The 56,690-nt window shown below is 64.0% G+C and carries 50 protein-coding genes, 1 tRNA gene and 3 pseudogenes (2 of these 54 cut by a window edge); 28 read left to right on the top strand and 26 right to left on the bottom strand.

The annotated features are described in order from the left end of the window. Window positions 1-75: the final stretch of a hypothetical protein gene (locus J5474_RS17115; protein ID WP_209362320.1), read on the top strand. 996 nt of this gene lie to the left of the window's left edge; only the last 75 of its 1,071 coding nucleotides appear in the window; its start codon lies off the left edge, out of view; its stop codon occupies window positions 73-75. 61 nt (window positions 76-136) lie between these two features. On the opposite strand, the gene J5474_RS17110 is transcribed toward J5474_RS17115, so the two are convergent. From J5474_RS17110 to J5474_RS17090, 5 genes are all read right to left on the bottom strand, one after another. Next, the gene (locus J5474_RS17110; protein WP_209362319.1) at window positions 137-1,009 is read right to left on the bottom strand and encodes a hypothetical protein; all 873 of its coding nucleotides are present in this window, start codon (window positions 1,007-1,009) and stop codon (window positions 137-139) included. Between the two features lie 118 nt (window positions 1,010-1,127). Beyond that, entirely contained in the window at window positions 1,128-2,717 is a 1,590-nt protein-coding gene (locus tag J5474_RS17105) for an ATP-dependent DNA ligase (protein WP_209362317.1), read from the bottom strand. After that, complete coding sequence (locus J5474_RS17100) at window positions 2,714-3,733, bottom strand: ligase-associated DNA damage response exonuclease (protein WP_209362315.1); 1,020 nt, start codon at window positions 3,731-3,733, stop codon at window positions 2,714-2,716. The genes J5474_RS17105 and J5474_RS17100 overlap by 4 nt, the downstream gene beginning before the upstream one ends. 170 nt (window positions 3,734-3,903) lie before the next feature. Continuing rightward, window positions 3,904-4,866, bottom strand: coding sequence for an alpha/beta fold hydrolase (locus tag J5474_RS17095; RefSeq protein ID WP_209362312.1), 963 nt, complete (start codon window positions 4,864-4,866; stop codon window positions 3,904-3,906). Further along, entirely contained in the window at window positions 4,866-5,156 is a 291-nt protein-coding gene (locus J5474_RS17090) for an SCP2 sterol-binding domain-containing protein (protein ID WP_209362310.1), read from the bottom strand. The genes J5474_RS17095 and J5474_RS17090 overlap by 1 nt, the downstream gene beginning before the upstream one ends. An 89-nt stretch (window positions 5,157-5,245) precedes the next feature. Here J5474_RS17090 and J5474_RS17085 point away from each other — a divergent pair, with 89 nt between their 5' ends. The 5 genes from J5474_RS17085 to J5474_RS17065 all read left to right on the top strand — a co-directional run bounded on the left by J5474_RS17085 (window position 5,246) and on the right by J5474_RS17065 (window position 10,448). Continuing rightward, window positions 5,246-5,797: a tetratricopeptide repeat protein gene (locus J5474_RS17085; RefSeq protein ID WP_245216534.1), complete on the top strand. Its 552-nt coding sequence runs from the start codon at window positions 5,246-5,248 to the stop codon at window positions 5,795-5,797. A 17-nt stretch (window positions 5,798-5,814) separates the two neighbouring features. Continuing rightward, window positions 5,815-8,820 (top strand): helicase-related protein, encoded by a 3,006-nt coding sequence (locus tag J5474_RS17080; protein ID WP_209362308.1) that lies wholly within the window; start codon window positions 5,815-5,817, stop codon window positions 8,818-8,820. 1 nt (window position 8,821) lies between these two features. Continuing rightward, the gene (locus J5474_RS17075) at window positions 8,822-9,214 is read left to right on the top strand and encodes an RNA-binding S4 domain-containing protein (RefSeq protein ID WP_209362306.1); all 393 of its coding nucleotides are present in this window, start codon (window positions 8,822-8,824) and stop codon (window positions 9,212-9,214) included. Window positions 9,215-9,262: 48 nt separating this feature from the next. Then, complete coding sequence (gene fdxA, locus J5474_RS17070) at window positions 9,263-9,601, top strand: ferredoxin FdxA (RefSeq protein ID WP_209362304.1); 339 nt, start codon at window positions 9,263-9,265, stop codon at window positions 9,599-9,601. Window positions 9,602-9,941: 340 nt separating this feature from the next. Further along, window positions 9,942-10,448 carry a CarD family transcriptional regulator gene (locus J5474_RS17065; RefSeq protein ID WP_209362302.1) on the top strand — a complete coding sequence of 169 codons (507 nt, stop codon included), beginning with the start codon at window positions 9,942-9,944 and terminating at the stop codon, window positions 10,446-10,448. Window positions 10,449-10,607: 159 nt separating this feature from the next. Here J5474_RS17065 and J5474_RS17060 read toward each other — a convergent pair whose 3' ends face one another. Beyond that, window positions 10,608-12,497, bottom strand: coding sequence for a monovalent cation:proton antiporter-2 (CPA2) family protein (locus tag J5474_RS17060; protein WP_209362300.1), 1,890 nt, complete (start codon window positions 12,495-12,497; stop codon window positions 10,608-10,610). Between the two features lie 110 nt (window positions 12,498-12,607). Beyond that, on the bottom strand, window positions 12,608-13,564 hold the full coding sequence (locus J5474_RS17055; protein ID WP_209362299.1) for an alpha/beta hydrolase: 957 nt from the start codon (window positions 13,562-13,564) through the stop codon (window positions 12,608-12,610). 244 nt (window positions 13,565-13,808) lie between these two features. Between J5474_RS17055 and J5474_RS17050 the strand changes: the two genes are divergently transcribed. The 4 genes from J5474_RS17050 (at window position 13,809) to J5474_RS17035 (ending at window position 18,103) form a co-directional block, all read left to right on the top strand. Then, window positions 13,809-14,993 carry an aminotransferase class V-fold PLP-dependent enzyme gene (locus tag J5474_RS17050; RefSeq protein ID WP_209362298.1) on the top strand — a complete coding sequence of 395 codons (1,185 nt, stop codon included), beginning with the start codon at window positions 13,809-13,811 and terminating at the stop codon, window positions 14,991-14,993. Window positions 14,994-15,109: 116 nt separating this feature from the next. Beyond that, window positions 15,110-16,210, top strand: a complete 1,101-nt coding sequence (gene folE2, locus J5474_RS17045) for a GTP cyclohydrolase FolE2 (RefSeq protein ID WP_209362297.1) — start codon at window positions 15,110-15,112, stop codon at window positions 16,208-16,210. 146 nt (window positions 16,211-16,356) lie between these two features. Beyond that, window positions 16,357-16,584 (top strand): hypothetical protein, encoded by a 228-nt coding sequence (locus tag J5474_RS17040; protein ID WP_209362296.1) that lies wholly within the window; start codon window positions 16,357-16,359, stop codon window positions 16,582-16,584. A gap of 70 nt (window positions 16,585-16,654) precedes the next feature. Then, window positions 16,655-18,103 carry a TrkH family potassium uptake protein gene (locus J5474_RS17035; protein WP_209362432.1) on the top strand — a complete coding sequence of 483 codons (1,449 nt, stop codon included), beginning with the start codon at window positions 16,655-16,657 and terminating at the stop codon, window positions 18,101-18,103. Between the two features lie 1,337 nt (window positions 18,104-19,440). Here the strand turns inward: J5474_RS17035 and J5474_RS17030 are convergent. Together J5474_RS17030 and J5474_RS17025 are read right to left on the bottom strand one after the other, a co-directional pair. After that, window positions 19,441-22,530: a valine--tRNA ligase gene (locus J5474_RS17030; RefSeq protein WP_209362295.1), complete on the bottom strand. Its 3,090-nt coding sequence runs from the start codon at window positions 22,528-22,530 to the stop codon at window positions 19,441-19,443. Window positions 22,531-23,424: 894 nt separating this feature from the next. Continuing rightward, window positions 23,425-23,643: a DUF1127 domain-containing protein gene (locus J5474_RS17025; protein ID WP_209362294.1), complete on the bottom strand. Its 219-nt coding sequence runs from the start codon at window positions 23,641-23,643 to the stop codon at window positions 23,425-23,427. 239 nt (window positions 23,644-23,882) lie between these two features. Here J5474_RS17025 and J5474_RS17020 point away from each other — a divergent pair, with 239 nt between their 5' ends. Next, window positions 23,883-24,944 (top strand): Mrp/NBP35 family ATP-binding protein, encoded by a 1,062-nt coding sequence (locus J5474_RS17020; RefSeq protein WP_209362292.1) that lies wholly within the window; start codon window positions 23,883-23,885, stop codon window positions 24,942-24,944. A gap of 354 nt (window positions 24,945-25,298) precedes the next feature. Here J5474_RS17020 and J5474_RS17015 read toward each other — a convergent pair whose 3' ends face one another. The 4 genes from J5474_RS17015 to J5474_RS17000 form a co-directional block, all read right to left on the bottom strand. After that, window positions 25,299-26,441 carry a DNA polymerase III subunit delta' gene (locus J5474_RS17015; RefSeq protein WP_209362290.1) on the bottom strand — a complete coding sequence of 381 codons (1,143 nt, stop codon included), beginning with the start codon at window positions 26,439-26,441 and terminating at the stop codon, window positions 25,299-25,301. Further along, window positions 26,434-27,096, bottom strand: coding sequence for a dTMP kinase (gene tmk, locus J5474_RS17010; protein ID WP_342454058.1), 663 nt, complete (start codon window positions 27,094-27,096; stop codon window positions 26,434-26,436). The genes J5474_RS17015 and tmk overlap by 8 nt, the downstream gene beginning before the upstream one ends. Continuing rightward, window positions 27,093-28,319, bottom strand: a complete 1,227-nt coding sequence (locus tag J5474_RS17005; protein ID WP_245216533.1) for a D-alanyl-D-alanine carboxypeptidase family protein — start codon at window positions 28,317-28,319, stop codon at window positions 27,093-27,095. The genes tmk and J5474_RS17005 overlap by 4 nt, the downstream gene beginning before the upstream one ends. Before the next feature lie 206 nt (window positions 28,320-28,525). Further along, window positions 28,526-29,461: an SPOR domain-containing protein gene (locus J5474_RS17000; RefSeq protein WP_209362288.1), complete on the bottom strand. Its 936-nt coding sequence runs from the start codon at window positions 29,459-29,461 to the stop codon at window positions 28,526-28,528. Between the two features lie 220 nt (window positions 29,462-29,681). Between J5474_RS17000 and J5474_RS16995 the strand changes: the two genes are divergently transcribed. Beyond that, window positions 29,682-29,771, top strand: a tRNA-Ser gene (locus tag J5474_RS16995). Between the two features lie 359 nt (window positions 29,772-30,130). On the opposite strand, the gene J5474_RS16990 is transcribed toward J5474_RS16995, so the two are convergent. The 6 genes from J5474_RS16990 to J5474_RS16965 form a co-directional block, all read right to left on the bottom strand. Continuing rightward, window positions 30,131-30,832 carry a B3/B4 domain-containing protein gene (locus J5474_RS16990; RefSeq protein WP_209362286.1) on the bottom strand — a complete coding sequence of 234 codons (702 nt, stop codon included), beginning with the start codon at window positions 30,830-30,832 and terminating at the stop codon, window positions 30,131-30,133. After that, window positions 30,825-31,370, bottom strand: coding sequence for a hypothetical protein (locus J5474_RS16985; RefSeq protein WP_209362283.1), 546 nt, complete (start codon window positions 31,368-31,370; stop codon window positions 30,825-30,827). Before J5474_RS16985 ends, J5474_RS16990 begins: the two co-directional genes overlap by 8 nt. After that, the gene (locus J5474_RS16980) at window positions 31,363-31,773 is read right to left on the bottom strand and encodes a hypothetical protein (protein WP_209362282.1); all 411 of its coding nucleotides are present in this window, start codon (window positions 31,771-31,773) and stop codon (window positions 31,363-31,365) included. The genes J5474_RS16985 and J5474_RS16980 overlap by 8 nt, the downstream gene beginning before the upstream one ends. 203 nt (window positions 31,774-31,976) lie before the next feature. Further along, entirely contained in the window at window positions 31,977-32,543 is a 567-nt protein-coding gene (locus tag J5474_RS16975; RefSeq protein ID WP_209362280.1) for a hypothetical protein, read from the bottom strand. A gap of 178 nt (window positions 32,544-32,721) precedes the next feature. After that, window positions 32,722-33,105 carry a hypothetical protein gene (locus tag J5474_RS16970; protein WP_209362278.1) on the bottom strand — a complete coding sequence of 128 codons (384 nt, stop codon included), beginning with the start codon at window positions 33,103-33,105 and terminating at the stop codon, window positions 32,722-32,724. Then, window positions 33,105-34,331: a recombinase family protein gene (locus J5474_RS16965; RefSeq protein ID WP_245216532.1), complete on the bottom strand. Its 1,227-nt coding sequence runs from the start codon at window positions 34,329-34,331 to the stop codon at window positions 33,105-33,107. The genes J5474_RS16970 and J5474_RS16965 overlap by 1 nt, the downstream gene beginning before the upstream one ends. A 62-nt stretch (window positions 34,332-34,393) precedes the next feature. On the opposite strand from J5474_RS16965, the gene J5474_RS16960 reads away from it, so the two are divergent. The 10 genes and pseudogenes from J5474_RS16960 to J5474_RS16915 form a co-directional block, all read left to right on the top strand. Beyond that, window positions 34,394-35,572 (top strand): hypothetical protein, encoded by a 1,179-nt coding sequence (locus J5474_RS16960; RefSeq protein ID WP_209362271.1) that lies wholly within the window; start codon window positions 34,394-34,396, stop codon window positions 35,570-35,572. Next, window positions 35,553-36,719, top strand: coding sequence for a DEAD/DEAH box helicase (locus J5474_RS16955; protein WP_209362266.1), 1,167 nt, complete (start codon window positions 35,553-35,555; stop codon window positions 36,717-36,719). The genes J5474_RS16960 and J5474_RS16955 overlap by 20 nt, the downstream gene beginning before the upstream one ends. A 224-nt stretch (window positions 36,720-36,943) precedes the next feature. Then, window positions 36,944-37,144: a DUF6511 domain-containing protein gene (locus tag J5474_RS16950; protein WP_209362264.1), complete on the top strand. Its 201-nt coding sequence runs from the start codon at window positions 36,944-36,946 to the stop codon at window positions 37,142-37,144. Then, on the top strand, window positions 37,144-37,902 hold the full coding sequence (locus J5474_RS16945) for a hypothetical protein (RefSeq protein ID WP_209362262.1): 759 nt from the start codon (window positions 37,144-37,146) through the stop codon (window positions 37,900-37,902). Before J5474_RS16950 ends, J5474_RS16945 begins: the two co-directional genes overlap by 1 nt. Continuing rightward, window positions 37,899-40,265 carry an AAA family ATPase gene (locus J5474_RS16940; protein ID WP_209362260.1) on the top strand — a complete coding sequence of 789 codons (2,367 nt, stop codon included), beginning with the start codon at window positions 37,899-37,901 and terminating at the stop codon, window positions 40,263-40,265. Before J5474_RS16945 ends, J5474_RS16940 begins: the two co-directional genes overlap by 4 nt. Window positions 40,266-40,650: 385 nt before the next feature. Beyond that, on the top strand, window positions 40,651-41,187 hold the full coding sequence (locus tag J5474_RS16935) for a crossover junction endodeoxyribonuclease RuvC (RefSeq protein ID WP_425342897.1): 537 nt from the start codon (window positions 40,651-40,653) through the stop codon (window positions 41,185-41,187). Continuing rightward, on the top strand, window positions 41,184-41,390 hold the full coding sequence (locus J5474_RS16930; RefSeq protein ID WP_425342896.1) for a hypothetical protein: 207 nt from the start codon (window positions 41,184-41,186) through the stop codon (window positions 41,388-41,390). The genes J5474_RS16935 and J5474_RS16930 overlap by 4 nt, the downstream gene beginning before the upstream one ends. Then, window positions 41,387-41,815 carry a DUF6362 family protein gene (locus J5474_RS16925; protein WP_209362258.1) on the top strand — a complete coding sequence of 143 codons (429 nt, stop codon included), beginning with the start codon at window positions 41,387-41,389 and terminating at the stop codon, window positions 41,813-41,815. The genes J5474_RS16930 and J5474_RS16925 overlap by 4 nt, the downstream gene beginning before the upstream one ends. Before the next feature lie 420 nt (window positions 41,816-42,235). Continuing rightward, complete coding sequence (locus J5474_RS16920; RefSeq protein ID WP_209362255.1) at window positions 42,236-43,489, top strand: site-specific DNA-methyltransferase; 1,254 nt, start codon at window positions 42,236-42,238, stop codon at window positions 43,487-43,489. Beyond that, window positions 43,392-43,745 (top strand): annotated as a pseudogene (locus tag J5474_RS16915) (hypothetical protein); the annotation flags it as partial. The gene J5474_RS16920 and the pseudogene J5474_RS16915, both read left to right, overlap by 98 nt. Before the next feature lie 298 nt (window positions 43,746-44,043). Here the strand turns inward: J5474_RS16915 and J5474_RS23305 are convergent. After that, window positions 44,044-44,451 (bottom strand): annotated as a pseudogene (locus J5474_RS23305) (integrase arm-type DNA-binding domain-containing protein); the annotation flags it as partial. A gap of 245 nt (window positions 44,452-44,696) precedes the next feature. Then, window positions 44,697-45,029, bottom strand: a pseudogene (locus J5474_RS16900) (transposase); the annotation flags it as partial. A gap of 315 nt (window positions 45,030-45,344) precedes the next feature. Between J5474_RS16900 and J5474_RS16895 the strand changes: the two are divergent. The 3 genes from J5474_RS16895 to J5474_RS16885 are packed head-to-tail and all read left to right on the top strand — an operon-like array spanning window position 45,345 to window position 47,575. Continuing rightward, window positions 45,345-46,271, top strand: a complete 927-nt coding sequence (locus tag J5474_RS16895) for a sulfurtransferase (RefSeq protein WP_209362253.1) — start codon at window positions 45,345-45,347, stop codon at window positions 46,269-46,271. A gap of 3 nt (window positions 46,272-46,274) precedes the next feature. Next, a complete protein-coding gene (locus tag J5474_RS16890; RefSeq protein ID WP_209362251.1) occupies window positions 46,275-47,405 on the top strand; it encodes a YeeE/YedE family protein in 1,131 nt (376 codons plus the stop codon). Further along, window positions 47,402-47,575 carry a hypothetical protein gene (locus J5474_RS16885; protein ID WP_209362248.1) on the top strand — a complete coding sequence of 58 codons (174 nt, stop codon included), beginning with the start codon at window positions 47,402-47,404 and terminating at the stop codon, window positions 47,573-47,575. Before J5474_RS16890 ends, J5474_RS16885 begins: the two co-directional genes overlap by 4 nt. A gap of 152 nt (window positions 47,576-47,727) precedes the next feature. On the opposite strand, the gene J5474_RS16880 is transcribed toward J5474_RS16885, so the two are convergent. Beyond that, entirely contained in the window at window positions 47,728-47,940 is a 213-nt protein-coding gene (locus J5474_RS16880) for a hypothetical protein (RefSeq protein WP_209362246.1), read from the bottom strand. 298 nt (window positions 47,941-48,238) lie between these two features. On the opposite strand from J5474_RS16880, the gene dctP reads away from it, so the two are divergent. The 3 genes from dctP (at window position 48,239) to J5474_RS16865 (ending at window position 52,094) form a co-directional block, all read left to right on the top strand. Continuing rightward, complete coding sequence (gene dctP, locus J5474_RS16875; protein ID WP_209362244.1) at window positions 48,239-49,336, top strand: TRAP transporter substrate-binding protein DctP; 1,098 nt, start codon at window positions 48,239-48,241, stop codon at window positions 49,334-49,336. 83 nt (window positions 49,337-49,419) lie between these two features. Next, entirely contained in the window at window positions 49,420-50,733 is a 1,314-nt protein-coding gene (locus tag J5474_RS16870) for a TRAP transporter small permease subunit (protein ID WP_209362241.1), read from the top strand. A 5-nt stretch (window positions 50,734-50,738) separates the two neighbouring features. Beyond that, window positions 50,739-52,094, top strand: coding sequence for a TRAP transporter large permease (locus J5474_RS16865; protein ID WP_209362239.1), 1,356 nt, complete (start codon window positions 50,739-50,741; stop codon window positions 52,092-52,094). Window positions 52,095-52,176: 82 nt separating this feature from the next. On the opposite strand, the gene J5474_RS16860 is transcribed toward J5474_RS16865, so the two are convergent. From J5474_RS16860 to J5474_RS16845, 4 genes are all read right to left on the bottom strand, one after another. Continuing rightward, window positions 52,177-54,354, bottom strand: coding sequence for a xanthine dehydrogenase family protein molybdopterin-binding subunit (locus tag J5474_RS16860; RefSeq protein ID WP_209362237.1), 2,178 nt, complete (start codon window positions 54,352-54,354; stop codon window positions 52,177-52,179). Next, the gene (locus tag J5474_RS16855) at window positions 54,351-55,355 is read right to left on the bottom strand and encodes an FAD binding domain-containing protein (RefSeq protein WP_209362235.1); all 1,005 of its coding nucleotides are present in this window, start codon (window positions 55,353-55,355) and stop codon (window positions 54,351-54,353) included. The genes J5474_RS16860 and J5474_RS16855 overlap by 4 nt, the downstream gene beginning before the upstream one ends. Next, the gene (locus J5474_RS16850) at window positions 55,352-55,855 is read right to left on the bottom strand and encodes a (2Fe-2S)-binding protein (RefSeq protein ID WP_209362233.1); all 504 of its coding nucleotides are present in this window, start codon (window positions 55,853-55,855) and stop codon (window positions 55,352-55,354) included. Before J5474_RS16850 ends, J5474_RS16855 begins: the two co-directional genes overlap by 4 nt. A 179-nt stretch (window positions 55,856-56,034) precedes the next feature. Next, window positions 56,035-56,690, bottom strand: the 3' end of a protein-coding gene (locus J5474_RS16845) for an ATP-binding protein (protein WP_209362231.1). It continues 1,414 nt past the right edge of the window; only the last 656 of its 2,070 coding nucleotides appear in the window; its start codon lies off the right edge, out of view — the gene reads right to left on this strand; its stop codon occupies window positions 56,035-56,037.

Raw genomic sequence — 56,690 nt, 5'->3', positions numbered from 1 at the left:
GATGAAGCCACCTGCAGCGTGACCCTGACCGGGGTGCAGGGGCGCGCGGCGTCTTTGGACGGTAGTTGCGAGTAGCGGCGACAGGCCCCGGCCGCGTTGCGCGGTGGGGGACTTTGCTGCAATGGGGCTTTTGCGTCTAAAACAGGTAGGTGTAGGTCAGATGGGCTCCGGAACCCGCTGCACCGTCAGTCCCGGCCAGCGTGATCGTACCGTGTGTGCGCAGGTCGTAGCCCATCGCCATGCCATAGGCATCATCGCGGGCATCCTGGGTGAATTCACCCATCAGCGACAGTCCCAGCCGGTCGCCCAGGGGGACGCTCAGGTCCAGGGACACGGCTTTTGGGCGGGCATTGGCCTCCGGGTCGAGCCAGGCGAGGCCCAGTTCCGCGCGACCAAGGTCGAAACGCGCGCCGATCTTGGCGTTGGTGCCGTCCTTCATGCCATCGTCGTCGCGCAGCGCTTCGAACGCGGCCATCAGGCTGTAGCCCGTGCCGTGCCATGTCAGCGCGAAAGACGCCGAGCGAAACGCGCCTTTGGTGGCATCGTGCAGCGAAACGATCCAGTCCAGTTGCCCCGTGCGGCCCCCGGCCGAAACGCCCCAGGGCACGGCGGTGCGGCGCATGGCCTCGACCGTGTTGTAGGACCGGCCGTATTCGGCGCGGGAATAGGCGAGGTAGGGCGCGACGTGGGTAAAGACGGAGGGAAGCACCGCGTCATAGGCGGGCCGCAGCGCGCCGATCCTGAAGCTGTCGCCCAAGGTCAGCGCGGCGTAGGTTTCATGCGGGTTCTTGCCGTCGAGGGCAAAGAGATAGGTACCGAATTCGAACGTCAGCGGTGCCGCCTTCGAAATGGGCAGGGCAAAGGTGGCGTCGATGGCCCCGAATAGGTTGCCACGCGCCATGCCCGTCAGTCCGATGTCGATGCTCCCCGAATGGTTGAAGGATTGCGCCCGAGCGCCGCTGGTCTGGGCGGCGAGGAGGGCGAGGGCGAGAACAGACAGGCGCGGCATGTAGGGCTCCGAACGGGGGCAGGTGTCTTCGTTAGTCTGCGGCCGGGAGCGGGGCAAGGAAAAGCGCGGATAGCGGGGATGCGTGGTCCGGGTGCCCCGGTGATGAGATTCTGCCCTTTTAGCCAAAGGTTTCCAGCATGGCCCTGAGGTCCCCCAGCGTGTTGGCCTCCTGCACCGGCTTGTCGCGGCGCCAGCGCACCATGCGCGGGAAACGCAGCGCTATGCCGGATTTGTGGCGCGGGCTTTCCTGAATGCCTTCGAAGGCGATTTCGAAGACATGCTCGGGCTTTACCTGCCGCACCGGGCCAAAGCGCTGCTGCGTGTTGCGGCGCACCCAGGCGGTGATCTCGTCGAACTCCTTGTCGGTCAGCCCGGAGTAGGCCTTGGTAAACGGGGTGAGTTCGTTGCCGTTCCAGACGGCAAAGGTGAAGTCGGTAAACAGGTTGGCGCGGCGCCCGTGGCCCTGCTGGGCGTAGATCATGACGGCATCGACGGTCAGCGGATCGAGCTTCCATTTCCACCAGTCGCCCTTTTTCCGGCCAGCGAGGTAGGGCGCATCGAGCCGCTTCAGCATGAGTCCCTCGGCACGGGCCTCGCGGGCGGCAAGGCGGGTAGCCGCCAGCGACTGCCACGCATCGAAAGGGAGCGCCGGCGAGAGCCGTACATTGGTGTACGCGGGTGCATTTTCCAGAAGGGATTCAAGCCGTTCCCTCCGGTCCTTCAGGGGCAGGTGCCGGATATCCTCGCCACCGTGTTCCAGGAGGTCATAGGCGAGCATGGCGACGGGGGCGTCCTTCAGCAGCTTCCTGGTGACGGATTTTCGGGTGATGCGTGGTTGCAGGGTGGCAAAGCGCAGCGGGCCGTCGTCCCAAGCCAGCAGTTCGCCGTCGAACACGGTGCCGGGGGGCAGGAAATCGGCGGCGGCGGCGAATTCCGGAAAGCGGTCGGTGAGCAGTTCCTCGCCGCGCGACCAGAGATGGTGCTGCCCGTCGCGAAGGATCAGCTGGCCGCGGATGCCATCCCATTTCCACTCCGCCTGCCACTCGTCGGGGGTTCCGAGCGCTTCGGGCGCATCCTCCAGCTGGTAGGCGAGGTAGAAGGGATAGGGGCGGCTCAGGTCGGCCTGGGGATCGTCGGCCTCGATCAGGGCGTGAAAACTTGTGGTTTCGGGCGTCCACTTTCCCATGAGCTTGAGCGCCAGCGTGGCCTCATCCTGCCCGGTAGCCTGTGCCAGCGCACGGGTCATCAGCTTGCGCGAGACGCCGATGCGAAAGCCGCCGGTGACCAGCTTCGTGAACAGGAACCGTTGCGGCGTATCCAACTGTTCCCAGGCGTCGAGGATCACGGGTTTGCGCTGTTCGAGGGGGAGTTGCGCGATGCTCTTGAGCGTCCGGATCCAGTGCGTCAGGGGCAGGTCGCTGGCACGCACGGGCGGCGGCAGCACCAGCGCGATGGTTTCGGCCAGATCGCCGACGATGGGATAGCTTTCCTCGAAAAGCCACAGCGGGATGCCTGCGCACTCCGCCGCCAGTGCGCGCAACTCGGTGGCATTGATGGCGCGCTTCGGGCGTCGGCCCGAGAACAGCGCGATGCACCACAGCTTGTCCTCGTCGGGTGCCTCGCGGAAATAGGCGGCCAGCGCGTCGGTCTTGACCTTGGTCTTTGTCGTCTGGTCGAGCGCTGTGAACAGCCGGGTGAAGCGTTTCATGCGGCTTCCCCCCCGGTTGTCTCCGTGCCGTCTTCCTCCTCGCCGAACTCGGTCTTCAGGACGTGGGCATCGTAGCCTTCCGCTTTCAGCCAGCGGGCAAAGATCTCCGTGTAACCATGTGTGGCATAGACGGTTTCCGCCCCGGTCGCGCGGATCGCCTCCTGCAGACCGGGCCAGTCGGCGTGATCTGACAGGACAAAGCCACGGTCCATCCCCCGCCGCCGCCGGATGCCGCGCAGCGCCATCCAGCCAGAGGCAAAGCCCGCCGAAGGGTTGCGAAAGCGCCGTGCCCATGCGCTGCCAAGCGCCGCGGACGGCGCCAATACCAGCGCGCCCGCGTGGTCCTTTACCGCCGTATCCGGCGTTACGCGGATCGTGTCGGGCAGCGCGTAGCCCTGTGCGCGGAGGATCCCGTTCGTGGCCTCGACCGCGCCATGGGTCAGGATCGGCCCGACGGGGTCGAGCAGCGACAGCAACCGCTGCGCCTTGCCCAGCGAATAGGCGCCCAGCAGCGCGGTCTTGCCCTCGGCACGGCATTGCCGCCACCAGGCGTTGATTTCCTCCGCGACCCGCGCCTGCGGCGGCCATTTGAACACCGGCAAACCGAATGTGCATTCGGTGATGAAGCCATGGCAGCGCACCGGCTCGAAAGGCTCGCAAAAGCCGTCGTCAGTGGTCTTGTAGTCGCCGGAGACAACCCAGACCTCGCCACCGACCTCGATGCGTATCTGGGCGGACCCGGGCAGATGCCCCGCCGGGTGAAAGGATACGGAGGCCCCGCCAATGCGCCGCACCTCGCCATAAGCGATGCCCTCGGCGGTGATCTCGCCCAGCCGGTGGCGCATGACGGGCAGCGCCGCGTGGGTGGCTAGGTATCGCCCGTGCCCGGGCCGCGCGTGGTCCGCGTGCCCATGCGTGATCAGCGCGCGCGCCACCGGACGCCACGGATCGACGTGAAAATCGCCTGCGGGGCAGTAGATCCCGCGATCTGTGAAGGTCAGCACATCCGTCTTCATCCCCCAGACCTAAGCCGCCATCGCGCGGCGGCGAGGGGCGCGCGGCTTTCTGCTTCTTCCTGGGTCAATATCTCCGGTTGGAGCGGCCGCAGGCCGTGGGGGCACCCCCCCCTGCGGGGGCCGCAGGCGCGCACGGGTTGGATCGCGCAAGCGATCCGAAACCCATCCGATCAGGCGCTGAGGACTTCGGCCTCGCCCGCACTGTCGAAATGCGCGACGATCTCGGACAGGACGTGCGCGCGGGTGGCGGGAACCTCCATCAGGATCTCGTGCTCGCCCCCCGGCACCATCTCCAGCCGTCCGCCGGGCCAATGCGCCATGCGGGTGCGGATGCGGTCGACGTCGACGATGCGTTCGTTGGTCCCGGTGAAGCACAGGCAGGGAACCTTGGGTGCGGGGCGGCGTGCGAGGGTCCGGGTCTCGGCCAGCGCCTCGTGCAGCCAGTGCAGCGATGGACCGCCCAGTTGCAACTCGGGATGGGCCAGCACCTGGCGGCGCATGTAGTCCCACATGTCCGGATCACGCGTCAGCGTATTGTCCTCGAAGACATTGGCCACGACGTAGCTCGCGGCTCCGGTGCCCGGCGCAAAGAGGTGCCCCAGCCCGACGGATTTGGAAACGCGCGAAATCGCCCATGCGGCGGGGCGCACCGGATTGGCGATGCGGATGCCCCACATCGGGCCGGTGAAGACGGCGGAGGCCACGGGCAACCCCTCCATCAGGGAGCGCAGTCCGATACAGCCGCCCATGGAATGCGCGATCAGGTGCAGGGGTTTCGGCAGATCCAGGACCCTTGCCATCGCCTTCATGGCGGCGACGTCGCGCTGATAGTCTTCGAAAACGTCCACATGCCCGGTGCGCGGGTCGATCAGCATCCGGTCGGCCAGACCCTGACCGCGCCAGTCGATGGCCAGCGTATGATAACCCGCTTCGGCCAGAACGGCGGCGGTGCGGCCGTATTTCTCCACATATTCCGTGCGGCCGGGAAACAGCAGCACGGTCCCCCGCGCGTCTTCCGAAGGGAAGTGCGCGATGCGCAGCCTCAACAGATCCGGCGCCTCGACCCAGAAGGCACGGCTGCCCAGGGGTCCTTCGGACAGATCGGCAAAGAAGGGCGCGGGGGTGGTCGTCATCAGGCGAGGACCCCGGCGAGGCGCATCGCGGCGGACATGTCGCCATCCACCTTCAGCCGGCCGCCCATGAAGGCGGCGGTCGGGTTCAGATCGCCTGCGAGGATCGCCTCGAAGGTTTCCTGATCGGCGGTCAGGGTGACGTCGGTTTCCTCATCGCCCGCGCGCACGCTGTCGCCCTCGATGATGAGGCTGCCCTCGTCTTCGATCACGAATTTTGCGCTGCCTTCAAAGGCTTCCCCCGCCAGTTTGGTTTGCAGGGCTGTCACCGCCGCGCTCACAACTTCGCTCATGTGTCGCTCCTTTAAGCTCTCTCTAAAACGTGCGCTGTTATTCCTGCGCACGGGCGCTAAACTCATGACAGGTAATGAGCACGGGTGACATGGAATTCAAAAATACCGTCACGGCATTTCTTGCCACAGTCATGATTTCCGTACCATTCGCCGTTTCGGCGGAGGAACGCCTTGACACGCTGCTGAGAGAGCTGTCGCAGGCGGAGACGGAGACCGCCGCACAGAGGCTGGAGAATCAGGTGGTCACAGAGTGGTCGAAGACCGGATCGCCCGCCATGGACCTGCTGCTGAAGCGCGGCAACGACGCGCTTGAGGTCGAGGATCTCGAAGCCGCGGAGGAGCATTTCCGCGCCCTGACGGATCATGCGCCGGACTTCGCCGAAGGCTGGCACGGGCTGGCGATGGTCTATTACGGACGCGAAATGCTTGGCCCCGCGCTGGACGCGCTGGAACGGGCTCTGGCGCTGAATCCCAAGCATTTCGGGGCCTTGCGGGGCGTCGGTGCCATCCACGAACAGCTGGGAAATCTGGCCCTTGCCTATGACGCATACGAGCGGGTACTTGAACTGCGGCCGCACGACCCCGAGGTTATCGGGGCACTGGAACGGCTGGAAACGAAAGTGAGGGGCGTGACGCTGTAACGGCGTCCCGCAAGACGATGGCGCAGACAAGACGGATCGCGGCCGTGCTCGGTCCGACCAACACGGGCAAGACCCATTACGCCATCGAGCGGATGCTGGGCTACAAGAGCGGGGTCATCGGACTTCCGCTCAGGCTTCTGGCGCGCGAGGTGTATGACCGGATCGTATTGGCGCGCGGGCCATCGGTGGTGGCGCTGGTCACCGGCGAGGAACGCATCGTGCCGCCGCGCGCGGCCTATTGGGTCTGCACGGTGGAGGCGATGCCCGAAGGCATGGGCGCCGATTTCGTCGCCATCGACGAAATCCAGCTGTGTGGCGATCCCGAGCGCGGGCATGTCTTTACCGACCGGCTGCTGCGGATGCGCGGCACGCATGAAACGCTGTTCCTCGGTGCCGACACCATGCGCGGGCCAATCGCGCAACTGGTGCCGGGGGTGGAATTCGTCCGCCGGGACCGCATGTCACAGCTCGTCTACACTGGCTCGAAGAAGATCAGTCGCCTGCAACCGCGCACCGCGATCGTGGGGTTCTCCGTCGACAACGTCTATGCCATTGCGGAGTTGCTGAAACGGCAGAAGGGCGGCGCGGCGGTTGTCATGGGGGCGCTCAGCCCGCGCACGCGCAACGCGCAGGTCGACCTGTATCAGAACGGCGAGGTGGATTTCCTCGTGGCCACCGATGCCATCGGCATGGGTCTGAACCTCGACATCAACCACGTCGCATTTTCCAGCCTGTCGAAATTCGACGGACGGCGGATGCGGCCGCTGATGCCGAACGAACTGGCGCAGATCGCGGGCCGCGCCGGGCGGGGCATGTCGGACGGAACGTTCGGTGTCACGGGGGAGGCGTCGCCACTGGACGAGGATGTGGCCGAAGCAATCGTGAGCCACAGTTTCGCGCCGCTGAAGAAGCTGCAGTGGCGGTCGTCGGAGCTGAACTTCGGCTCCATCGACGCGCTGGAGCGGTCGCTGGACGTGTCGCCCACGCATGACGTTCTGTCGAAGGCCCGCGAGGCCGACGACCTGCGCGCCCTGCGCGCCATGGCCACGGAGGCGGAGGTGCGCGCCCGCGCGTCTTCCGTCGACAGCGTGCGCCTGCTGTGGGACACGTGCCGTATTCCGGATTTCCGCGGGATTTCCTCGGGCGAACATGCGGGCCTTCTGAGCACGATTTTCGGCCACCTGCATCAATCCGGCGCCATTCCCGATGACTTCATGGCGCGGCAGGTCAAAAGAATCGATCGAACCGATGGCGACATTGATACGTTGTCGAAACGGCTCGCCTATATTCGGACGTGGACCTATGTTGCGCAACGCAAGGGGTGGACCCGTGACGAAGAGCATTGGCGCGGGACGACTCGCGCTGTAGAAGACCGCCTGTCGGATGCATTGCATGACCGGCTGACACAGAGATTTGTAGACCGGCGGACCAGCGTCCTGCTTCGCCGGTTGAAACAGAAGGAGGCCCTCTTGGCCGAGGTAAACGAGACTGGTGAAGTGACCGTCGAAGGTCATGTCGTGGGCAAGCTCGAGGGCTTCCGCTTCCGTCAGGACAAGGAGGCCACCGGGCAGGAGGCAAAGACCCTGCGTCAGGCCTCCCTGCAGGCGTTGCAGCCGCATTTCCACCTGCGGGCGGACCGGTTCTACAACGCGCCCGATACGGAGATCGACTTTACCGAGCAGGGCGGCCTGATGTGGGGCGACCAGGCGGTGGGCAAGCTCGCCAAGGGGGACGACCCGCTGAAGCCGCGCATCGTGACCTTTGTCGACGAAGAGGCCGGCGCCGACGTGACCACGAAGGTGGAACGCCGCCTGCAACACTTCATGGATCGCAAGATCGCCGCGCTCTTCGAGCCGTTGCTGAAGATGCAGGGCGACGAGGCGCTGACCGGGCTGGCGCGGGGCTTTGCCTTCCGGTTGGTGGAAAATCTGGGTGTCATCCCGCGCGCCGAGGTGGCCGACGAGGTCAAGTCGCTGGATCAGGACGCGCGCGGCGCGTTGCGCAAACACGGCGTGCGGTTCGGCCAGTTCACCATCTTCATGCCATTGCTGCTGAAACCCGCACCGACGCGCCTGCGTCTGGTGCTGTGGTCGCTGGCCAACGGACTGGACGAATTCCCCGAAGCGCCGCCGCCGGGACTGGTGACTGTACCGAACGTGTCGGAGGTGCCGGCGCAGCACTACACGCTGGCGGGCTACCGCAAGGCGGGCGCAAGGGCCATTCGCATTGACATGCTGGAGCGTCTGGCCGACATGCTGCGCGGCGAGGACAGCCGTGGCGGGTTCGAGGCGAAGGCGGACATGCTGTCGATCACCGGCATGACACTGGAGCAGTTCGCCGACCTGATGCAGGGGCTGGGCTACCGTGCCGAAAAGGCCGAACGTACCAAGGTCAAACCGGTCGACGCCGTTCTGGAGCCGGAAACCGGCGAGCAGGTCGAGGGCGAAGCCACCCACATGGCACCGGATACACCGGTGATGGACATCGCCGCGGAAACCCCGCCGACGCTGGAGCCGGGGGCGGAAGAAGCCCCCGCTCCCGCCGATGTGCCGGAAACCGTGGCCGAGATCACCGATCACGGCGAGGCCCCCATTGCGGAGGAACCCGCTGAGGCCCCTGCCGAAGACGCGCTCGCGAACGAGAACGTCGTTCCGGAAACGCCGGAGGAGGAAATCCTTCCCGGTGAAGCGCCCGACGCCGCCGTGGCGGGCCCCGAGACGGAGGTGTTCTACACTTTCACCTGGGGCGGAAATCGCGGCAACCAGCAGCGCCGGGGTGGTGGCCAGCGTGGTCAGCGCCGCGACGCACAGCAGGGTGCGGGCGAGCGTGGCGAGCGGAGCGACCGGCCGCGCGGCAAGGGCGGTCCCAAGGGCAAGGGCGGTCCCAAGGGCAAGGGTGGCCCGAAGGGCGACCGCGACCGTGGACCGAAGACCTTTGAATCCCGCCCGCCGCGCAAGGAAAAGCCGATCGATCCGGACAACCCCTTCGCCGCGGCGCTCATGGGGCTGAAGGGCAAGAAGTAAGGTGTCGCCGACGCCAAGTGCTCCCGGCCCGGCGAAGATTCGCATCGACAAGTGGCTCTGGCACGCGCGGTTCTTCAAGACGCGCAGCCTGGCCGCAAAGGTCGTCTCGGGCGGGATTCGGGTGAATGGGACGCCGGTTGCGAAACCGGCGTTCTGCGTTGCGCCGGGCGACGTGGTGACATTCGCTCAGGGGCGGGACGTGCGGGTGATCCGTGTCACCGCCCCCGGCGAGCGGCGGGGGCCGGCTGCGGAGGCGCGTCTTCTTTACGACGATCTGGAACCGCCCGCGCCGCGCGAACGCGATCCCTCGGCCCCGGTGGTCGAAGGTGGCGGGCGTCCCACGAAAAAGGACCGCCGGGCCTACGAGAAGTCCCGGCCATCAGCGCTTGAATGATCCGAAATGCTGGATTAGCAAGGCCGAAACCGATTTGAGGACACTACCATGACCTATGTCGTCGTCGACAACTGCATCGCCTGCAAATATACCGACTGCGTCGAGGTCTGCCCCGTGGATTGTTTCTACGAGGGCGAGAACATGCTGGTGATCCACCCCGACGAATGCATCGATTGTGGCGTGTGTGAACCTGAATGCCCGGCGGACGCGATCCGCCCGGATACCGAGCCGGATATGGAAAAGTGGGTTGAGTTCAACCGCAAGTATTCCGAGGAATGGCCGGTCATCATCACCAAGAAGGACCCGCTGCCAGAGGCTGAAGCCCGCGATGGCGAGACCGACAAGGTGACGAAATACTTTTCGGAGCAGCCGGGCAAGGGCGGCTGATCCCGGTCCGGACGGGTCGTGCGCGGCGCGATTCGGCCGGGTTCCTGTGCGAGCACTACCGGAATCGCAGTAATCCCCTACAAAACAAGGAGATTTTCTGCTGATCGGGGGCGCTAGGAGACGGCCCGTTTTTATGTTATACATATCGCTTACGAGAAGACATCCGCGCAGGGCGCATCGCCCGCAAGTCCGAGGTGGCCTGTATCCGGGGGCCTGACATAGATCGCTGACACCAAGGTGAACGGAAATCCATTGGGTTCCCGTGCACTTTTTTGTCGCCCGACCATGTCGCGCGAAGGCGCCTGCGCAAATCATGTCGGTGCTGCGAGGAAAGACCTAAATGACCAAAGCGAAAAAGTCCGAATTCCGTCCCAACGATTACGTGGTCTACCCGGCGCATGGCGTCGGCCAGATCGTGTCGATCGAGGAGCAGGAGATCGCCGGCATCAGCCTCGAACTCTTTGTCATCTCCTTCGAGAAAGACAAGATGACCCTGCGGGTGCCGACCCACAAGGCGACGGAAATCGGCATGCGCTCACTCTCGTCCCCGGACGTGGTGAGCGAGGCGATGAAGACGCTGCGCGGCAAGGCCAAGGTGAAGCGGGCCATGTGGTCGCGCCGTGCGCAGGAGTACGAACAGAAAATCAACTCCGGCGACCTGATTGCAATCGCGGAAGTGGTGCGCGACCTGCACCGCGCCGACGATCAGCGCGAACAGTCCTATTCGGAGCGTCAGCTCTACGAGGCCGCGCTTGAACGCCTGACCCGCGAAATCGCCGCCGTCTCCGGCGACGAGGCCGCCGCGGCCCGTCAGGTGGACGAGGTGCTGGGGCTGCGCGCCGCGTGATCGGCGTCAAGACCTTCAATAGATCTGAACGGCGTCCCCCGGGGGCGCCGTTTTTCGTTCAGGACGCGGCGATGTTCCGGGCGCGTCCTGCTTCTTCTTGGTCCCAGTCGCCAGGGGGGCGGGGAGTCGGGGCTGGCCCCGGTCGAAAATCGCTGGCGATCAGGCGACGTCCTGCTTCCCCCGCTCCTCAAGCGCGGTGAAGAGCGCCGTTTCCAGCTCTTTCTCCAGTTCCCGAGCGCGGGCGATATAGGGTTCGTTCTCGGTCGCCGGCATCGCCGGATCCCAGAGCTGAGCGAGCTCCCGAACAGTGTGGCGGTCGTGGTGGTAAAAGGTTTCCTCCGCGATGGCCGCTTCGTAATCGGACATGCCGACGTTCTCCAGAACGTAACGCCCGGCGCGCAGCGAGGAGTCGAACATCTCGCGCACGATGTCGTTCGCCCCGGCCTGATAGAGCGAATACACGTGGTTGCGGTCGCGCGCGCGGGCGACGATGTGCAGGTCGGGCCGGACGCGTCGGGCGTAGGCCACGAGCTTGGAGTTCGACTTCGGGTCGTCGAGCGCCGCCACCAGAACTCGCGCGGTCTCCAGCCCCGCCGCGTGCAGAAGTTCCGGCCGGGTCGGATCGCCGAAGAACCCCTTGTAGCCGAACCGACGCATCAGCTGGATCGTCGGCATGTCCTTGTCCAGCACCACGGTGCGATAGCCGGAGGACATCACCAGCCGGTTGACCACCTGCCCGAAGCGGCCGATCCCGGCGATGATGACCGGTCCGGATTCGTCGATTTCGTCGGCTTCGGCGTGCTCTGTGATGGCTTCGAACCGGACGCGCAGGTAGTCGAAAAGCAGGAACAGAAGCGGTGTGATCAGCATCGAGAGCGCCACCACGAGCAGCATCCGGCTGGCCAACGCCTCCGGAAAGACCTTTTGCTGCAGGCCGAAGGAAACGAGGACAAAGCCGAACTCTCCCGCCTGTGCCAGCCCGAGCGTGAACAGCCACAGACCGCGCCGCCGCAACCCGAAGGCGCGACCGAGGATGAAAAGCACGGCGCCCTTCACGAGGATCACCGCCACGGCGAGGCCCAGCATGGTGAGCGGTTCCATCATCAGGCGTTCTATGTCGATGCCCGCGCCGACGGTCATGAAGAACAGCCCAAGCAGGAGCCCCTTGAAAGGTTCGATATCGGATTCAAGCTCGTGCCGGAACTCGGAGTTGGCCAGCACGACCCCTGCGAGGAAGGTGCCAAGCGCAGGCGAGAGGCCGACGAGTATCATCAGGAAGGCGATGCCCAGCACGATCAGCAAGGCCACGGCGGTGAACATCTCCGGCAGGCGGGAGCCGTGGATATAGCGAAATAGCGGTCGCGCGCCGTAGATGCCCGCAAAGATGATCGCCGCGACGATGCCCAGCGTGACGCCCGCCGCCTGCCAGCCTTCCAGCCCATCGACCAGCGACATGGCGGCGTGATCGTCCCCGCCACGGATCGCGCCGTTGTCCACGGCGCGCCGTATGGACCCGTCGGGGTTGACGGAGACTTTCGGCACCACCGCCAGCAGCGGCAGGATGATGAGCAGGGGGATCACCGCGATGTCCTGAGTCAGCAGAACGGAAAACGCGGAGCGCCCGCCGTTTGTCTGCATCAGCCCCTTTTCATTGAGCGTTTGCAGCACAATGGCAGTGGAGGAGAGGGCAAGCGTCATCCCCACCGCCAGCGAGGTCTGCCAGGCATAGCCCAGCGAAATCGCTCCCAGCATCAAGGCCACGGTCGTCAGAACCACCTGCAGGCCCCCCAGCCCGATCAGCCGGTGCCGCATATCCCAGAGCGCGCGTGGCTCGAGCTCCAGCCCGATCAGGAACAGCATCATCACCACGCCGAATTCGGCGAAGTGGCGCAGGTCTTCGGTATGGGCCACGAGACCCAGGCCGGGGCCGATCACGAGGCCCGCGATGAGGTATCCCAGCACCGATCCCAATCCGAGCCTCGCTGCAATGGGCACCGCGATCACGGCGGCGGCGAGGAAAACGGAGGCCTGATAGAGAAATTCGTTCAACGGTGGGGTTCCTGCTGGGGTTTCCATCATGATGCGTTGCAGGGTGCGGGAAACGCAACATGCGGCGGTGTCGTTCGGACAAGTTTCGCATGTTCATGGTGGAGAACCGCCTAACGCGAGCCAGTTCCGTGGCGGTGTCCAATCGCCCGCGTGGCGATCGGAGGCATAGTCAGCCCCCGCCGGAGGCGCGACCAGCGCGGGGCGGGGGCCTCGGGAAGGGTGGCGCGCAACTCCGGCAGGCCCAGGCCACCGGAAAGGAAGGCGCCGTAAAGCGGAAACACCCCGGCGCGCAGGTAGGGCGACCAGTGGCAAATCAGCCGCTCTCGCGCGGCGATGCGGTAGCCCGCAGCCCGCAGCGCCTGAAGGCTGGCGGCGTCGTCGAGTTGCAGGGTGACCATGTTGGGAAGCGCCGCTGGTCCTTGCCCTTGACCCAGCATCCGGTCACCGCGCGTCTCCGGGGCCACGAGGCGCTGGAAGAGGAAGTCGAAAAGGTCGTTTTCCCGCGTGGTGACGTTCAGCACCTGCGTATGTCGCCCGGAAACGCTCCGCAGCGCCTTCTGGGCGGTGCCCGCGAATTCCGCCGCCGCCAGCAGAACAGCGCGGTTGATTGCCCCCGGACGGCCCGCGCGGATCGCCGCGAGGGCGACGCGCGCGCCGAGCGAATGGCAGATCAGGTTGACCGTTCGGCCTGGATCGAGGTCACGCAGGCTGTCCAGCAGTCCGGAGAGAGCGAGGCCCGCAGTCTCCGCCCTCCGGTGTGCGTCCCAGAGCGAGCCGCGCGCGGGCCAGCCGAAGGAGATGCCCAGGCCCTCGCCGCGTTGTCCGCGCAGCCCAAGGTGGCGGGGCCAGCTGATGATGCGTGCCCCCATGCCCTCGGGCGCGCGGTGAAAGAGCGTTTCGTGCGGACAGCTGAGGCCGGTGCCGGGCGCGTAGCGATAGCCGTGCACCATCACGGTCACGGGACCGTCGTCCTCTGCCAGGGCACGGGCGAGGGCAGGCAGCAACGGTGCGGAGCTGCCGTGCAGCCCGGCGCCGTTTTCCGTGACAGTGATGCGTAGAATGGGCATGGCAGCGGTCGCCTACATCTTGGGCATGGCCAGTAGGCAAAGCCTGCGACTGTTTGATGAAGGCGGGGTGACTGCTCTGTGACGGTCTTGAAATCTCTTGTTAACAGGCCTATGAGCGCGGCGTGGCGATTTGTTACCGGATTGCGGGCCACGGGTGGAGCACGCTCAAAAACCGCTAAAGAGGTCAGACGAAAGCCCCCTTTCGCTTGGCCGGAACGGGGCTTTTTTGTTGAGGAAAAATACCATGACCGAGAAGAAACTGGGTAAACGGACGACCCTCGTGCACGGCGGCACCCGCCGGTCGCAATACGGCGAGGTGAGCGAGGCCGTCTTCCTGACGCAGGGCTTTGTCTACGACAGCGCGGAGGCGGCGGAGCAGCGGTTCATCAAGGCTGGCGATGACGAGTTCATCTACGCACGCTATGGCAACCCGACAGTGCGCATGTTCGAGGACCGCATGGCGGCGATCACCGGCTACGAGGACGCATTCGCCTGCGCCTCGGGCATGGCGGCGGTCAACGGCGCGCTCATGGCGCTGTCGAAGGCGGGCGATCACGTCGTGGCATCGCGGGCGCTGTTCGGGTCGTGTCTTTTTGTGCTGGAGAGCGTGCTGGCGCGGTTCGGCGTGGAAATCACTCTGGTCGACGGCACCGATAACGCGGCGTGGGAGACGGCGATCCGCCCCGATACCGCGCTGGTGTTCCTGGAGGCGATTTCAAATCCGACGCTGGAGGTGATCGACCTGCGCCACGTTGTCGAGGTCGCGCACAGGGTCGGCGCGAAGGTCATCGTCGATGACGCCATGGCCACGCCGATCTACTCCTATGCGGCAGGCTGTGGCGCCGATCTTTGCGTCATCTCCACGACAAAACACGTGGACGGGCAGGGGCGGATGCTGGGCGGCGTGGTCTGCGGCGACCGTGAAACGATCCGTGGCCCCGTGGAAACTTACCTGAAGCATACCGGCGCGGCGCTGAACCCGTTTTCCGCCTGGGTGCACCTCAAGTCGCTGGATACGCTGGATTTGCGGGTCCGGGCACAGGCCGCCGGAGCGCTGAAGATCGCGGAGACACTGGAGGGGCACCCAAAGCTGACAGGCGTGCGCTATCCCGGTCTCGCCAGCCACCGGCAGCATGCCATCGCCATGCGCCAGGCGGAGTCAGGAGGCACGGTCCTGGCCTTCGAAGTGGCGGGTGGCCGCGATGCCTGCTTCCGCGTGCTCAACGCATTGGAGATATTCACCATCTCGAACAACTTTGCCGATTCGAAGTCGATCGTGACCCATCCGGCTACGACGACGCACCAGCGGCTCCCGCAGGAGCAGAAGGAAATTCTTGGCATCACACCGGGGCTTGTGCGGCTTTCTGTTGGCCTGGAAGACACAGATGACCTGCTTGCGGACCTGATGTCGGCCCTGGAGAAGGCATAAGGACAGAAACACTTGATCTGGAAGGCGATTTCGCGCGTAAACTGTGCATCATAGAAAAAGGAGCGGACAGAACTTATCTATCTGTTACGCAAGAAAGGGCAAAAGAGGCTTCCCTGATGAACGTGCATACGCCTGAGATCGACCGCAAACCGAGCCGCGCAGACGCAGAAAAAGCCCTCGCGCTGCTGAAAATTTGGGCGGGCCAGGCGCACGCCGCCGAGGTCGACGCGCTTGATCCGGTCATCGCGCGGTTGGCGCCCGACGCGGCACCGGATGCCTATCCGGTGCTGTCGCGGGAATATCCTGAGGGGTTCAGCGTCGATACCCTTTACAAGGCGGGTCTGCCTGACTTGCAGAACGGGCCCTCTTCGCTGATCCGCGGCGCAAACCGGGTGATCCAGCACGTGGGCATTTCGAACTTCCGCCTGCCGCTGGGCTACCACACGCGCGACAGCGGCGACCTGACTTTGGAAACGTCGGTAACCGGCACCGTCAGCCTTGAGGCGGATAAGAAGGGCATCAACATGAGCCGCATCATGCGGTCCTTCTATGTCCACGCGGAGAAGACCTTCAGCTTCGAGGTGATCGAGGCGGCGCTTGACGACTACAAGACCGACCTCGAAAGTTTTGACGCGCGCATCAACATGGCGTTCCGGTTCCCGCTGAAGATGGAAAGCCTGCGTTCGGGCCTTTCGGGCTACCAGTATTACGACATCGCGCTGGAACTCGTGGACAAGGCGGGCGAGCGGGTGAAGATCATGCACCTCGACTATGTCTATTCCTCCACCTGCCCCTGTTCGCTGGAACTGTCCGAACACGCCCGTCGCGAGCGCGGGCAGCTGGCTACGCCGCATTCGCAACGCTCGGTGGCGCGGATTTCGGTCGAGGTGAAGCCCGGCGATTGCCTGTGGTTCGAAGACATCATCGACATGTGCCGCCGGGCCGTGCCGACGGAGACGCAGGTCATGGTAAAGCGCGAGGACGAACAGGCCTTCGCCGAACTGAACGCCGCAAATCCGATTTTTGTCGAAGACGCCGCGCGGCTTTTTGCCGAACAGCTGCAGCACGATCCGCGCATCGGCGATTTCCGTGTGGTGGCGAGCCATCAGGAAAGCCTGCACAGCCACGACGCGGTGTCGGTGTTGACCGAAGGCAAGCGTTTCGAGCAGGACAGCCTCGATCCGAAGCTGTTCTCAAGCCTGTTCCACGTCGGCTGAAATCCGGGGCACAGGGGCGATGAACCGCCGATTCAAAGGGCACTCCGCGGGGGTGCCCTTTTTGTATGGTCCCCTCCAGGAGACTTGACGGGGTTCCGTCCCATATGGTCGGCAGGGGAGAAAACCGCCACCGGAGGTTTCCGCAGATGACACGCGACAACGTTCAGCTCTGCTTCGGCCAGGCCGCTCTGTCCAGCCGGATCGACCGTTTCCTCGTGGAACGGGGCCTTGGCTTCAACCCGTATGCGCTCAGGCGGGCGCGGTTGCGGGACATCATCGTGCTGGAGTCGCAAAACGATCGCGAACTGGCCGCCATCGGCCTTTCCCGCGACCAGATCCTGCCCTACGTCTTCCGCGACCTGCTGTCGGACTGACGCCGCGCTACGGCTTCGGGCGGGTGAAGCGCGCTTGACAGGCGCGGGCCGGGTCTCCAAGGCTCTGACCATGCTGGATATCCGCCCTGTCGCCTATGTCATCGGCCTGCTGGTCACGGCCCTCGGGGCCTGCATGGTGCTGCCCATGCTGGTGGACCTCGCGGAAGGCCGCGGCGAGTGGCATGTTTTCCTCACGAGCGGGATCATCACCATGCTGACCGGCGGGCTGGTGGCACTGGCCTGTTCCAACGGCATCGGCGAGGGGCTGACGCTGCAACAAACATTTCTGTTGACCACCGGCGTCTGGGTGGCGCTTCCGCTTTTTGGCGCGCTGCCCTTCATGTTCGGCGCAACGCAGGCCAGTTTTACCGACGCCTTCTTCGAAGCGATGTCGGGCCTGACCACCACCGGCTCCACGGTGTTTGCCGGACTTGATGAGCTGCCCAAGGGACTCCTGATCTGGCGGGGCCTGCTGCAATGGCTGGGTGGCATCGGCATCATCGTCGTGGCGATGGTCTTTCTGCCGGAACTGAAGGTGGGGGGCATGCAGATTTTCCGCTCCGAGGCCTTCGACACCATGGGCAAGATCCTGCCCCGCGCAACGCAGATCTCGGCATCGATCTCCTCGATCTACATTTCGCTGACCGTGGTTTGCGGGATTTGCTACATCTTTACCGGCATGAACGCTTTCGACGCGACGGTGCACGCCATGACCACCGTCTCCACCGGCGGTTTCTCCAATTACGATGCCTCCTTCGGCATGTTTTCCGGCCCGGCGGAATACGTGGCGGCCATCTTCATGATCCTCGCGGCGCTGCCTTTCGTGCGGTACGTGCAGATGCTGAACGGCACGGAAAACGCCCTGTTGCACGATAGCCAGGTGCGGGCCTTCATCGCGACCATCGCGGTGTTGGTCGCGGTCACCGCCATTACGCTGCTGTGGATCTTTCCGCATCACCCGGAGCAGGCAGCGCGTGAGGCTTTGTTCAACATCTCCTCGATCATTTCGGGCACCGGCTATGCCAGCGTGGATTACATGCAGTGGGGCAATTTCCTGATCGCGCTGTTCTTCTTCATCGGCCTGATTGGAGGCTGCGCAGGCTCGACGGCCTGCTCGGTGAAAATTTTCCGCTACCAGCTGCTCTTTGCGTCGATCCGAGTGCAACTGAGGCGCATCCGTTCGCCGCGCGGCGTCTTCGTGCCGCGCTACGACGGGCGCCCGGTGGGGCCGGACGTGCTGAGTTCGGTGATGAGCTTCTTCACTTTCTTCGTGGTGTCGCTCGGGGTCTTCGCCGTCGTCCTGGGGTTGCTGGGGCACGATTTCATCACAGCCGTCTCCGGAGCGGCGACGGCACTGGGCAACATCGGCCCGGGCCTGGGCGATCGGATCGGCCCGGCAGGCAACTTCGCGGGGTTGGGGGACGCAGCGAAATGGGTTCTGGCCTTCGCCATGCTCGTGGGCCGACTGGAGGTCCTTGCGGTCTACGCGCTCTTCACTGTCCGCTTCTGGCGCGGCTGATGGCGATGGAAAACGGGGCAGCCGCCGGCGCCAGGCCCCTTGCCGGATGTCTGGAAGAAAAGGCTTCGGTTGGGCACATAGTGGCAAAATTTTTTTGAAACTTCCCTTGACGGAGCTCTGGAATGGAGATGTCAGGCGAAGTCTGTCTGGCGAAAAATCCGCGGCAGCCGAAAAAAGATGGACTCCGCGCCCATTTTTACAGGTGGATGTGAACTTTTTTCGGAACGCGCAATGCGCCCCTTTCGGTTCCTCCTGATCCCCGCGACGGCCGGGGGCGCAGGCTGAGGTTCGCCACCGCGGACTTCCCTCGCGACGAGGTCGGCGGCACTGGCGACAAGAATACTTCGAATGCGGTTCTCGCCGACCGGAATCCGTGATCAGGAACAACCGCGCTGTTGCCGCGGGATACAGGCGCCTGGGGGGTTTGCAACGCTTCCACGGTAAGGCCTGTGGCAACGAGCGAAGTCCTTCACAGGGCAAGACGTTGGAGACCTGGCCAAACCACGATTGGAAGAGCGGTGGCCGCCGGTTCGCGACGGGTAGCCAGACGCTGACCCTCAACTGGCCCAACCGCAAGAAACCTCTGGTCGTCGCGGGCCGGGTGGATGTGGCCCCACTGTCCTTCGCAAGATACGAGTGGGAATGACACCGATACCGATACCGACACCCGTGAGGTTCTCAATGCCAAGCGGCGCAACGACCTCAACCCGACGGCTCAGCAACTCGATAGCCTACCGGAGTTCGTGTTGAATGCGGAATTCGACCGGGAGATCGTAAAGCGGCTTTCCGGCCGGCCTCTCGGCTCTCTTTTGGGTTGGCCCTACCACACGAAGTCCGAACCCTCCCGGGTCGTTGATCTCAAGACCGACCGCCCGGAGCTCTCAACGGAGCGATGCGCGAGATTGATGCGCCTCGCCATGCTGCGGAGCGTGGACAGCTATTTCCACAAGATACACAGCAATGTGCGCCGTCATCCCGGCCTGTCTCGACGCCAAGCGCGAATGGCCGGACCTGGGATCGCCACTTCCTCTACAAGCCGGGGGCGCTGGTAAAGATCATCGAGATCTATCGTTTCCACCACAACTGGATGGGAAAACGGGGCACGTAACGCCTTCCGCGATGAAACTCTGTCTCGCCAAAGGCAAGGTCTACGAGCGGGATCTCCTTGGAGAATAAACGAAAAAGCGCGCTGCCATCGGCAGCGCGCAATATTCCAGACATCCGGTAAGGGCCTTGCGCCGGCGCGCTGCCCCTGCTTCTTCTTGGTTAAAATATTTCAGGGGTGCAGGGGCGGGGCCCCCGGGCGGTCGCCTGCCGCAAGGCAGGCGAAACCGCACTCATCCGATCTCGGCAAGACGCGCGAGCGCGTCCCTGAGCTTGGCCTCGTCGCTCTCGCGTTCGGTGAGGTTGGCGCGAACTTCTTCCACGACTTCCTCGGGCGCGCTCTCTACGAACTTGGGGTTGTTCAACCGCCCGCGCAGGCCGCCCAGTTCCTTGGCCAGCTTGCCCAGCGTTTTCTCCAGGCGCGCCTTTTCCTCCGCCACATCGATGATATCCGCCAGTGGCAGGCCGAATGTCGCGGCGCCCACCGGGATGGTGACGCAGCCCTTGGGAAAATTCTCCACCTCCTGCATGGAGTCGATCCGGGCGAGGCGTTTGATCAGCACCTCGTTGCGGTCCCATGCCCCGCGTTCCTCCGTCCCGAGGCCCATGACCAGCGTCGGGACGTATAGCCCCGCCGGCACGTGCATCTGCGCCCGCGCCGAGCGGACGCCCTCGATCAGGGAGATCGCCCAGGAAATCTCGGCCTCTGCCGCCGGGTCCACCAGTTCGGCCGCCGTGTAGGCGGGCCAGTCTGTATGCACCAGCATCTTCGGGCGGGTACCCAGCGTGCCCCAGAGTTCTTCGGTGATGAAGGGCATTATCGGGTGCAACAGGATCAGGCACTGGTCGATGACCCAGGACATGGTTTCCCGCGTCTCTGCCGCCAGTACCGCGTCCTCGGAGGCGAAGAGCGGCTTGGAGAACTCCACGTACCAGTCGCAGACCTTGCCCCAGACAAAGGCATAAAGCGCGTTCGCCGCGTCGTTGAAGCGGTACTCGGCCAGTGCCGCATCCACCGTCTCGCGGACTCGGGCGGTTTCGCCCATGATCCAGCGGTTCAGCGTGGCGCTGGGGACGGGGCGGTTATTCGTGGAAAAATCATGCCCCGTGGCATCGTTCATTTCCGCGAAGCGGGCGGCATTCCACAGCTTGGTGCCGAAGTTGCGGTAGCCCGCGATGCGGTCCATGGACATCTTCAGCACGCCGCCGATCGACGCCATTGCCGCGTTGTTGAAGCGCAGAGCATCGGCGCCGTACTCGTTCACCACCTCCAGCGGGTCGATGACGTTGCCCGTGGTCTTGGACATCTTCTTGCCCTTCTCGTCGCGGACGAGCTGGTGCAGGTAGACCGTATGGAAGGGGATCTCGTCGACAACAGCCAGCTGCATCATGATCATCCGCGCCACCCAGAAAAACAGGATATCCGACCCGGTGATCAGCACGTCCGAGGGGAAGTATTTCTGCATTTCGGGCGTGTCCTCGGGCCAGCCCAGCGTGCCGATGGGCCACAGGCCGGAGGAGAACCACGTATCCAGAACGTCCGGGTCGCGGAAGATCGGCAACTGCATCGGGCCATCGAAGGTGCGGATGGTACCCTCGTCTGCCACATCCATGGTTTCGCGGACCTGTTTCAGGACCTCGCCCGCCTCCCATGCATCGGCCACGACGCGGAATTCCGTGCCCTCGGGGGACATGGCGACGGCGCGCTCCAGCGCCTCTTCCTCGGTGGCTGCGCAGACCGGGAACCAGTCTTCCTCGCCGGGGATGTACCACACGGGGATCTGATGACCCCACCAGAGCTGGCGCGAGATGCACCAGGGCTCGATGTTCTCGAGCCAGTGGTAATAGGTCTTCTCGCCGGACTCTGGCATGATCCTGATGCGCCCATCGCGCACGGCATCGAGCGCCGGGCCCACGACCTTCTCGGCATCGACGAACCATTGGTCGGTCAGCATTGGCTCGATGACCACCTTGGAGCGGTCGCCGAAGGGCTGCATGATGGGCTTTGCCTCCACCAGTGGGACGAGGTTCTGGTCCTCGGTGCGCATTTCGCCGCCCTCTGACGGCTCAAGCGGAGCCTTCACAGCGGCCTTGCCCAGACGCGGGTCGGTCGCCTCCGTCATGACGGCAAGGCCCTCGGCTGTGATTTCCGCCACGACCTTTTCCCGTGCCTCGAAGCGGTCGAGACCGCGCAGGTGATCGGGGACAAGGTTGATCAGGTCGGTCTCTGCCTCGGTGAGCGTGCGCTTGTGTTTCGCCACCTCCATGGCGATCGCTGCGGCCTCGGCGTAGGGTGCGCCGTCCGCGCGCAGGTGGCCGCGCACGTCCATCAGGCGGTACATCGGGATACCGCCCCGCTTCGCCACCTGGTAATCGTTGAAGTCATGCGCGCCGGTGATCTTCACCGCGCCGGAACCGAAGGTCGGGTCCGGGTATTCGTCGGTGATGATCGGGATCAGGCGGCGGTGTTCCTTCGGGCCTACCGGGATCTCGCAAAGCTGACCGACGATGGCGGCGTAGCGTTCGTCATCGGGGTGGACCGCCACGGCGCCGTCACCCAGCATTGTTTCGGGGCGGGTGGTGGCGATGGAGATGTAGTCGCGCTCTTCCTCGAAGAGTACGGTGCCGTCCTCGTCCTTCTCGACGTAGGTATAGGTCACGCCATTCGCCAGCGGGTACTTGAAGTGCCACATGTGGCCCGCGACCTCGACGTTCTCCACCTCAAGGTCCGAGATCGCGGTCTCGAAATGCGGGTCCCAGTTCACCAGCCGCTTGCCGCGATAGATCAGGCCCTTCTCGTACATGTCGACGAAGACCTTGATGACGGCGTCGTGGAAGTTGCCTTTCGAATCCGCCTCCGGTGCGCCCGGCGCCCCGGACATGGTGAAGGCGTTGCGTTCCCAGTCACAGCTGCTGCCCAGGCGGTGCATCTGCTCGATGATCGTGCTGCCGTATTGCGTCTTCCAGTCCCAGACGTGGGTCAGGAAGTCCTCGCGCGCCATGTCGGTGCGGCGCAGGCCCTTCTCGGCCTTGAGCTTTTTCTCAACCTGCAACTGGGTGGCGATGCCCGCGTGGTCCTGCCCCGGCTGCCAAAGCGTGTCAAAGCCGCGCATCCGGTGCCAGCGGGTGAGGATGTCCATCAGCGTGTGGTTGAAGGCGTGACCCACATGCAACGCGCCTGTCACGTTCGGCGGCGGCAGCATGATGGTGAAGCTTTCGTCGCGCGACTTGTTGGCACCGGCGCGGAAGGCCCCGCTCTCGATCCACTTGGCGGAGAGGCGGGGTTCGGCCTCGGCGGCGTTGAATGTTTTTTCCAGCGGCATGTTCGGGACCTCTTTCGTTTGTAGAGGTCTGTAGCGAAAGGGCGCGGTGAGGGGAAGGGTCGCGTGGGTATCGGGGGGGGGCATGGCAGCTTTGGAGGCTGTCGGAGGATCCTGCGGACTTGCGGGCGGAGCAGACCTGTTTCGCCTGCGGCAAAAGGCGGCCCGCCCGCCCGAGGAAGCCCTGCGCAAGGGAACCTTGTTTCAGAGACTCGGATTGCCCTTCCCGGCCCGTGAGGAGGGCACTGCTCTCTACGCCCAACGGAGCCGCTGGGCGGGGGCGGGATAAAGAAACCCGCGGTGCCGGGCACCGCGGGTGGAGTAAACGAGCGCCCCAGGGAGGAGGAGAGGGGCCCCGATCCGAATACGTGCGCGGCGGTGCCAGGGAGGAGGAGAAGCACCGCCGCTTATGTCGAGGCCCCAGGGAGGAGGAGAGGGGCTCGGCATCTTTGGGCCATGAGGGGCCCGGTATGGGGTGCGACGGTGGCAGGGAGGAGGAGAGCCACCGTCGCTGATGTCGGAAACCCCAGGGAGGAGGAGAGGGGTCCGGCATGTGTCGTGGGCCTCGGTTCCCCGGTGGGAAGAGCGGCCCGGTATGGGGTGCGACGGTGGCAGGGAGGAGGAGAGCCACCGTCGCGTATGTCGAGGCCCCAGGGAGGAGGAGAGGGGCTCGGCATCTGCTGGTCCATCAGGGACCGTTGTCGGATCGCGACGGCGCCAGGGAGGAGGAGCGGCGCCGTCGCTGATGTCGGAAACCCCAGGGAGGAGGAGAGGGGTCCGGCATTTTTTGCCCCGATGGGGGCGTTGTCTGCGGGCGGGCATCCAGGGAGGAGGGATGCGCCGCCTAAGTCGGACCCGGCGGGAGGAGGAGTGCCGCGTCCGAAATTCTGCCCGAGATCAGATCTCGGAAGCCGCCTGGTAAGACACGCGGCGGATCTCACCGCGGCTCAGGCCGAGGTCGGCCAGTTCGCGGTTCGAGAGTGCCGACAACTCGCGGAAGGTCTGGGTAAAGACCTTGCGGCGGGCGCGGCGGGCCTGGAAAGCTGCTATCAGACCCGAGAAACGGTTGCCCAAAGCGGTTTGGGCTTCGGTGGTGAACTCGGTTGCGTGTGCCATGGTTCCGTGCCTCTCTGGCAAATATCATGTCGTTGGCGTTGTTGCCGTCGTTGGCTAGAAGATGGAGCAAATGCTGCGGGTGCACAATGACCGCCAAGACAATGCCGCCATGCAGCAAATGCATGGAAGATGCATATGAAATCAGCATATTGGTGCCGAATGGACGGGCAATGCCGAGCATGGGTTGCGGCGACGGGGCGTCAAGAACGCCTTAAAAGAGAAAATCGGAGAGTTCGGACATGAATGATGTGAAGAGCGAAGTCGAATCGGTCTTGGCGCGCGTAAAGGTTCCAGGAGGCGGCACGCTCCTGTCCGAAGACTTGGTCCGCGCGTTGGTTGTGGAGGCGGGCGACGTGCGTTTCGTGATCGAGGCCCCCTCCGCCGAGGTTGCCCGCGAGATGGAGCCGGTACGCCGCGCGGCGGAAGAGGCGCTTCAGGGGATTCCCGGCGTGACCTCGGTGCGCGTGGCGGTGACGGCCCATGCCGCGGCGCCGGCGCCATCGCTCAAGATGGGCGGTCACATGAAGCCGCAGGCGGAACCCATGCGCCCGGAGGGGGTGAAGGCAATGATCGCCATCGGCTCCGGCAAGGGTGGCGTTGGCAAGTCGACGGTGTCCTCGAACCTTGCTGTCGCTCTGGCGCGGGCGGGCAAACGTGTGGGCCTGCTGGATGCCGATATCCACGGGCCGTCGCAGCCTCGCATGTTCGGGGTGACGAAGCGCCCTGCTTCGCCCGACGGCAAGCGCATCGAGCCGTTGCACGCGCATGGGGTCACGCTGATGTCGGTTGGGGCCATGTTGCCGGAAGGGAAGGCGGTGATCTGGCGCGGGCCGATGCTGATGGGCGCCTTACAGCAGATGTTGATGCAGGTGAACTGGGGCGAACTGGATGTTCTGTTGATCGACCTCCCGCCTGGGACGGGGGACGTGCAACTGACGCTGGGCCAGAAGGCGCCGCTGACCGGGGCCATCGTGGTGTCGACGCCACAGGACGTGGCGCTGATCGACGCGCAAAAGGCGCTGGATGCGTTTGGCACTCTGAAGGTCCCGCTGCTGGGGCTGATCGAGAACATGGCGGTGTTCACCTGTCCGCATTGCGGCAAGGACAGTCATATCTTTGGTCATGGCGGCGTGGTGGCAGAGGCGGAGCGACTGGGTGTGCCGTTGCTGGCGCAACTGCCCATTGACCTCGACACGCGATTGGCGGGCGACGCGGGCACGCCGGTCGCGCTGGGAGAGGGGCCAATGGCGGAGGCCTACGCGGGGCTGGCGGAACGTTTGATCCGGGGCGGCATCGTCTGAGACGCTGGCGGCGTCCTGCAGGTGAGTATTTGGGAAAAGAAGAAGCGGGGCGCGTTTTTTTTATTGCCGCACGCGCGTCTGGTCGGGTGATGGACGGCTGCGGGCTGTGCGGGAAGAAGGCTCCGGTGGGAACCTTTCAGCACTGTCGCCGCGTCGCCGGTCCGCCAGTCGGTCGATCAGGGGGCTTCCCGTCGGTCGGCAACTTGTTTGAAGTGAACGAAGCCGATCCGGGAAAACGTCCTGTTGCGCGTTCGTACCGCGCCGGAAGCCCGGAGCCGGCGTGGCACGCGGTCTGTCAGCGGCGGGAACTGCAGCGCCGCCGATCCAGGGGGCCAGAAGTCGCGCGGCAGACCGTCAGGCCGCTTGCTGCAGGTGCAGGAAAAGATCGGTGACCAGAAGCGCCGGGTCAACGTTCACGGAGCGCGCGTGACGTGCCCGATCACCCGCGTCCTGGATCGCCTGCGCCCATGCCCGACCCCGGGCCGGATCGGGGGACAGGCGGCGCAGGATCTCTGCCTCGCCGGGGACGATGGGCGCGGGCGCTTCGCCCAGAACCCCGGTGCGGGCGAGGCGTGCCGCGATGCGGTCGGCCAGCGTCAGGGTCAGGGCGAGCCGGTCCTCCCGCCCTTTGCCGGAGCAGCCATCGGCCAGCGTCAGCAGAGCGGAGCGGTCGAGTCGCGGCAGGGAGGCAAGCACCAGCAGGATCTGACGATAGAGCGCCAGCCCGTCCTGATGATGCAGGCGAATGGCGGTGCCGACAGAGCCTTCGGAAAGAAGCGTCAGCGCTTCGGCCTCGTCGGGGGGAATGTCGGCTTCGGCCTGCATGAGGGCTGCGGCCATGTCATCATGCCCCAGCGGCGAAAGGCGGAGGCTCCGGCAGCGGCTCTTGATTGTCGGCAGGAGGCTGGCGGGCTGATGCGCGATCAGCAGCAGCGTGGCACGGGCAGGCGGTTCCTCAAGCATCTTGAGAAGTGCGTTGGCGGCCTGGGCGTTCATCTCGTCGGCGGCATCGACGATTACCACGCGGCGGCCACCATCGGCCGAGGACATGGAAAAGAAATGGGCCAGCTTGCGGACTTCGTCCACGCGGAGGTAGGTGGAAAACTTGCCGTCGGCGAAGTTCTTCTGCTGCTCGGAGTCGGAGGTGCCGGAGCCACCGCGCCGCAGGAGGAACAGCCCCGGTTCGGAGCGTGCCAGGATGCGCCGGGCGACCGGATGTTCGGGGTCGATGTCGAGGCTGGCGGGCGGCGGCGGCGCGCCGAAGAGGCCGTCATCCGCCTGTGCAGGCGTCGCAAGAAGGAAACGCGCGATGCGCCACGCCAATGTCGCCTTTCCAGTGCCGCGCGGGCCGGTGATCAGCCAGGCATGATGCAGGCGATCGGCATTGAACGCGGTCAGAAAGTCGCGTTCGGCCTGATCCTGTCCGAAAAGATGCCGAGTCTCCCGCGGGTGCGGTGCGCCGTCGATGCGATCAGGTTCGGGGGCGATCTCAGCCATGGGTCGTCTCGGATAGCTGGGCGGTGACGAGGGCGTGGATCTCGGAGGCGACCTCCGCCGGGTCGCGGTTGCCGTCGATCACGCGGATTCGGTCGGGAAATTCCCTTGCGAGCGCCAGAAAGTCGGCGCGCATCTGTTGTTGCAAGGCAAGCCCGAAGTCCTCAAAGCGTTCTTCGGCGGTGGCGCGGGCCTTTGCCCGGGAAAGCGCCGCGACCGGGTCCATATCGATCAGCAGGGTCATGTCGGGCTCGGTGCCGATCATCAGGCTATGCAGCTGGTCCACAGTGGCGCGCAGGCCCTGACGCCCCTGGTACATGCGGGTCGAGTCCGCGAAGCGGTCGCAGATAACGATGCTTCCGGCAGCGAGCGCGGGGCGGATGGTGCGTTCGAGGTGATCGCGGCGGGCGGCGGTGAATAGCAGAAGCTCGGTTTCCGGCGACCAGCGGTCCGGTTCGCCTTGGAGCACGAGGGCGCGGATTTCCTCTGCCCCCGGGGAGCCGCCCGGCTCACGGGTAAGAACGGGGACGCACCCTTCCGCCTTCAGCCGCTCGGCCAGCAGGCGGGCCTGCGTCGACTTGCCCGAGCCGTCGATGCCTTCGAAGGAGAGAAACAGGCCCTGCGGAGCCGGGCCATTCCGGGCCGCGTCCTGCGTCACGTGGCGTCCTGCGCTGCTTCGGTTTCCATTTCCGAGGGCTGCGCCGTGAACCGCTTCAGCAACACAGCCGATACGGTCATCATGCGGTCGAAGAAGCCGCCCGCCGCCACATCCCCGGCGGCAACCAGCGGCACGCGGGTTTCCGGCAGGCCCTCGGGCTGGATGATGAGTTCGGCCAGGCGCTGGCCCTGTTTCACCGGCGCCTCGATCGGGCCGGTATAGACCACCTCTGCCTTTACACCGCCAGCGGTCATGGTGGGCAGCAGCAGGGTGATGTCCTTTTCCGCCACGAGGTCGACCGCGTCCTCTGCGCCCAGCCAGAGTTCGGCCTGCGTGACCGGCTGGCCCTGCTTCACGATGGTCTGCTCGGCAAACTGGCGGAAGGCCCAGTTGACGATGGCCTCGGACTGCTCGGCGCGCTCGGCGGCGGAGTCGAGTCCGGTGATCGCGAAGACCACGCGGCGCTCTCCGTTCTTGGCGGAGCCGACCAGCCCATAGCCTGCCTCGGCGGTGTGGCCGGTCTTCAGCCCGTCGGCGCCGATATCCAGCGCCAGAAGCGGGTTGCGGTTGGTAGTGTTCGATGGTGCCCGACCGTCGAAGGCGAACTTTCGTTCGGAAAAGATCGGATAGAAGTCCGGGAAGTCCTTGATGATATGGCTGGCCAGCAAGGTCAGATCGCGCATCGACATGACGTGCCCTTCGGCGGGCCAACCGGAGGCGTTCTTGAATTGCGAGGCGGTCATGCCGAGTTGCGCGGCGCGCTGGGTCATCAGCCGGGCGAAGCCCTGTTCGGTGCCGTCAGGGGACAGCGCTTCGGCCAGCACGGCACAAGCGTCGTTCCCCGAGAGCACGATGATGCCGCGCAGCAAGTCCTGCACTGCGACCCGGTCCTGCGTATTGAGGAACATGGTGGAGCCGCCATAGGACATGGCGTGCTGCGATACGGGAAGTTTTTCTTCCAGCTGAAGCTGCCCGTCGCGGAGCGCCTCGAAGGCGATGTAGAGCGTCATCAGCTTTGACATGGAGGCCGGCGGCAACGGGTCGTCTGCGTTCTTGTCCAGCAGCACCGTGCCAGTGGTCATGTCGATGACAAAGGCGGCGCGGGCCTTGGTGTCAAAGGCTTGCGCGCCACTGGTCATCATCGCCAGAAGGGCGGCGGAGGCCAGAAGACGCCGGGCGGTCTGCCGCAGAGCTGGTATGAAAGATATCATCGGAAATGTCATGGCGGCCTCGTGCTCCATGGTCGATTCTGCTCGTCCCCGTTTATCGCGCAAAGGACGGAGCGTGTCACCCGGGGCGGCGACGGACCGCCGGGCGTGAAAGGATCGCGAGTCCGGCTTGGTGCGTGGTGCACCCGCGGTTGTGGGAGGGTTCATGCGGATATCGCCCATCACCGCGCCGGGATTCCCTATTCGCAGCCTGCGATGGATCAGTCGGTCACCGCGTAGGCGTCTTCGAACCCGTTCTTCTTGATGGTCTTGAGCAAAGTCGCGCGTTCCTCGGTGGTTTGCGCCGGGCCCACGACCACACGCCAGAACGGTTTGCCGCTGGAGTTGCCCGGTATCACCGTGGGCACCAGCCCGGCCTGCCGCATGGCGACGGCGGTGTTGCGGGCGTTTTCCTCGACCGAGAAGATGCCGATCTGCAGGTAAGGCTTCTGCAGGCCAGACCTGACTGCGGGCTCTGGTGCGGCACTGGCCGCAGCGGCCTGAGTGGGCTTCGGCGCGGAGGGGGCGGGGAGGCTGCTACTCTCGATTGCGGTGCCGGCGGTCTTCGGCGGGGCGGCGAGTGCTGCGGCGGCTGACCCGGCGACCGGATCAAGAGTGCCTTCGGTCACATCGGGTGCGGCGGGCATGGCACCCGTGGCCGCCACCGGCTGCGCTGCGTCCGCTGGCGTGCTCTCGGTCTTGGCTTCCTCGCGACGCAGGGCGACCACGTCGAGGTTGGTCGGCGCACCGGCCAGCATCCCGAGCGCCGCCGCGGCGTCGGAGGACACTTGCAGGCGGGGCCCGGGCGTGGCGCGTTCCTTGCGGAAAAGCGCACCGATCACGTACTGCCCGTTCGAGGTGTTGCGGATGATCGCCCGCTCCGGCTCCTTGACGTCGGGATGCGCCACCCAGACGCCGCCGAGCGAGGGGCGGCCATCCCAGAGGCCAGCTTCCTTCGCCGCAAAGATTTCGGGCGCCTCGACGTCCCGTTCCGTGGTGCGCGCAGGCGCCGACCCGGTGGCGTTGCGGGTCACCGCGTCGCCGCCCTTCGGTTGCAGGATGCCGGGCATCTGTCCATCGGCGCAGGCCGAAAGCGCAACGAGTGCTCCGAGGAACAGGGGGGCGCGCAGAATGCTGCCTATGGGAGAACCGCTCATGTCTTGCCTCTTGCCTGTGCCACCGCCTCGTTGGACGGCCCGAACCGGTGGGCCGGTCGCGGATGGTGTTTCATGCCTCATAGCCGTGCGCTGCCGGCCCGGTTTTGCCGCGAGAGTAACGTTTCGCGAAGGCTCTGAAAAGCCTGCAAAACGGAATGCGCGGATTTTCCCCCGAGCGCGCTTTCAGAATCGCGACGGGGGCGCTAGGGAGACCGGGACCGGAGGTTTGGCAGAGTGGTCGATTGCGGCGGTCTTGAAAACCGTTGGGCGTGAGAGCGTCCCCAGGGTTCGAATCCCTGAGCCTCCGCCATTATCCCCATTGCGAACCAGTGACACCGCCCTGACGGGCACGGATTTTTCCGTGTTATTAAAGGGGTTTGCGAGGTCTGACCGTACCTCATAGACGCGCCGCCTGTCCGAAGCTGGGCTCTGAATGGCCATCAGTCTCAGTTTGGGCGAACCTCGTCCGTTCCGGTTCGGTCCACTTTTGATGTTACTTTTCAACGGCCTAACTTGAAGGCCCGCCAAAACCCAAACGCGCGATCCGAACGACATCGATGGTAACATAGCCAGAACACGCGGTAGGCGTGCCATCAAGAAAGTCGACGGTTCGGCGCGCACTCAGGGCGGTGCCGAACCGTCGCTGAAGCTACTTAATCTCAACGTAATCTACATGTCGATTTCGACACGAGGGTTTTGGGCGTTGAGAAGGTGGTACTTCGCGTCAGCCCGCATAAGATCCCAGAAAAGGCGGGGGATGAGGATGCGGGCCTCTAGGGCCAAGAACGAGTTGCCGCTGGCGATGTCGACGTTGAAGGCCAGCTTGGAAGTGTGTTCGGTCAACCGGCTAAGGTGACCGTTGCGCCAAATGAACCGACGACACAACACGTTCTTGTTCGTATTGTCGACATAGACGATTTCGCCGGGATCTGGAGTTTCAACGAGGTCTTTGGCCCCAAGCGGCACGAACGCCTCATCGCCATCCGCAGGTCGAAGCAGCAATTCGTTACCGACCTTGTCGAGATCATCTGCGCCACACGGTTGCCTGAGCATCAAGCTGGCCAAATTCATGATCGCAACGAGGTCGTTAACGTAGGGCAAGCTCTTCCCCGAGCGGCAGCGCTTTACCAGCGATTTTAGCGATGGCGGGTAGCGGTTCGGATTGATGCCGACAGCGTGAAAGATACCCTCCCACTCGGCGATCCTGTCATTGACATAACGACACGAACCTATCGAACCCGCATGGCGGCGAAGGGCTTCAGCAAGCATTTCAGGGGCCGAGGCGGTGTCAGGCACCTGGATGGTGAACACGCACCGAGAATAGTCTGGTGCGTGTTCAAAGACCCGCGGGTCGATCGCGATGCTATGCATCGTTTTGCCCCCGCCGATCGAGTTCTCGCGCTTGTTCGGTCGCGCCTGCCGTGACCAAAGCCCTACGCAGGAATTTTGTCCGAAGTAGCTCAGGCGCGTTTACTTCCGGGTTCGCGAGGCTTCCGCTGTCAGCGACGAAACGACGACAGACAAACGCGTGGGCGTTGTACACAGTGTTAAGGGCCGCAGCGAAACGACCATGCGCTTCCGCGAAATTGTCTTTCGCCGACCTCATACCACGCAGACGCTTCAGCAGTTCGGCATGATCTGCCGAGAAGACGCCACTAAAGTCTTCATGGACTTTCGCCATGTCGTTTCGGACCCAGTCGTAGCCTTCATCGATGAAGTCCGCCGCGAACTGCATCATCACGACCGAGCCGAGTAGCAAATCTGTGACATCATCGAGTCGATCTTCGCTCGGCCTGCGTTCGAAGGCATCGATTGCTAGCACCAACCCCTGAATGTGCGTGAAAAACAGCCGGTGCCCCGCTTTCCAGCGGTATGCGTCAGGCGACAACACATGCGTTTGTTCAGCCATCGTACGCCTCCTTAAGCAGAACCTGAGCTTGAACCTGTACAGCCCGCAGGAAAGCATTCAGGGCCAACGGATCGAGGCTGTGACCCCGTTTTGCTTCTTCACCAACTTCGACCAGCGAGGCAATGAACGCGGATGACAGCTCGTCTGCCGGGTTCTGTGAAGTACGTTCGACATCGAAGTACTCATCGTACATGTCGAACTTCTCGACACCCAACTTCTCAGCAACGGCGCTGTCCGTCTTTTGGGGTGCCTTCTCGGGCAAGCCCAACAACGCCAGCTGGTCCAGATCGGACAACTGGTTGCGGGCCAGCACTTCGAGATGATGTCGAATGGCTTCGTTCTCGCCAGCCAGTGGGCACTTAAGCGCCTCGGGGCTTGGCAGTCTGATTCTTGCAGATTTCATAGCATTCTCCAAGTTGATGGAAATGCCTTGTCTGCCCGTCGGTTTGATCGTAGCGTCGAGACCTACCACAGCCGTTGTGAGCTACGCGACGGACAAGAAGGCACCGTGACTTGTGTCACGATGCCTTCTTACACCACAGATTTTGTGGCACTCTACGGCATCTATTAATGCCGTTACCTGACCCTACGATAACTTACGAAATCCTACGCAGCTCTACTGACGTGGGCCACGCGATTAAGCACTGCCTGCCGAATCGCCGCAGTTTCAGGACACCGAAATGCGTCAGCGCCATTTTCAACCCGATTGGCACCGACGGGCTTGTAATCGGTGTTATTCGGCGGCAGCCGTTCAACCCGCAATGGATCAGCGAGCTTCAACACCGCCATTGCTGCCTTTGACACATCGTCGGCCACGTTGCTTGGCACCAAAACACAGCGGCCCTGTGCCATTTGGACGATCGCGTCAGGCGTTAAGTTTGCCGCAACGGCAAGATCTGAAACTGGGTCCACTTCTGAATTAATCAGCTGGCCGGATACCTTTCGTATTGCATCTCCAAGGCCGACTACTCGATAGCCAAACTCCGTCAAGGCGTGCTGCGGATCAAAGACGCTGGAGTCAATATCAATGTTTTGTTTGTCGGCATATCGACCGAACGCGCGAAGAAAATTAAGCGCCATTCCTGATTTCATCAGGTGCCCGCGATAACATATCCGCTCAATCGTGGTGCTATTTGGACTCTTGAAATTCAGATCACGCAATAAAAGGGTCATGTCAGATGCCTGCTCACCTACATGTATGGCCCTCATTAAGCCCTCGCGGTCGACAAACGCATAGCGAGCAGCTGGTTGCCCCCCATTTTTTCTAAGCTGAACCACTGTCACTATACCCCCCTTTGCGTCATCGTAATCTAGCGTAATTTAACGGAGTGTACTCAGTTCTTGGACTCAATCAACCGTCAAAAACCCTTTCCGGCTGCTCGACCCACGTCAGCTCCGCCACGCCGCAGAGGTCAAAGATCGACAGCATCGTGGGCTCGCGTCGCAGGACCAGCCGCTCCAGCACCGATGGCGATAGCCAAGCCAGCCGGATCACGCGGCTGACGTATCGGTCGGAGATGCCCTCCGCTCTGGCGAGATCGGCGATGGTGTTGACGTCGCCGCGCTCGAGCCTGCGCCGCCAGTCCCACGCGCGGCCGATGGCGCGCAGCAGGCGGGCATCCTGGCCGCGATCCATGGCGACTTCGATTTCCTTGGGCGGCAGAATGCGAGGGCGGCCGCCGCGATTGCGCATGGTGAGCGGTATGTGGACGCGGAGGGTTTCTGGCTCTGCCATCACGCCACCTCCGTCTTGGCCGGGGCCATCAGCGCGGCAATCGCGCCCAAGCCTTCGTGGCGGAGATCGACCGCCAGCCCGGCCTCGCTGGCGGTGACACGCGCGACCAGAAGCCTGACGACGCGCGCCTGCTCGGCCGGGATCAGCGCCTTCCACATGTCGTCGAACTGGGTGAGCGATGCGCTGATCGCCGCCTCGCCAAGGTCTGGCCGATCCTTGCGAAGTGTCCGCGACACCCGCGCGGCGACCTCCGGGGTGCGCAGCAGGCGCCGGATTTCGCCGACCACGGCATCCTCGACCATGCCACCGGGCAGCCGCTGCGGGCCTCGCAACTCTGCCTTGGGACGTTTTTTGACCACGTCCATCGACACGTAGTAGCGATAGCGCCGCGAGCCCTTCTTGGTGTGGTGCGGGGTCATCGCGACACCGGTCTCGGTGAAGATCAGTCCGCGCAGCAGCGCCGGTGAGGGTTCCTTGGCAACGGCAACCCGTTTGACGCGGTTGTTCGCGATCACATCGTGCACCTCGTCCCATAGTGGCTCGTCGATGATCGCGTCGTGCTCGCCGGGATAGGCCGTGCCCTTGTGCACAGCGAGGCCGCGATAGACCTTGTTGTGCAGGGTCTTGAGGAGCGAGGTCTTGTCGTATGGCCTGCCGGTCTTGGTCAGGATCGCACGCGCGTCCAACTCGCGGATCACCTCCGCCGTGGAGCTTGATCGGGCGTAGAGTGTGAAGATCGTCCGCACCGTCTCGGCCTCGTCTGGGTCCACGATCAGCTTGCGGTCCTTCACGTTGTAACCCAGCGGCACCGGTCCACCCATCCAGATGCCCTTCTTGCGCGACGCAGCGACCTTGTCGCGGATCCGCTCGCCGATGACCTCGCGCTCGAACTGGGCAAAGCTGAGCAGGATGTTCAGCGTCAGCCGTCCCATGGACGTCGTGGTGTTGAAGGACTGCGTGACGGACACGAAGGTGACGCCGTGCTTGTCGAAGATCTCGACCAGCTTGGAGAAATCCATCAGGGCGCGGCTGAGGCGGTCGATCTTGTAGACCACGACGATGTCAATCAGCCCGTCCTCGATGTCGGCGATCAGGTCCTTAAGCGCGGGCCTCTCAAGTGTCCCGCCGGAGAAGCCGCCATCGTCGTATTTATCGCGCAGGCGGCGCGTTCTCCACTCGCGACGCGATTTTCGATGACGCGATAAGATTCCTCGCCCACGAAGCAAACGATCAGATCCCTCAACGGCACGCGCCGACGCGTACTCAGCGCATCGCATGGGCCGACGAGGTGTTCGCGAAGCTTCTGCTGTCGGGGGCCGACGGCGTCTCGGTTTCTGCAGGACTTGATGAGAGGACTTACCCCGCTCTTGGCGATCTCGGCATCCGTGGTGACAGCCAAGCGTCGATCCTCGACACACGCCTCTTCAAACCTGCAGCCCGTTCAGGGAACCACGAGCCGGTGCATAGGATCGTCGCGGAATATGGCGCTGCACGTCACTTGATCCGTATGATCAACGATGCGAGCAACCCGTTTTCCAGTCGTCAATGCCTTGCAGTCATCGCGCCAAACGGAGTGTCGCGGGACGAACTGCGCGGGCTTCTGGGGTGGATGGCCGCACTCGGCACGCAAGAGACCCAAGAAGCGATCATCGCGGTTGATCCGTATGCAGTTCTGGCCAACGGTGACCCATCGCGCCTTTCGCCGAGATCGAAGCTCCTATTGCTGGATGGTCTGGTTGCCTTGTCGGCAGAAGATCCCTTCTTTCGCAGAAACGATTTCTGGCGGAGCTTCAGCGCTTCGGGATTTTTCACTGCCGATACGGTCGATGCCGTTCGATGCATCCTCAATCAACCGGAGGACGGAGGACACCTCAAGTCGCTCGTCTTTCAACTGCTGGAAGGGTCCTCGGCAATCGACGACCTTGTTCCGGAGCTTGAAAATCATCTTCTCGATCCGGCGTCGACTGAGAATGTAAGGGTGGGAGCGCTAGATTGTCTGCTTGACTGCCAAGGGTATCCCTGGGAGCCCACACTCGGTCACCTTGCCCGCGAGAACAGCCACATCGCGTCGCGTATATCGGCGAAAATTATCCAGCGTATCGGTCCAGATCGAGTTGCGCGCGAAACGATATTGCGCATGCTTGAGTCCAGCGCGGCCTTATTCGAAAGGCGCGACGACCGGGGAATTGGCTCCCGTTATCACATTCGACAACTGGTCAGGGAATTCGATTTGCAGTTGACGGTCTGGTCACTAGACCGATTGACGGACGGGCTGTCTTGTGAGTGCGCGGCAAAGTCCGCCACCCTGTGTCATTGCCGTGACGATGTCAGCAAGATCGCCGGACTTCTGCTCGATAACTACTTTGAGATAAGCCTAGGACCGCATGATCCGGCGCGGCTTTGGCGTTGGCTGGAAGGGTTGAACTACCACGGTCCCAAAGGGCCAGATGACAGTGCTGCTGGGTGAGTTAATCGCCTCCGGCCATCTCGTGCCGCCCCGCACCTTTATCATCGACGTCGGAGTGCAGGACGAACTGCGCGCAGTGCGCAAGACACTGTCTGATTTCGACATGAACGAGGTGGCGGGCATAATGAACCGCGCCCCGGTCACCGACGAGGTGATCCGGCATTGGCGCGAGAAGGCCAGCGATCGTCCCACGGTCGTCTTCTGCTCCACCGTTGCTCATGCCGAGAACGTCGCCGCAGCGTTCAACGACGCGGACATCGCTGCGGCTGTCATCCATGGCGATCTGGACGGGACGACCCGGCGCAGGATCCTGGCCGCCTATGCCTCTGGCGAGATCCGGGTGATCGTCAACGTCGCCGTGCTCACGGAAGGCTGGGACCATCCGCCGACCTCCTGCGTCGTGCTGCTGAGGCCGAGTTCATACAAGTCCACCATGATCCAGATGATTGGCCGTGGCCTGCGCACGGTCGATCCGGAGGAATACCCGGGCGTCATCAAGACCGACTGCATCGTGCTGGATTTCGGGACGTCGAGCCTGACGCACGGCACGCTGGAACAGGATGTCGACCTGGACGGCCGCGAACCGGTGCCTGGGCCAGCCCCCAGCAAGACTTGCCCGGAATGCGAGGCGGAGATCCCGCTCGCCGTCTCCGAATGCCCATTCTGCGGAGCGGACCTGTCGCGAGAGGGCTCGGCCCCGATCGACGGTTTCATCATGTCCGAGATTGACCTGCTGAAACGCTCCAGTTTCGCATGGGTCGACCTTTTCGGTGACGATGCGGCCCTGATGGCCAACGGGTTCAACGCCTGGGGCGGGATCTTCTTCCTTGAGGGCCGTTGGCACGCTGTCGGCGGCGGCAAAGGTCAGGCGTCCCGGCTGCTTGGTGTGGGCGAACGAGCGATCTGCCTCGCGCAGGCCGATGACTGGCTCAACACCAATGAAACCGACGAAAGCGCCTTTAAATCGAAGGGCTGGCTGAAACAGGCCGCGACCGAGAAGCAGCTGCAATACCTGCCGACGGAATTTCGCTCCGACTATGGCCTCACCCGTTATCGCGCCTCGGCACTGATGACCTTCAAATTCAACAAGCGCGAAATCCGCCAGCTGGTCGCACGGGCGGCCCCGTCCCTTGGAAGGGCCGCGTGAGCCATGTCGCGCAAATCCCATCCGCGCCCACAGCGGCTTCGGATCGACCGAGCGTGGATCGCCTCTGGCATCCGCGCCCGCTGCTCTGCGCCGTCTGCACATCCCGCGCACAGGGTTTTGGCTGGTTCGATCCCCACCGGCCGCGCCCGCACCGAACCCGCCGCTGGTTCTGCTCAATGGGCTGCCAGGCGGCTTTCACACTCAAAGCTCGGAAAGGATTGAGCATGGTTGATTTTACAGAAGAGGAAACGCAGGCGCTGCCCGCCGTGATGCGCGCGCTCGGCCCAGAGATGGAGCGGATCGGTTGGAACCGGCCGCTGGGCCAGCTGACCCAGAACGACATGCACCGTCTGATCGTGATCACCGTAGAGGCGTTCCGTGCCGAAATGGCCGAGATTGCTGCCCAGTCGGAGATCCCGTTCTGATGCTGGATTTCAACCCACGCCCCTCCATGGCCGAGCGGATCAACGCGCTGGTCGATGCAGCCCTTGTTGCCGAACGCGAGGCCACACCGCCCCGGACCTATCTCGGCGCGTCCCGTCTGGGCCACGCCTGCGAACGCGCGCTGCAGTTCGAGTTCGCGGGCGCGCCGAAGGATGAGGGTGCCGATTTCGGCGGGCAGACGCTGCGGATCTTCGCCATTGGTCATCAGCTCGAGCATCTGGCGATCCGCTGGCTGCGCGCCGCCGGGATTGATCTGGTGACCCAAAAACGCGATGGCGGCCAGTTTGGGTTCGAAGTCGCGGGCGGTCGTATCCGGGGCCACGTCGACGGGATTATCGCCGATGCCCCAGCAGCGCTTGGCATGCCCGCCCCGGCGCTCTGGGAATGCAAGACCATGAACGCGAAGAACTGGCGCGCCTGCGTCAAGGACGGCGTCACGGTTTCCAAGCCCGTCTATGCCGCGCAGATCGCGATCTACCAGGCCTACATGGAGCCCTCAGTGCTGGGGATTTCGGCCGCACCTGCGCTGTTCACCGCTATCAACAAGGACACCGCCGAGCTGCACCATGAGTTGGTGCCCTTCGATGCCGATCTTGCACAGCGCATGTCCGATCGTGCGGTCCGCATCCTGCAGGCGACCGACGCGGGCGAGTTGCTACCGCGCATAGCCGCCAATCGCGATTTCTTCGAGTGTCGGTTCTGCGCCCACGCCGAGCGGTGTTGGAGCCTTACGGCATGACCGACGAACCCAGCGATCCATCAGATCCCGACCAGGACACAGCCATGCGCGACGACACAACTTTAGATAAGCCGAAGGAAAACATCGTCCATTTCAATCCGTGGCGCGATTTCAACGATGCGGCCCCGCAGATCGACGTCTTCGGCGACGAGCCCGATCCCGAGCAGATCGCCCAGTTCATGCAGGTCGTCTTCGGCTATTGCGACGGGCTGATCCCGGTCCGCAGTTTCATCGACAAGGGTCAGGGCATCGATGGCCGCCCGCATAACATCTGGCTGGAGGCGGATCAGGCCGCCCCCGAAAAGATGGCGACCTTCGCCACATGGGCCTCACGCGAGGGCGCAGCTGTCTATGTGATCCCCGGCACCGTGGCCGCGCCCGGGCAAGCCAAGGCCGCCGAGATCCTGCAGATGCAGACCGTTGTGGTCGATCTCGACACCGGCGATATCGCTGCCAAGCGCGCCCATCTTGAGCGTCACCTTGGGTCGCCGACCATGGTAGTGGAAAGCGGCGGTGTGACACCGGAGGGACAGCGCAAAGCGCACATCTGGTGGACGCTGACCGAGCCCGCTGAGGGCGACGACATCGCCCGTGTCTGCCGTCTGCGCGGCGACATCGCGGCCAAGGTCGGTGGCGACATGCATTTTCGTTCCGCACACCAGCCGATCCGGATGGCGGGCAGCGTTTATTACAAGAACAGCCTCAAGACGCAGGTTCGGATTGTCGAACTGAACGATGACCGTGAACGCGATCTGGCCGAGTTCATCGAAGCCGTGACCGACATGCCGCCCGCGCCGGGCGTGTCCCTCAAGCCCGATTTCACCCATCCTGACAAACCGGCAATGGACGATGTGTTGGTCACGCCCGTGCGCGAGGGTGCGCAGGACGATTGGTCCCGCTTCGAAGGGGCATCAGCCGCGATCGGGCATTTCATCCGTATGGTCCACGAGGGCCGGATGACAAAGGACGAGGGCTGGGAAGGCATCTGTGGCTACAACGCCGCGATGCTGCGACCCCAGTGGCCCGTCGAACGGCTGAAGCGGGAATCCGAGCGGCTCTGGGAACTGCATGTCAAGAAATACGGCCCGCCGCTGATCCGCCTGGACTCCGGCGCACCGGGGCCGCAGGAGATGCCCGCCTTTACGCTGGGCGCGCTGCTGGACGACCAGAGCCCCATGCCGCAGGACATCATTGCGCCGCGCGTGCTGACGCCGGGCGGGCTGCTGGTGCTGGGTGGCGCGCCGAAGGTGGGTAAGAGCGATCTGCTGATCAGCTGGCTCGTCCATATGGCTGCGGGCGTTCCGTTCCTCGACTTCACCCCGCCGCGGCCGCTGCGGATCTTCTACTTGCAGGCCGAGATCCAGTATCACTACCTGCGCGAGCGGCTGAAGCAGATTGCCCTCCCGCCAGAGGTGTTGGCCGCTGCGCGTGATACTTTCGTCGCCACACCCAAGCTCAAGATGCTGCTCGACAACGAAGGAAGCGTGCGGGTTGCCCGCGCTGTCCAGACGGCTTTCCCCGATGCGCCGCCGGACATCCTCTGCGTCGACCCGATCCGAAACCTCTTCGACGGTGGGCCTGATGGCGGAGGCGAAAACGACAACACCGCCATGATGTTCTTCCTGAAGGAACGGGTGGAGGTGCTGCGCGACCATATCGATCCCGACTGCGGGGTCATCCTGATCCACCACACCAAGAAGCTCAGCAAGCAGCAGGTAAAGGACGATCCGTTCCTTGCGCTCTCCGGCGCCAGCGCGCTGCGCGGCTTCTACACCTCCGGCCTGATCCTGCACCGGCCCGACGAGGATTGCTCGCAACGAAAACTGGAGATCGAGCTCAGGAACGGCCCTGCGCTGCCGCCAAAGGTGATCGACAAGGTCGGCGGCCAATGGGTCGAGATCAACCCGATGAACGAGCGGCTGGTGCGCCAGGAGGTCGGCGCGAAACATGACGCCGAGCGGGATCGCAAGCGCGATGTCATCCTGTCGATCCTGATCGACGAGGCGGCAGAGGGCAAACTCTACACCTCGACCCAGTTTCGCGAGGCGTTTGAGAACCAGCGCGGCCTTGGAAGCCAGTTCACGATCCGCGACCGCATCAACGTGCTGGCGACCAAAGGCGACATCCGCTTCCTGCGCGACGGCACGACATTCGGCCACTCCGTGGTCCGGTCGCGCTTCGGCTACCTCTGCGCCGAAGGCATGGTGTTCGGCCGCAAGGGCCGGGTCGATCCGGAGACCGGAGAGGTCCTGGACAGCGTCATTCCGATCGTCCCGAGCCACTATAAATCGCCCTCCAACGGGCAGTGCATGGACCTCGAAGATCCTTCCGATTGGTCGATCCGGGAGGGTGAAAATGCCTGATTTTGGCTTGTACGTCCTCTGTTCGACCTCAGGACAAACATGTTCGTCCTCCGCCGTTGTTCGTCCTCAATTCAATGAAATCAACCACTTGGAGCAAAAAGAGGTCGAACATGTTCGTCCTCTTGTACGTCCTCTGTTCGTCCTAGAAACCCGAATGAATTCAGCATCTTACACTGATTGGAGGACGAACAATGAAAGCCCCCATACTACGTATGGGGAGGCCAACCGGCAGGTTTGGCCTCTCCTCCCATACGTCGAGGGGTATCCGTGCGCGCGGGCTCTGACGCTCCCAGCACATTCCGATCCGACTACAGCGGCCCGTACCGCCAAGCATAAGACCGCCGTCGTCTTCCACCCCCGCAGCCAACCCTAAAAGGAGACCACGATGGCTGAAGCGACTCTGACCACCAGGATGCGGGAGGCAATCCCCGATCTGCCGCCTGCTTTCCGCGCCGACCGTACCTTGCTCGCGCTCGATCTCGGCACGACAACAGGCTGGGCCCTGCATAGTGCCGATGGGCTGATCACCAGCGGCACCGTGTCCTTCCGTCCCGGCCGGTTCGACGGCGGCGGCATGCGCTACCTGCGCTTCAGCAACTGGCTGGGCGAGTTGGACCGGCTGTCCGGACCCATCGCCGCAATCTGGTTCGAGGAAGTCCGCCGCCACGCAGGTACCGACGCAGCCCACGTCTATGGGGGCCTGATGGCCACCCTGACCGCATGGGCCGAGTTGCGCGGTGCACCCTATGAGGGCGTGCCGGTCGGCACCATCAAGCGGTTCGCAACCGGCAAGGGCAACGCGAACAAGGAGGCCATGATCGCATCTGCCCGGGCACGCGGCTTCAGCCCGGCCGATGACAACGAGGCAGACGCCATCGCGATCCTGTTCTGGGCGCTGGAGACCAAGGGGGGCATGCAATGAGTGGCATGCGGTTTGTGCCCAAGGGCTATGGCGGGCATCGCCGCAGCCCCGACGATGTGAAGCGCGATGGCTGGCAGGAGCAAGGCCTGCTGGCCGTGGCCATCGACGACCACCGCCTGACCTGGCCGGAGCGAGAATTGGTCCGGCAACTCGGCGAGAAGCTGTACGGGCAGTGCTCGCGAGATCGGGAGGTGTCGCAATGACGGACTGGACGCCCGACCTCGTGGAGGAACGGTTGGCCGAGGCCGCCTTCGTTCTGAAGCGCTTGCCAGAGCCACGCAGGCAGGGGTATTTCAGCACATGGCCCGAGATGGTCTACAGCTTCGCCGACAAGGTGGGCCAGGAGCCGAAGCCCATGCGCGTGTTGCCCTCGCCGCAGGCGATCAGCCGGATGGAGGAGACGCTGACCTGGACCGCCTGCCTCGAACCCATCGACGGAAAGATCGTCTGGATGAAGGCTCATGGCGAACGGTGGAAGGAGATCTGCTGGGCGGTCGGTTTGCAGCGCTCTGCCGCCCACCAGCATTGGCAATTCGGGATTTCTGTCATCGCGCTGACCCTCAACAGGCGACGGTTCAACCGCAACATGTCGAAGCGCCGCGTGATTGAACTGGCCTCTGGCGCGTAAGCGCCCGCAGCGACTAGGAAAGTGTCCGCCGGACAGTTTTCGATGAGACAGAAAGCCCGGCTGGGGGGTAGAAAAGGGATATACTCGGGAGAGGCGCGCGCGGGACGGCCCGCGCCGCTGGCTTCCGGGGTCCACCGAAGAATCCAGCCGGGGTCAAGGAGGCTAACCCACTGACTTTACGGGTCCTTCCTGGCCGTAAAACTATACGGGCGGGCGAAGCGCGCAATATCGCCAGCGACAGGGCCGGTTTTTTGGGAAGCCACCCCGGCGGGCATCCACCCGCGATCTTCTGAAAACCATAATAAAACAAACTCTTGGACTCGGACACGTCCGGTGGCCGCTGGACCCTTTGCGGAGTCCAGGCTTGCTGCCGGTGTCCGGAGTCCAGGGTATCCACCCCATTGAGGCGAACCGACCAGCATGACCCTGAGCTTTGCCCCGGACGCGATTGAGACCTGGCCGCTGGCCAAGCTCCAGCCTTATGCGAAAAACGCAAAGATGCATGGCGCGGATCAGGTCGCGAAGATCGCCGCCAGCATGGCGGAGTTCGGCTGGACCGTGCCGTGCCTGGTCGCCGATGACGGCGAGTTGATCGCAGGCCACGGGCGCGTCCTGGCCGCGACGCAGTTGGGGCTGACCGAAGCGCCGGTTATCGTGCTGGGCCATCTGACTGAGGCGCAGCGCCGGGCCTACAGGATCGCCGACAACAAGCTGACCGAGCTCGGGACCTGGGATGAGGCGCTGCTGTCGGCCGAACTGAACGACCTACTGGCCGAGGACTACGACCTGTCGCTCATTGGCTTCGATGACGCTGAACTCGAGGCGCTATTGGCTGGAGAGGTCGATCCTGAAACTGCGTCCCGAGAGGGTGAGGACGATGTTCCAGAGGCACCTGAAACTCCGATCAGCCAACCCGGTGATTTATGGGTGCTCGGCAAGCATCGGCTACTCTGCGGTGACGCGACAATTGCCACAGCTGTCGAGCATCTGCTGGGCGATGTGAAGCCGCTCCTGATGGTGACCGATCCGCCCTATGGCGTCGAATACGATCCTGGCTGGCGAAACAAAGCAGGGGCAGCAGCGACCAAGCGCACTGGTAAGGTGCTGAACGATGACCGCGCCGACTGGCGCGAGGCCTGGGCGTTTTTCCCCGGCGACGTCGCCTATGTCTGGCATGGGGCACTGCACGCGACCACGGTCGCCGACAGCCTTGAGGCCTCCGGCTTCAACATCCGCTCCCAGATCATCTGGGCCAAGGATCGCTTGGTGCTGAGCCGTGGCGATTACCACTGGCAGCATGAGCCCTGCCTCTACGCCGTGAAGAAAACCGGCAAGGGCCACTGGGCTGGCGACCGCAAGCAGACAACGCTTTGGCAGATCGCAAACAAAGATCAGGATGCTGAAACCGTGCACGGGACCCAGAAGCCCGTCGAATGCATGCGTCGGCCAATCCTGAACAACTCAAGCCCGGGTCAAGCGGTCTACGAGCCGTTCATGGGATCCGGGACGACGTTGATCGCGGCCGAAACGACGGGTCGCGTCTGCTACGGGATCGAACTCAATCCAGCTTACGTCGATGTCGCCGTGGAGCGGTGGCAGCAGTTCACGGGCAAGGACGCCGTTCTCTTTGGCTCCGATGAGACGTTCAACAAAATCAAGACCAAAGACGCGTGAGGCGATGCATGACCTGGCTCTACCTTCCTCCGGACGCGCTTCCGGAGCCGATGACGCATGCCTGTCCGGCCTCTCGCTCTGTTCCGGAGCTGGCGGCATCGACCTCGGGCTCTCCATCGCCATCCCTGGATACCGAACTGTGGGCCATGTCGAACGGGAAACCTTCGCCGCAGCCACTCTCGTGGCGCGGATGGAAGACGCGGCCTTGGATCAGGCTGTTGTCTGGGACGACGTTGGAACCTTCGATGGCCGACCATGGCGCGGCGCGGTGGACATCGTCACTGCGGGCTATCCGTGCCAGCCGTTCTCGGTTGTGCGATGCCCATCGGCAAAGGGGGGGCATGGACGCCTGATCGGTCGCACCAAGGGCGGCATGAACCACTGCCCGGCAGGGCATTGCGCAGCAATGTCCCGAGAGGGACCAAACTGCACGCAATCTGCGATAGCCAGGGGCGCCCGCTTGGTCTGTTCGTGACTGCCGGACAGATGAGCGATTGCGACAGGCACATCAACACTTCGGGTTGCCCGATGGCATCGACCGGCATCCGGCCAATCTTGGGAAAGGCATGGTCGCGCAAGGTGTTCAGCCATTGCGCGCCGTGCTTGGCGTTTTTCCAAGTCGGCATCCGGTCAATGTGAACCTGCTGCGCCAGTTCCTCGAAGGTCGGCACCGCGCGCGACGCATTCAACCTTGGGTTCAGGCCCGCCTTTGCCATGCGCCGGTATTCCAGCGCCCGCTCGCGCGCGGTGTTGAGCGTGACCACATCCGCGCCGCCCAGGCCAAAGTCGGTGCGCAGCGGCGCGCCCATGGCGTTCTTCTGACCCTTCACCGTGACCCGGACAATCCAGCGCCGCACGCCGGACGGGTCCACCACCAGATACGGCCCCGCGCCATCGCCATGACGCCCCGCGCCCAGGTTCTCCACCAGCTTCTTGGTCAGCTTGCCGGATAGCGCCGCCATTCATACCACCATTCATACCACGCAAGAAAAGCGAACATGTGAAAACGAATGAAATCCACAAGACCCTCAGACAAAGAAAAAGCCCCGCGTTTGCAGGGCTTTGCGCAAGTTCGCATGATTGAATAAAACGTGTCATAACATGGCCTTGGCGGAGGGAATGACTCACTCCGCAATTCGGCTGTTTTGGCGTTTCGGATCGAGTCTAGACGCCACGAAAATCCCTGAAATCTTGAGAAAAGTGTCCGACCCCTTTTCGCGGCCATGCTGGTCGCTGTTCGGTGGGCCTTCAGGTAGGTCGCATCGATCATGACGGTCTTCTGCTCGCCGTGCTCGGCAGCCAGACCCGCCATCATCCGGTCAAGGAGGCCCTTGTCGCTCCAACGTTTCCAACGGTTGTAGAGCGTCTTGTACGGGCCGTATTCCGTAGGCGCATCGCGCCACCTCAAGCCATAGCGATTGATGAAGATAATCCCACTCAACACACGCTGATCATCGACGCGGGGTTTACCGTGAGATCCTGGAAAGAAGGGCTCAAGACGCGCCACCTGCGCGTCTGTAAGCCAGAAGAGATCAGACATGTTCACCGATCGGTTTTTCGGTTTTCGAACCGTGAATCACCCCCCTACGCAAGAATCAATGGGTCCTGACCCTAGGGGCCCGGACCGACTTGGAGCCATCGCCCCATCGGAAGAAAAAAGGACATCCTACCGGCGTGGAGGGGCGCGTGAGGAACGGGTGTTTTCCCATAACGGATAAGACCCGCGTCGGTCCTGCCTCCGAAGGGCCAAGGGTACGTATGTTCGCGCCGGCAGCGGTCGGCAGAGTGGCACACGCTTGATCCCGGCGGGGCGCCGGACGATGTCATTGCGAAACGCCATTTCCGGAGAGCCGACATGAAGATCACCGCCGTATCCTCGCTGCTTGCGATCGCCACCGCTTTTCCCGCGGCCGCCCTTGATGGGCCGCTCATCGCCCCGGCCGAGCTGGACGCTGCGCTTGCCGCGGGAGAAACCCAGATCATCGACATTCGCGCCGCGGAGGGCGATGGAAGCTACGCCAAGGGCCACGTGTCCGGTGCGGTCAATGCGCCCTACGGGCTGTTCCGCGGTCCCGAGGACAACCCCGGCAAAGTGCCGGAACTCGACGCGTTGCAGGAAACCGTCAACAGGCTTGGGCTGGAGCCGGGCGAGCCGCTGGTGATCACATACGAAGGCAAGGATGCGACCGATTTCGGTGCCGCCGCGCGGGTCTATTGGACCCTGAAGTCGCTGGGCTTCGTAGACCTCGCCATCCTGAACGGCGGCCTCAAGGCGTGGAGCGCGGCGAACCTCGGCTTGTCACAGGACACCGTCTCGCCCGAGGCGAGCGCGGTGGAACTGAGCTGGGATGACACCTGGACCGCTACCACCGAAGAGGTTCAGTCGATCATCGCCGGCGGCACCGAGGCGCGGCTGGTCGATGCCCGCCCCGAGAGCTTCTGGAACGGCGAAGAGGCGCACCCGGCGGCGGCGCGCCCCGGCACCCTGCCACAGTCAGATTACTTCGTGCATTCGTCGTGGTTCGGCGACGAGCCGGGCATCGTCAACGCGGGAGCGGCGCGCGCGCTGGCGCAGGAGGCGGGACTGGAAGGGCCGCTTGTCTCCTTCTGCAACACTGGTCACTGGGCGGCCACGAATTGGTTTGCGATGAGCGAATTGGCCGGGCTGGACGCCAAGCTTTACCCGGAAAGCATGGTCGGATGGTCGAACGCGGGCCATGAGATGGCCAACGTGCCCGGACCGGTCCGCTACCTGTGGATCCAGATCAAGAACGTGTTCTGATCCATGGCCGTCTCGTCTGATCTGGGGCCGGGAGCGTCGCGCGGGGCTCCCTTCGCGCGGGCCGGGCTGGTCGCCGGTGCGCTGGTGCTGATCGCTGCGGTGGCGCTGTTGGCGGGGGGGCGGTATGGCCTGCTGCTGGCCATCGGGCTGGGCTTCGGCATGGTGCTCGAAGGCTTTCGCTTCGGCTTTGCCGGGCCGTGGCGCGCGCTGATCACGCGGCGCGAGGCGGGTGGCACGCTGGCACAGTTGCTGTCCATCGCGCTGGTCGCGGTTGTGGCTTTCCCGATTCTGTCGGGGGCAGGGGGCTCGGTCGTGGGCGCCCATGCGCCTGTTGGATGGGCCATGGTCGGCGGCGCCTTTGTCTTTGGCGCCGCCATGCAGGTGGTCATGGGCTGCGGTTCGGGCACGCTGGTGAACGCGGGCTCCGGCAATCCGGTCAGCCTGATGGCGCTGCCGTTTTTCGCGCTCGGCAGTTTTGCGGGGGCGACGCATCTGTTCTGGTGGACGGGGCTGGGCACCCTGCCGGTGGTGGCGCTCGAGGGCGGCGCGGGGCTGGCGGTCACACTTGCCATGCTGGCCGCTGCGGCTGGCATCGTCTGGGCGGTGGCCCGGCCGGGCGGTCGCGCGATCCCGCGCAGGCTGTGGATCGCGGCGGTGCTGCTGGCGGCGTTGGCACTGGCCAACCTCGCGGTAGCCGGGCAGCCCTGGGGCGTGGTGTACGGCCTCGGACTCTGGGCGGCAAAGGGTGCGGTGGCGCTGGGGGGCGAGCTCTCCGGCTCGGCCTTCTGGGCGGCAGAGGCGAACCAGGATCGGCTTGCGCAATCGTTGCTGACCGATGTGACCTCACTGACCAATATCGGGATCATCGTCGGCGCCTTCCTCATCGCGGCCTGGCGTGGTGGGTTGCGTGCGGGGCTGCCGAGCCTGCCCCCACGCGCGTGGGTCGCGACGGTGATCGCGGGCTTCCTGCTGGGCTATTCCTCGCGACTGGCTTTCGGCTGCAACGTGGGCGCCTTCTTCTCGGGCATTTCCACCGGCTCTCTGCACGGCTGGGCGTGGTTTGTCGCGGCCTTTGCCGGCGCTTTCCTCGGGGTGCGGCTGCGCCCGGTGCTGGGGCTGGAGGCGCGGTCATGACCCGTCGTTTCATTGCTGCGCTGACACTGGCTCTGTTGGGCGGATTGCTTGCTTTCGACATTGCGGCGAGCGACCCGCTCAACCCGTTCAGGGCGCCACCGCTGCTGGCGCTGGGGTCCGGAAGCGCCGCTAGCGGTGCCCATTGTGCCAGCCTGCCGCCAGCGGAGTAAGGGACTTGTGAGGGCCTCATTTACTGAAGTGTGCAGGCCTCAGTCCCGATGCGCAAGGCGGACGGCCCGAGGCCGGATGGTTCGATTATCACAGTGCAAATGGGGCAGCTTCGTCTTGATGTCCCCTTTCCTGTCTGTGTCACGACGCCCCCTTAGCAGCGCGCAAAAAAGCCCCGGAGCATCACCCGGGCGGGGAGGTTCCCCCTTGCGGTGTTCCAGATCGCGTTGCTGACAGGATGCATGTGGCTCGCCTGCACTGCGGCGAGCGATTGCCAGAGCCGATCGGCCGGAACGCCCTCGGCCAACGCATCGTCCGCACAGCCGCCTTTATTGTAGATGAATTGGGCTGTTCTGTCGCTGTCCATGTCCGAGGCGGGCGCCTCCTGCAAGCCGCATCGTACCGCGCTGTAATTTTGAGAGTACGGCGCGCCTCTAGGTTTGGGCGAGCCACCTTGCCGATGGGGACTGTTCGGAGACATCTGGATCTATGGTCAAAATGGGTAGTTTTCGCAACCTGATTGAACCCGACAAGGACATGTTGTCCCTAACCGGCGAAATTGGCAAAAAGTCTGTACCAAATCCTTGAAATATCATTACCGTGAGGCAATCGGCGGAGCAACGCTCGAACTGCGGCGCGTCGATACCGATTTGGGAGGAGATAGCATGACAAAGATCACGACGCGGCGCGCGGCGCTGCGTACCCTTGCGGGTGCCGGGGCGGCGACCCTTGCCGCGCCTCATATCGCCGGGGCGCAGGCCAAGGGCACAAACTGGAAGATCCAGACCAGCTGGCCCGGCGGCGCCGGACTTCAGATCTTCAAGGACTGGTGCGGCACCATCGAGGAAAAGACCGGGGGCGAGCTGAGCTTCACGCCATTCGGGGCCAATGACGTCGTTGGCGACTTCCAGCTTTATGACGCGGTGAAGAATGGCGTGCTCGACGCGGTGAACCCCTTCACCATCTACGCGCAGGGCATCATTCCGGCGGCGACCTTCCTGACATCGATCCCGCTTGGCCTGCGGCAGCCGTCGGAATTCGACACCTTCTACTATGGCCTCGGCGGCATCGACATCGCGCGCGAGCTTTATGCCGCGCAGGGGATGCACTTTGTCGGGCCGGTGCACCACGACGCCAACATCATCCACTCGAAGGTGCCGATCCGCTCCATCGACGACTTCGCGGGCCGCAAGATGCGCCTTCCCGGTGGCATGGTGGCCGAAGTCTTCAACGCCGTCGGCGCTGAAACCACTGTTCTGCCCGGTTCGGAGATCTTCCCGGCACTGGAGAAGGGCACCATCGACGTGGCCGACTATGTGGGGCCGGCGGTGAACTACGCCCTCGGGTTCAGCCAGGTGACCAACTACATCGTCATGGGTCCTCCGGGCTTCATGTCGCTGTACCAGCCGGTCGACATCATGGACATCACCGTGGGCCAGGCGGCATGGGACGCTCTTTCGCCACAGATGAAGCAATTCATCGAGATGGAGACGCATGTCTATTCGGACATGCACTACGCCGCGATTCAGGCCGCCGATCAGGAGGCCTGGGCCAAGTTCGAGGCCGACGGCACAGAGGTCACTCGCCTGTCCCAGGACGACGTCGACCTGATGACGGAGATCGCCGTGCCGATCTGGTTCGACTATGCCAACCGCGATCCGAACGCCGCGCGCGTCTTCAAGATCCAGCTGGATTACATGATGTCCGGTTCGCTGGGCTACGTGGATCCGGGCCTGACGGAGGGGCTGGAGCTGAAGCTCTGAGCCGCTGAACAAGACTGAACCGCCGCCCGGGGGGATGTCCCCCGGGCGGCTATTTACGACTCAAGAAAACACAAGAGGACGCAATGCCGGGGCTCAGCTTTACGCTGCCGCATTGGCTGTACTGGGTAGGACTGATCGTCTTTCCCGTCGTCGCGATGGTCCTGTCGCGAAGACCGCAGCCGCAACAGAAACGATACACCCTGCCGCTTGCCTACATGATCGCCGTCACCGGCGGCATTCTGGGGCTGCACAGGTTCTACCTCAAGAGCCTTTGGGGGCTGGTCTACATTCCGGTCTTCCTCTTCATCCTCTACGCCAATTCGCAGGCGCACGATGCGCGCACCGTGCTGTCGGGTTTTGACAACGAGCTACGAGTGGCACAGCGCACGATCGACCGCGAAGAAGGTCGCGTGTCCGAAGCGCAGGCCGGTCTGGCCGATCTACAGGCAACCTTCGACGAGGCGGAGGCGGGGTCCTTCGCGCAGAAGTCCGCAGAGCGCCGCCTGTCGCGAGCTCAGGAAACCATCGCCAAGGGCGAGACGCGCCTTGAAGAAGCACGCGCCACGCTGGAGGCCATTGGTCCGCAGCAGGTGCAGGCAGCCGAGACCCGCGCGCACTGGCGCGATGCGGCGGGCTATGCCTTCTATGTCATCCTCGCGCTGCTCGCCATCGACCTCGTGCTTCTGCCGGGACTGGTGAAACGGGCCAATGCGGGATTGCCCGCGCATGAGGAAATCTCTGACGCGGAGGCGGCACTGCTTGCCGCCGAGGCAGAAGAAGGCCCCAAGCACGACAGCGACTACGCCGAGAACTGGATTGATCGGCTGTCGCTTTTCTGCGGTGAATTCGTCGCCTACTGGGCGGTGATCGCGGTCTTTGTCTACTACTACGAAGTGATCGCGCGCTATGTCTTCGGATCGCCCACAAACTGGGCCCACGAAGCGATGTACCTGATGTTCGGGATGCAATACCTGATCGCCGGTGCCTACGCGATGCTGACCGAAAGCCACGTCCGCGTGGACATTTTTTATGCTCCTCTGCCGAAGAAGAAAAAGGCATGGGTCGATCTTCTGACTTCCGTTTTCTTCTTCATCTTCGCGGGCACGCTGCTGGCGACGTCGTGGATCTTTGCCATGGATGCCATCGCGGTTCCCTCGGGCAATGCGGTCGTTTCCGACTGGGCGCGCGGACAGATCGGCATGGGCGAGATGCTGGGCGGTTTCGGCCTGAGCCAATGGACCGATTCGAACATCCGATGGGGCGAGATCAGCTTCAACGAGTGGGAAGTCCCGCTATGGCCGATGAAGTGGGTGATGGTGCTGGGCGGCCTGCTGCTGGTGCTGCAGGGCATCTCGAAACTGTCGAAAGACATCCGTGAAATCGCGCGGGGGAACTGAGGCACATGGGTATCGAAATTGACATCGCGTGGCTCACGCTCATCATGTTCGGCAGCCTTCTGGCGCTGCTCATGGCGGGTCTGCCACTGGCCTTCGTGACCGGGGGTCTGGCCTGCGTGTTCCTCTTCGTCCTGGGCGATGCGCGGGCACTGAACATCGTGCCCTCGCGCATCTTCCCGTTGATGACCAACTACCAGCTTTCGGCCATTCCGCTATTCATCTTCATGGCGGCGATGCTCGAAAGGGCGGGGATCATCAACGACATGTTCGACGTGATCTACAAGGTCATGGGCGGCGTGAAGGGCGGTCTCGCGGCGGCGACCATCATCGCCTCGACGATCCTCGCGGCCATGGTGGGCGTAATCGGCGCGGCGGTGGTGACCATGGGCATCATCGCGCTGCCCGCCATGCTGAAGCGCCACTACGATCCGAAGATCGCCATGGGGTCGATCATGGCCGGGGGCACGCTGGGGATCCTGATCCCTCCGTCGATCCTCGCCATCATCTACGCCGTGGTGGCCGAACAATCGGTGGGCGAACTTTTCATCGGGGCGGTTATCCCCGGCCTGATGCTGTCGGGCATGTACATCGCCTATGTTGTGGTCCGCAGCTACATCAACCCCGTCCTCGGCCCGGCTATCCCGGTCGAAGAGCGCGTCACCACCGCCGAGAAGGTCCGCCTGATCGGGAAGATGGCCGCGCCGATCACGCTGGTCGTGGTGGTTCTTGGCATCATCTTCTCCGGCGTCGCCACCCCGGTGGAGGCCGCGGGCATCGGCACCTTCGGCGCCTTCATCGTGGCCGCCATCCACCGCAAGCTGGACTGGCCCACGGTGTCGGAGGCCTGCATCACCACGCTGAAGGCAAGCGCGATGGTGATCTGGATCATGTTCGGCGCGACGATCTTTGTCGGGCTCTACGTGCTGGAGGGCGGGCAGCAGTTCGTCCAGGAAAGCCTCGCCGCAACGGGCCTCGGCCCCTGGGGCATCCTGATTCTGATGCAGATCCTGCTGGTGATCCTGGGCATGTTCCTCGACTGGGTTGGCATCCTGTTGCTCTGCGTGCCGATTTTCGTGCCGATCATCAAGGCGCTGGGCGCGCAGGCCTTTGGCCTCGACAGCCCGGACGACCTCGTGCTGTGGTTCGGGGTTCTCTATCTTGTGAACATGCAGATGTCGTTCCTGTCGCCCCCTTTTGGCTATGCGTTGTTCTACCTGCGCGGCGTCGCGCCGGCAGAGATCCCGATGTCGGACATCTTCAAATCGGCTCTGCCATTCCTGTTCCTGCAGTTGGTGGGGCTGGTGCTCTGCATGACCTTCCCGGAGATCATCACCTGGCTTCCGAGGCTGGTCTACGGTTGACGGTTTCGCCAACTCAGACATGAGAAAACGCGGCGCGGAGAGGTTCTCCGCGCCGCGTCGCGTTTCGGGTGGGGCAGGGCGGTCAGCCCTTTGCTTCCAAGGCCGCGATCACCTTGTCCGGGGTCGCGGGAAAGTCGTAGATCCGCACCCCGGTGGCATGGGCGATGGCGTTCAAAACAGCCGCTCCGGCGCCCGAGATACCCAGTTCCCCGATGCCCTTCGTCTGGATCGGGTTCGCCCAATCGTCGCGCTCTTCAAGAAAGACGACTTGCATGTCGCGCGGCACGTCGGCGTGGGCTGCGACGTGGTAGTTGGCCAGGTCGCGCGTCACGACGTGCCCGTCGCGGCTGTCGTTCACCATCTCCTCGGTCAGGGCACCGCCGATTCCCCAGACCATGCCGCCGATCGCCTGGCTGCGGGCGGTCTTTTCGTTGAGAATGCGGCCCATGGCCATCACGCCCAGCATTCGGCGCACGCGGACCTCGCCGGTCCATTCGTTCACCGCCACTTCTGCGAAATGCGCACCGAAGCCGGAGGAGAAATGCGTCTCCGCCGTCTCTCCAGCCTCGATCGTTGCCTCCGCCGTCAGTTCCGCCTCGACCAGTTCGGACAGGGCGACCTCGCGGTTTGCGCCGCGCGCGCGTCCGTCCTGAAGTGTCAAGTCGTCGACCGCGCAGCCCAGGCGCTCCGCGATCTGGCCGCGCAGATCCTTTGCCGCGAGGAAGGTTGCCGACCCTGCGGAATTGGCGCCAAAGGAGCCGCCAGAGCCGGATGCGCCGGGCAGGTCGCTGTCGCCCAGCCGAACTTCAACCTGAGCGGGCGGTAGCCCCAGCATTTCGGCGGTGATCTGGGCGAGGATGGCATAGGTCCCGGTGCCAATGTCGGTCATGTCGGTCTCGACCACCGCACGGTCGCCGGTCAGACGCACGCGGGCGGCGGATTTTACCAGCATGTTCGACCGCGCGGCAGAGGCCATGCCCATGCCCACCAACCAGTCGCCTTCGCGCTTCACCGCGCGATCCTTCCAGCCAAAGCGTTCCGCGCCCCCGGTCAGGCAGTCGGCCAGACGGCGCACGCTATAGGGACGGCCATCCAGCGGGTGAGTGGCGGGAATGTTCTTCAGCCGCAACTCCAGCGGGTCCATGCCCAGTTCTTGCGCCAACTCATCGACGGCGGACTCAAACGCCAGCATTCCCACGGCCTCGCCCGGCGCGCGCACCGACCCGGCGGGGGTCGCCGCAATGCGGGCGACGGTCTGGGTAAAGCTCAGGCCATCGGCGCCATACAGAAACTGGGAGGCCTGTGAAGTCGGCTCCGCAAATCCTTCGCCGTCGAGGTTCGACACCTGATCGTCGTGCGAAATGGCGGTCAGGCGTCCATCCTTTGTCGCCCCGAGACGCACGCGCTGCTTCGTCTCGGACCGGCGAAGCACGCAGTCAAAGACAGTCTGGCGTGGCATCACCACCCGCACCGGTCTACCCAGCTTCTGAGAAGCGATGCAGGCTGCCGCCGCTTCCGGCCCAAGCCCCAGTTTCGACCCGAAGCCACCACCCACGAAGGGCGACAGAATGCGCACCTGCGACTCGTCTATGCCGAGCGTGTCGGCCAGTTCCGCCTTGTTGAACCGGACCATCTGTTGCGCGGCGCGCAGAGTTACCTCGTTGCCCTTCCACTCGGCGATGGCTGCGTGCGGCTCCATCGCGGCAGAGACCTGCGATGGCGTCGTGTACTCGCGGTCAAGCTGTACCTCGGCGCTGTCAAAAGCCCTTTGGAAATCGCCCGCCGCGTCGGGTTCGCCCACTTCGTGCTCGCCGTTTTCCGGGGTCACTGCGGCGTTTTCGGTGGTATAGGTCACCTTCAGCCGCTGGGCCGCGTCGCGCGCGGCTTCAAAGGTTTCGGCCACCACCAGCGCAATGGGCTGGCCGTGGTAGTGCACCGCGTCGCCGGGCTGAACGGGGGCCTCGCCAGCCATGCCCTGCGCCGGGTTGCGCGTCATGCGCGGGTCGGTGATGACGTCGATCACGCCGGGCAGATTGGCGATGCTGGCGCGATCGATCCCGGCTACGCGACCACGGGTCACCGTTGCCCGCACCAGAGCTCCGTGGGCCACGCCCTCCGTGGGGTTGTCGGCCGTATAGGGCGCCGTGCCGGAAACTTTCTGCGGTCCGTCGGGGCGGTCCATGCCCGTACCGATCACGCCCTGATGGGTTTCGTCCAGCAGCCGGGGCTGCGGGCAGTCCATGGTAAAGGTATCTTTCATGCCGGGGTCCTCACGGTATCAGTGCCCGCGGTGTCGCCGAGGCCCGTGGCCTGACGCAGTGCGGCAATCAATGTGCGGCGCAACAGGGGCCGCTTGTACTCGGTATCGGGGTGGGGGGCTTCCTCGCGGGTCAATGCCTCGGCGGCGCGGTGGAACAACGCGTCCGATGCCGTCTGCCCCTGAAGCATTTCTGCCACCTCATGGTTCTTCCACGGATGCGGGGCGATGCTGCCATAGGCCAACTGGGCGCGGGTGATGGTATCACCCTCCATCTCGACAGAGGCGGCGACAGAGACCAGTGCAAAGGCATAGGACGCCCGGTCCCGTACCTTGCGATAGACCTGCCGGGCGCCTGCACGCGGGGCGGGCAGGATCACGGCGGTGATCAGGTCTCCGTCCTCCAGAACGGTTTCGATGTCCGGCCGATCGCCGGGACCACGGTAAAAGTCGCGCAAAGGGATGCGGACTGTGTCGCCAGAGGCGCGCATCACCTCGACCTCCGCTTGCAGCGCGGCCATGGCGGTGGCCATGTCCGACGGGTGGGCCGCGAGGCAATGTTCGGACGTTCCATACAGCGCCAGCATCCGGCCTGTGCCACCCTGCGCGGCGCAGCCCTCGCCGGGGTTGCGTTTGTTACAGACCTGCGAGGTGTCATAGAAGTACGGGCAGCGCGTCCGTTGCAGCAGGTTGCCGCCGGTCGTCGCCTTGTTGCGGATCTGAACGGAGGCGCCCGCAAGGATCGCCCGCGACAGCAGCGGCCAGCCCGCGCGTACCCGCGCATCAGCCGCAAGCGCTGAATTCGTCACCAGCGCGCCGATACGCAGGCGGTCGCCTTCGGCGCTGATGCCGGTCAGTTCGCTCAATCGTGTGATGTCCACCAGCTTTTCCGGTGTCATCACCTGGATCTTCATCAGATCCAGCAGGTTGGTGCCGCCCGCGATGATCTGCGCGCCCGCCACGTCCTTCGCGCTATCGGCGCGGGAATAATCGAAAGGCCTCATTGCGACACCTCCGATGCCATGGCGATGGCCTCGCGGATCAGGGGATAAGCTGAGCACCGGCAAAGGTTGCCCGACATGCGCTCCGCCATCTCGGTGTCGGTCAGTTTCGGCACTTCAAGGTCGTCACTGACATAGGACGGCGCGCCCTCCGAAATCTCCCGCAGCATCGCGGTGGCGGACATGATCTGCCCCGGCGTGCAGAAGCCGCACTGATAGCCGTCCTTCTCGACAAATGCCTTCTGTAGCGCGGACAGGCGTTCGGGCGATCCGATGCCTTCGATCGTGGTGACCTCGTCGCCGTCGTGCATGGCGGTCAGGCACAGGCAGGAGTTCACCCGCTCGCCGTTTAGAAGAACGGTGCAGGCGCCACACTGGCCATGATCGCAGCCCTTCTTCGTACCGGTCAGCCGAAGGTCGTCGCGCAATGTGTCCAGCAGACTGCGCCGCGGGTCATGTGTCACCTCATGCGCCTCGCCGTTGACAGTGAGGGTTGTCTTCATCGCCCGTCTCCCATGATGATGCGGGGAAGGCAGGACGCCTTCCCTTGTCGGTGGCTCAACGCCACCCCGGTGGGGGAGTTCCGACGAACAGTCAGGGAGTGCCTTCGCGGCGATATATCAATATCAGTCGGCGCCGGTATGCGGAATTCGTCAGCCGGTATCCCGGGCCTCGGGCGCTTTCAGGTGGGGGTCGCCCCCGGCACGCAGGCCATGCCAAAAAGGTGGGTCACCCGTTCACCGCCCTCGGCCAGCGGCAGCAGCAACCGGTGCATCCGGTCGCCCGATGCCTCCGAGACATCCGCCGTACCGCGCTGGCAGCGACGATAGGCCGGGGCAAAGGCCCCCAGCAGCGCCTCGTCCGCTGCGGTCACCTGGACGCCGGTCAGGTCACGGCCAAGCTGCCGCTCGACCGCGCTGCCCGCCCAGACGAAACGGAACAGCGGCGCGCCGGTGGCATGGCGGCGATCGCAGGCGATGAGAAAGGCATTCTCCGGCATCTGCGCCTGCAGGTCGTTGACGATTCCGCCGTCGGGCAGCAGCCGCATCTGCCGCGTGCGTTCGAACCAGATGTCAAAGGTGCGCCGCGCCGCCGCAGAGTTGATGCGGTCACGCTGCCGTTCCGAAGCCCGCAGCGCGCGCTGACCCAGCGATGCGCCGGGCAGCCGGTCCAGTTGATCGAGCAGCGCACGGGCCAGCAGTTGCTCGGAAATCGGTTTGTGCAGATGCAACAGGCGCGTCTGCGGATCGGAATTGGAGGACATGACGATCACGCGCATTCCGGGGCGCTCGGACTGCATTCCACCGGCCAATGCCTCCGCCGTCGCGGCATCGTGGT

The sequence above is a fragment of the Sagittula salina genome (assembly GCF_017813235.1).
GTDB lineage: Bacteria > Pseudomonadota > Alphaproteobacteria > Rhodobacterales > Rhodobacteraceae > Sagittula > Sagittula salina.
Note: the sequence above shows the minus strand (reverse complement) of the source record. Positions and strands in the feature narration are given on the sequence as shown.

Bases quoted from the DNA above. Each gene is read 5' to 3' on its own strand.
- J5474_RS17015 (WP_209362290.1), bottom strand. From the start codon at position 26,441: ATGGCTGAGATCGCCCCCGAACCTGATCGCATCGACGGCGCACCGCAC.
- J5474_RS16865 (WP_209362239.1), top strand. From the start codon at position 50,739: ATGGGTATCGAAATTGACATCGCGTGGCTCACGCTCATCATGTTCGGC.
- J5474_RS16880 (WP_209362246.1), bottom strand. From the start codon at position 47,940: ATGGACAGCGACAGAACAGCCCAATTCATCTACAATAAAGGCGGCTGT.
- J5474_RS16975 (WP_209362280.1), bottom strand. From the start codon at position 32,543: ATGACCCTTTTATTGCGTGATCTGAATTTCAAGAGTCCAAATAGCACC.
- J5474_RS16920 (WP_209362255.1), top strand. From the start codon at position 42,236: ATGACCCTGAGCTTTGCCCCGGACGCGATTGAGACCTGGCCGCTGGCC.
- J5474_RS17040 (WP_209362296.1), top strand. From the start codon at position 16,357: ATGACACGCGACAACGTTCAGCTCTGCTTCGGCCAGGCCGCTCTGTCC.
- J5474_RS16855 (WP_209362235.1), bottom strand. From the start codon at position 55,355: ATGAGGCCTTTCGATTATTCCCGCGCCGATAGCGCGAAGGACGTGGCG.
- J5474_RS16940 (WP_209362260.1), top strand. From the start codon at position 37,899: ATGACCGACGAACCCAGCGATCCATCAGATCCCGACCAGGACACAGCC.
- J5474_RS16885 (WP_209362248.1), top strand. From the start codon at position 47,402: ATGACCCGTCGTTTCATTGCTGCGCTGACACTGGCTCTGTTGGGCGGA.
- J5474_RS17000 (WP_209362288.1), bottom strand. From the start codon at position 29,461: ATGAGCGGTTCTCCCATAGGCAGCATTCTGCGCGCCCCCCTGTTCCTC.
- J5474_RS17095 (WP_209362312.1), bottom strand. From the start codon at position 4,866: ATGACGACCACCCCCGCGCCCTTCTTTGCCGATCTGTCCGAAGGACCC.
- J5474_RS17025 (WP_209362294.1), bottom strand. From the start codon at position 23,643: ATGGCACACGCAACCGAGTTCACCACCGAAGCCCAAACCGCTTTGGGC.
- J5474_RS16950 (WP_209362264.1), top strand. From the start codon at position 36,944: ATGGTTGATTTTACAGAAGAGGAAACGCAGGCGCTGCCCGCCGTGATG.
- J5474_RS17065 (WP_209362302.1), top strand. From the start codon at position 9,942: ATGACCAAAGCGAAAAAGTCCGAATTCCGTCCCAACGATTACGTGGTC.
- J5474_RS17035 (WP_209362432.1), top strand. From the start codon at position 16,655: ATGCTGGATATCCGCCCTGTCGCCTATGTCATCGGCCTGCTGGTCACG.
- J5474_RS16945 (WP_209362262.1), top strand. From the start codon at position 37,144: ATGCTGGATTTCAACCCACGCCCCTCCATGGCCGAGCGGATCAACGCG.
- J5474_RS16930 (WP_425342896.1), top strand. From the start codon at position 41,184: ATGAGTGGCATGCGGTTTGTGCCCAAGGGCTATGGCGGGCATCGCCGC.
- J5474_RS16895 (WP_209362253.1), top strand. From the start codon at position 45,345: ATGAAGATCACCGCCGTATCCTCGCTGCTTGCGATCGCCACCGCTTTT.
- J5474_RS17005 (WP_245216533.1), bottom strand. From the start codon at position 28,319: ATGACATTTCCGATGATATCTTTCATACCAGCTCTGCGGCAGACCGCC.
- J5474_RS16925 (WP_209362258.1), top strand. From the start codon at position 41,387: ATGACGGACTGGACGCCCGACCTCGTGGAGGAACGGTTGGCCGAGGCC.
- J5474_RS17105 (WP_209362317.1), bottom strand. From the start codon at position 2,717: ATGAAACGCTTCACCCGGCTGTTCACAGCGCTCGACCAGACGACAAAG.
- J5474_RS17110 (WP_209362319.1), bottom strand. From the start codon at position 1,009: ATGCCGCGCCTGTCTGTTCTCGCCCTCGCCCTCCTCGCCGCCCAGACC.
- J5474_RS17050 (WP_209362298.1), top strand. From the start codon at position 13,809: ATGACCGAGAAGAAACTGGGTAAACGGACGACCCTCGTGCACGGCGGC.
- J5474_RS17080 (WP_209362308.1), top strand. From the start codon at position 5,815: ATGGCGCAGACAAGACGGATCGCGGCCGTGCTCGGTCCGACCAACACG.
- J5474_RS16985 (WP_209362283.1), bottom strand. From the start codon at position 31,370: ATGGCTGAACAAACGCATGTGTTGTCGCCTGACGCATACCGCTGGAAA.
- J5474_RS16955 (WP_209362266.1), top strand. From the start codon at position 35,553: ATGACAGTGCTGCTGGGTGAGTTAATCGCCTCCGGCCATCTCGTGCCG.
- J5474_RS17100 (WP_209362315.1), bottom strand. From the start codon at position 3,733: ATGAAGACGGATGTGCTGACCTTCACAGATCGCGGGATCTACTGCCCC.
- J5474_RS17055 (WP_209362299.1), bottom strand. From the start codon at position 13,564: ATGCCCATTCTACGCATCACTGTCACGGAAAACGGCGCCGGGCTGCAC.
- J5474_RS17030 (WP_209362295.1), bottom strand. From the start codon at position 22,530: ATGCCGCTGGAAAAAACATTCAACGCCGCCGAGGCCGAACCCCGCCTC.
- J5474_RS17020 (WP_209362292.1), top strand. From the start codon at position 23,883: ATGAATGATGTGAAGAGCGAAGTCGAATCGGTCTTGGCGCGCGTAAAG.
- folE2 (WP_209362297.1), top strand. From the start codon at position 15,110: ATGAACGTGCATACGCCTGAGATCGACCGCAAACCGAGCCGCGCAGAC.
- J5474_RS16970 (WP_209362278.1), bottom strand. From the start codon at position 33,105: ATGGCAGAGCCAGAAACCCTCCGCGTCCACATACCGCTCACCATGCGC.
- J5474_RS16935 (WP_425342897.1), top strand. From the start codon at position 40,651: ATGGCTGAAGCGACTCTGACCACCAGGATGCGGGAGGCAATCCCCGAT.
- J5474_RS17085 (WP_245216534.1), top strand. From the start codon at position 5,246: ATGGAATTCAAAAATACCGTCACGGCATTTCTTGCCACAGTCATGATT.
- J5474_RS16890 (WP_209362251.1), top strand. From the start codon at position 46,275: ATGGCCGTCTCGTCTGATCTGGGGCCGGGAGCGTCGCGCGGGGCTCCC.
- J5474_RS16850 (WP_209362233.1), bottom strand. From the start codon at position 55,855: ATGAAGACAACCCTCACTGTCAACGGCGAGGCGCATGAGGTGACACAT.
- dctP (WP_209362244.1), top strand. From the start codon at position 48,239: ATGACAAAGATCACGACGCGGCGCGCGGCGCTGCGTACCCTTGCGGGT.
- fdxA (WP_209362304.1), top strand. From the start codon at position 9,263: ATGACCTATGTCGTCGTCGACAACTGCATCGCCTGCAAATATACCGAC.
- J5474_RS16980 (WP_209362282.1), bottom strand. From the start codon at position 31,773: ATGAAATCTGCAAGAATCAGACTGCCAAGCCCCGAGGCGCTTAAGTGC.
- J5474_RS16860 (WP_209362237.1), bottom strand. From the start codon at position 54,354: ATGAAAGATACCTTTACCATGGACTGCCCGCAGCCCCGGCTGCTGGAC.
- J5474_RS16870 (WP_209362241.1), top strand. From the start codon at position 49,420: ATGCCGGGGCTCAGCTTTACGCTGCCGCATTGGCTGTACTGGGTAGGA.
- J5474_RS16990 (WP_209362286.1), bottom strand. From the start codon at position 30,832: ATGCATAGCATCGCGATCGACCCGCGGGTCTTTGAACACGCACCAGAC.
- J5474_RS17090 (WP_209362310.1), bottom strand. From the start codon at position 5,156: ATGAGCGAAGTTGTGAGCGCGGCGGTGACAGCCCTGCAAACCAAACTG.